This window comes from Chitinophagales bacterium (genome assembly GCA_016787225.1).
Lineage (GTDB): Bacteria > Bacteroidota > Bacteroidia > Chitinophagales > JADJOU01 > CHPMRC01.
The window spans coordinates 1-57,671 of record JAEUUY010000029.1; the positions used below are offsets into that span (position 1 = coordinate 1).

Genomic DNA, 57,671 nt, shown 5'->3' on the forward strand with positions numbered 1-57,671 from the left:
ATCAGGAAATAATTAAAAAAAATAAAATACATTATATCAATAAAACAATTGAGAAATATAAAATTGCAAAAGACTGTATACTAGCTAATTGAGGGGTAGTTAGATAGAATTAATCATTAGAAGCCACAACGTGGCGAACTATATGATTTAGTTGTCCCGAAGAACCTTCGGGACGATTTAAAATTTGTTTCAATCCCGTATGTACGGGATTGAAATACAAATTCTTAATCGATTCTGCATTTTCTAATGCGGAATTTGGGATTAGTGGATAATTTTTGTTTTTCAGTATAAAATTATTGATAAACAATAAATATTTATTATATTTGCATCATTATTCTAAATTCAATAGTATGTCTAAAAAAAATGATGTTATTCTAAAGGTATTGCATGTCATTTCTTGGGTCGTTTTCATAGGATTATGCACGGAGGCAGGGGCATTGATTTTCAATTTTATCTTTAGCCTTTTCAAACCCATTGCTAGTCATAATATCTACAAAGGGCTAGATCTTTCAGGAATCTATGAAAAACAATTTCCGCATTTTATTAGTCTGATGAGTTTTGTTGTGTTATTGGCTGTGCTTAAGGCTTACTTATTTTATCTAGTGGTGAAAATCTTTCTAAAACTAAATCTGGTGAAACCGTTCGATATTGAAATAGCCCATTTGATTGAAAAAATGAGTTTCGAAGCAGTTACAATTTCTATTCTCAGTATTATCGCCCATCAATATACAAAGCGACTTATCCATAAAGGGTACGAAGTTAGCAATGTGGAGAATTACTGGAATGATACCGCTGCTTTTCTCATGATGGCCGCCATCTTATTTGTAATATCCCAAGTATTCAAGAAAGGTATTGATTTGCAAAAAGAAAACGACTTAACTATATAAACTATGCCAATAATCGTAAACCTTGATGTAATGATGGCTAAGCGAAAAATGTCGCTCAATGAGCTATCGGATAAGGTAGGGCTAACCCTTTCAAATCTTTCCATCCTGAAGACAGGCAAAGCAAAGGCAATTCGATTTAGTACCTTGGAAATAATTTGCGATGTATTGGATTGCCAGCCAGGTGATATACTAGAATATGTTAAGGAAATAACAATAAAGACCCGCTAACAACCAAAAAAAATGAAATACAATGAAATTACTGAAATAATTGCTGGGTCTGAAAAACGCAGACATAGAGTTACTAGACAAACTTATTCTAAGCGGACAACCTCGACCCGTCAGATGTTTCCTTCTGCCTAAAAATATTCTAAGATTTTCTCAGTTTCGGTTACTCATTATGATATGCAGCAAACTAATACCATAAGCGTATTAGTATTTGTCTAAAGTCGAATGTTATACCCTCAACGTGTAAATTTTTGAACACGTATAGACCAATGCATAAGTATAAGATAAACAGCGGTTTATTTGCAGGCCCCCCCACCCCCTAGGGTACCCCCCCCCACCCCTATAGGTGAGCTGGCTCACCTTTTACCTGAGCTAGCTCACCTCTGAAATGAACTGGCTCACCTTTGACATCAGCTGGCTAATCTCTGACCTTAACTAGCTATTCTTGAATAATAGCTCGTTCACCTTTGACATCAGCTAGCTATCAAAATACATCAGCCAGTTCACCTCGGAACCGAGCCAGCTATCGAAGTACCTGAGCTAGTTCATCTCTGAAACGAGCTAGTTATCGAAAATCCTGAACTGGCTCACCTCTGAATAGAACGAGCTAACCATAAACCTGAGTCCGTTTGTCTCCAAGGTTAGCTGGTTATGGTGGAGGCTTAGAACTATAAGGGTTTACCTTAGATTTACCCCATAACAGTTTTGCCTTTTCGACGAAGGAGAAAACTAATGCAAATAAAAAAAGCCTCGCAAAGGCGAGGCAGATTTTAACCCAAATTCCGCATTAGAAAATGCTGAATCGATTAAGAATTTGTATTTCAATCCCGTACATACGGGATTGAAACAAATTCTAAATCGGGGTTAAACCCAACTAAATCATATAGTTCGCCACCTTGTGGCTTCTAATGATTAAATTGGGTTTAAAAACCACAAAAAAAGAACAACTATGGCGCAGGCGGAGTAGCACCCGACCCTCCCTGGCCGGCGAATCGCTCACGCAGGGTATCATAGACCGCATCCGAGCCTGCGATACCAGCTGCTGCGGCAGCAGCGAATAGCTTGTAGGCAGTCAATGCCGCTACAAAAGCCTCTGAGCCTGCGAGCATCTGGGTATCATCGATTTTTTCTAGGACTTGGCGCATGCGCCCTGCTATCTTGTCTAGCTGATTGTAGAGGTTCATATCCTTCTCCATAGCGGTTTTGTCTAGGTAGGCTGGCAGCATATTGCTGTTATTCACTACCGCATTGATAGCATCTTGGGTAAAGGATTTATTCGCTACGTTAATTTTTGGGAGCTGTACCCGCTCCTCGACAGTCAAGCCTATGAGAAAAGACAAGGTGTTCTCGATAGTATCGAGCGCATCGTTTACTTTTCCGAGGTCTGCATCGGATATGACTGTATCGATCCGATTGTTTGTGAGATTAGACATAATATCTAAGTTTAAATGGTGATTGGAATATTCCAATACTAAAACGGACTAGACTATTCACCTAGTATGCTGTCCTATCAACTATATACTATGTTTTCTAAAATAGTCAAAATTATTTTATATATTTGTAACTAAAATTAAATAGAATAATAGTGTCACTAAATCATACCCAATTACTGCGTGTTATCTCCTAAAATAGGTTGGATATCCGAAGAAAGTTAAGGGTGTTATATAGTTAGCAGCAAGCATAAAAAGACACGACACAGCAGACAGACACGAACTTAAACGAGAAAAAAGTAAACCATTTTGACAGTTGGACAACATACAGACCATATTTCAAGCGGACAACGAGTAAGCCGACACTCATTGCCGACCCTGTGTTTTTTATTTTTTCCCAACTCGCATTTTTTAAAAACAATTTTAGCCAGCCCGCAAGTTGCACATTTGGCTTTGCCCCACCCACAAGCCTACCCTTCGCCAAGCCAAAAGAGCCACTTTTTGCCAACGCACAGACAGATTAACGTGATTAAAAAAGTAACTTTGACAGATATAGATTTTAGATGATTAAAGAGCAACAAATAGAAGATAGTTTAATTGCCAAACTGACTGACCTGAAATACAGTTACAGGTCGGACATCAAAGACAGGGCTTCGCTGGAAAAGAATTTTCGTGAGAAATTTCAGGCACTCAACAGAGTGAATCTGACTGACGCTGAATTTGCCAGACTTCGGGACGAGATTATCAATTCAGACGTTTTTGCTTCCTCAAAGCGATTACGTGAAAAAAACACTTTCAGCCGTGAGGACGGAACGCCTTTGCATTACACTTTGGTAAACATAAAAGACTGGTGCAAAAACGAGTTTGAAGTTATCAATCAACTTCGCATCAATACAGAAAACAGCAACCACCGTTACGATGTGATTTTATTGATTAACGGAATTCCCGTTGTTCAAATAGAATTAAAAACGCTTGAAGTAAGCCCACGAAAAGCCATGCAGCAAATTGTGGACTACAAAAGCGACCCAGGCAATGGTTATACAAACTCATTGCTTTGTTTCATGCAGCTTTTTATTGTTACCAATCGCAGTAACACTTATTATTTCGCTAACAACAACTCTTCTCATTTCAGCTTTAATGCAGACGAGCAATTTTTACCTGTTTATCAATTTGCCAGTGAGGACAATAAAAAAATCACACATATAGACGACTTTTCAGAAAAGTTTTTGAGCAAATGCACACTGAGCCAAATGATAAGCAAATACATGGTATTGGTGGCAAGCGAACAAAAGTTGTTGGTGATGCGACCTTATCAGATTTATGCAGTTAGGGCAATTGTAAATTCAATTCAGGAACACAAAGGCAACGGTTATATTTGGCATACAACAGGAAGCGGAAAAACGCTGACATCTTTCAAAGCTTCTACCCTGCTCAAAGACAATCCGAATATTGAAAAATGTTTGTTTGTGGTCGACCGCAAAGACTTGGACAGACAAACCCGTGAGGAGTTCAACAAATTTCAGGAAGGTTGCGTTGAAGAAAACACCAATACAGAAACTTTAGTAAGGCGAATGCTTTCGGAAGATTACGCCAACAAAGTCATTGTAACGACCATTCAAAAATTGGGTTTGGCTCTAGACCCAAACAACAAAAACAACTATAAAGAACGCTTAGAAACATTAAGCGAAAAACGCATTGTTTTTATTTTTGATGAGTGCCACCGTTCACAGTTTGGCGAAAATCATAAAGCCATAAAGGAGTTTTTCCCGAAAGCACAGTTATTCGGATTTACAGGAACACCAATTTTTGACGACAATGCAACTTACAAGCAAATTGACGGAACAGTTGGCTCGTATGTAACTACAAGGGACATTTTCCAAAATCCGTTACACAACTACACAATCACTCATGCAATAGAAGATAGAAACGTATTGCGTTTTCATATTGACTATTTCAAGCCTGAAAAAAATGTAACGGTTGGAAGCATTGACCATAAAAAAGCGGTTGTAAATGCTATTCTAAAAAAACACGATGCTGCAACACACAGCAAACGCTTTAACGCATTATTGGCAACGGCTTCTATCAATGATGCCATTGAATACTACGAACTATTCAAAGACATTCAGGCAAGCAAAGCCAAAGAAGATGAAAGCTTCATTTCTTTAAATATTGCTTGTGTATTTTCTCCACCTGCCGAAGGAAATAAAGATGTTCAGCAATTGCAGGAAGATTTACAACAGGAAAAAGTTGACAACAAAGTTGAACCTGAAAAGAAGAAAAAAGCACTTGAAGCCATTATCAGCGATTACAACAAACAATATGGCTCAAACCATAAAATCACTGAATTTGACTTGTATTACCAAGATGTTCAGCAACGCATAAAATTTCAGAAGTTCAGCAATGCCGACTATCCACGCAAGAACAAAATTGATTTGGTGATTGTGGTGGATATGTTACTCACAGGCTTTGACAGTAAATACTTGAACACTTTGTATGTTGACAAGAACTTGAAATTTCACGGATTGATTCAGGCTTTCAGCCGAACCAATCGTATTTTGAATGACACCAAACCATATGGTAACATTTTAGATTTCCGCCAACAACAAGCCGAAGTTGATAGAGCCATTGCTCTATTTAGCGGTGAAGATACAGGACGAGCCAAAGAAATTTGGTTGGTTGCCCCTGCACCGAAAGTCATTGAGAAATATCAAGAGGCAGTGAAAGCAATGGAGAAGTGGATGGAAGATAAAAATATGGTGGCAGAACCGCAGGAAGTTTACAACATCAAAGGCGATGTGGCTCGTGTTGAGTTTATCAACCGCTTTAAAGAAGTGCAACGCCTAAAAACACAGCTTGACCAATACACTGACTTAAACGAAGAACAGAAAGCAAAAATTGACGAGCTAATGCCCGAAGAGCAATTGCGTTCGTTCCGCAGTTCGTATTTAGAAATTGCCAAGCAACTCAAAGAAATTCAGCAAAAAGAAGGCGACAAAGCCCCTGAAAACATTCAGCAATTAGATTTTGAGTTTGTGTTGTTTGCTTCTTCGGTGGTGGATTATGACTACATCATGAACCTGATTGCCAAATACACACAAGGCACACCGAAAAAGCAGAAAATGACCCGTGACCAACTCATTGGTGTATTGAGCAGCAGTGCCAACCTGATGGAAGAAAGGGAAGATATTATTGACTACATCAAAACATTGGAAGTTGGCAAAGCATTGAACGAACATGAAATAAAAGACGGCTATCAAAATTTCAAGGAAGAAAAAATTGCGAAGCGATTAGCGGAAATAGCAACCAATAATGGCTTGGAGATTCCGGCTTTACAGCAATTTACAGATGCCATCATAAGCCGAATGATTTTTGATGCCGACAAATTAAGTGAACTCTTTGAACCTTTAGACTTAGGTTGGAAAGAACGAACCAAAAGAGAATTGGCATTGATGGAAGAATTGACACCATTATTAAAAAAACAAGCCGAAGGGCGAGAAATATCAGGACTGAAAGTGTATGAGTAAGAACAACGAAAATAAATTGATACCAACGCTTCGCTTTCCTGAGTTTTTAAAACTTGAAGGTTGGATTGATACAGAGCTTGGTTATGTTGCAGAATTTATAAACGGAAGAGCTTATAAACAAGAAGAACTTCTTGATAAAGGCAAATACAAGGTTCTTCGTGTTGGCAATTTTTTTACAAATAATTCATGGTATTATTCTGACCTTGAATTAGAACCAGAAAAATATTGTGATTATGGGGATTTGCTATACGCATGGTCGGCTTCGTTTGGACCTAGGATATGGACAGGGGATAAAACAATTTATCATTATCATATTTGGAAGGTAATAAATAACAAGAATATTGATAAACAATTTCTATATGTCCTTTTAGGTCATCAGACTGAAAAAATGAAATCACAGTCTGCTAACGGATTCGCTTTACTTCATATTACAAAAGGAACTATTGAAAAATGGAAATGTAGTATTCCTAAATCAGAAAAAGAACAGCAGAAAATCGCTGCTTGTCTTTCGTCACTAGATGAAGTCATTACTGCCGAGAGCGAAAAACTGGAAATACTAAAGGACTACAAAAATGGCTTGCTGCAAAACCTGTTGCCACAGTCAGGGGAAACTGTTCCTAAATTTCGGTTTAAGGAGTTTGAAGATAGTAGCGACTGGGTTGAAACAACTTTGACACAGGTTGCAGATTATGAAAACGGCAAAGCACACGAACAAGATATTTCAGACGATGGCAAATTTATTGTTGTGAATTCAAAGTTCATTTCACAAGATGGTGAAGTAAAGAAATTCACAAATACCGCTTTTTTGCCTGCAACCAAAGGCGATGTTTTAATGGTGCTTAGTGATATTCCAAATGGAAAAGCCATTGCAAAAAGTTTTTTAGTTGAAGAAGATAATCGATACACCGTAAATCAACGAATTTGCAGAATTACGCCACGAAATGTCAACAGCAAAATTCTATATTATTTACTAAACAGAAATCCATATTTTCTCGCATTTGACGATGGCGTTAAGCAAACCAATCTAAGAAAAGATGATGTTTTGAATTGTCCGTTGCTGATTCCAAGCGACCCAAATGAGCAAGATAAAATTGCCGATACACTTTCTTCGGTAGATGAATTAATAAATGCCCAAAATCAAAAATTGGAAGCTCTGCAATTGCATAAGAAAGGTTTGTTGCAAGGCTTGTTTCCATCAATAAATAATGAAGAATGAGACCCGAGCTATTAAAAATAAAGAAAGCTGATTTTGAGGATAAAATATTGAGTAAACTCAATAAAACGGACAAAGCATTGTTTGAAAGCAATTATGTATTTGACGGTGCTGAAAATGTTTACAATCTAAAAGCAGGATTGAGCGAAGCAATAACCAACAAACTAACCTTTAAACTCAAATCAATTAGCTTCTTACCATTCCTGTCAATAGAGGAATTAGCTGAATATCTACGTGAATTAGATAAAAGATATGTATTACTATTTGCATATAATGGAACAGGCAAAACACGCCTATCTATGGATTTCAGACAAAAAGGAAAAGAGTTTGATGCAGACGGCAATGTAACAGCAAGAGACACTTTATATTTTAATGCTTTTACCGAAGACTTGTTTTCATGGGATAATGATTTAGATGGCGACACACATAGAAGATTGCTCATAAATAAATATTCTGCGTTCATTGCAGGTGTTCGGGCATTGGATATGGACAATAAAATTCGTCCTCTTATTCATCGCTATTCAAATTTCAATTTCCTTATTGATTACGAATACAAAGACAAAGACGACAATGAATTTTGGGCAGTTAATTTTATCAGAGAAGAAATTGTTGCTGGAACTCCTCAGAATGTTGAATTTGTAAAGATTTCAAGAGGCGAAGAAAATCTTTTTATCTGGTGCTTTTTCTTAGCAGTAGCACAATTGGCAATAGATAGGCATCAAAATTACGGTTGGGTAAAATACATTTACGTTGATGACCCAGTATCTTCCCTAGACGACAACAATACAATAGCAATTGCACATCATCTTGGCACCATGTTGAAAAAAGGTAATGGTGATGTAAAGTCAATTGTATCAACTCACCATGCTTTATTTTTCAATGTTGTTTGTAATGAACTTGGGAATAGTGCACCACGCCTTTTTTTAAGTAAATCTGACGGAGTATATTTTTTAAAGGACACAACAGACAGCCCATTCTTTTATCATGTTTCCATGATTCAGGATTTACAAAAGGCAATCAACGCAGATAAAATTTACACATACCATTTTTACTTCCTCAGAACAATTCTTGAAAAGGCTGCCAATTTTCATGGTTTCAATGGCTTTTCAGATTGCATAATCATTGATGATGACGATGAAGAAAAGAAACTATTCACTCGAATGGTCAACAACCTGAATCACGGTGGCTATTCAATGTTTGAGCCAAAGGAAATGGGAGAAGAAAACAAGAAATATTTCAAACAAATATTCAAGAACTTCAGAACGAACTATAAATTCAATGAAGACTTACTTGAAAAACCAATAGAAACAGCAACAACATGACAGACAATAATCAAACACAATTAGGCAATACACTTTGGAAAATCGCAGACGAATTGCGTGGAGCAATGAACGCTGACCAGTTCCGAGATTATATGCTTTCATTTTTGTTTTTACGTTATCTAAGCGACAATTACGAAACATCAGCTAAGAAAGAGTTAGGGAAAGATTATCCAGTTCTTAAAGAAAGCGATAAGCGAACACCTTTATCCGTTTGGTATGAGAACAATCCTGATGATGTTCAGGAATTTGAAAAGCAAATGAGGAGAAAAGTTCACTATGTAATTGAACCTTCTCATTTATGGAACAGCATAGCGGAATTGGCTAAAACGCAAAGCAAAGAGTTGCTTCGCACTTTACAGGAAGGTTTTAAATACATAGAAAATGAATCTTTTGAAAGCACCTTTCAAGGTTTGTTTTCCGAAATCAATTTAGATTCTGATAAACTCGGCAAGAACTACGAAGAACGAAATAAAAAACTCTGTAACATCATTCAGAAAATTGCGGAAGGTATAAATAGCTTCGATAAAAACATTGACTATTTAGGCGATGCTTACGAATATCTGATTGGAAAATTTGCAGCAGGTTCAGGACAAAAAGCAGGAGAATTTTATACACCACAACGTATTTCAGACATCCTTTCAGCCATTGTTACACTTGATAGCCAAGACCCAAGTAAAGGAGAAAAGAAAAAGATTGAACGAGTTTTAGACTTTGCCTGTGGTTCAGGTTCGTTGTTGCTCAACGTCCGGAAAAGAATGACAGACGCAGGAGGAACAATCGGCAAAATATTCGGACAAGAAAAGAACATTACCACATACAACTTAGCCCGAATGAACATGCTTTTGCATGGAGTTAAGGACACAGAATTTGCAATTCATCACGGAGATACTTTAGTCAACGATTGGGAGATTTTAAATGAAATAAATCCTTCAAAGAAATTAGAGTTTGATGCCATTGTAGCCAATCCACCTTTTAGCTACCGTTGGGAACCATCGGAAGAAATGGGACAAGATTTCCGTTTCAAAAGTTATGGACTTGCACCAAAGTCAGCAGCCGACTTTGCTTTTCTGTTACACGGTTTTCACTTTTTGAGTAAAGAGGGAACAATGGCAATCATTTTGCCACACGGTGTTTTATTCAGAAGTGGTTCAGAAGAAAAAATCAGAAGAAAATTATTGGAGGACGGAAACATTGATACAGTAATCGGACTACCTGCAAACCTGTTTTTCTCGACAGGTATTCCTGTTTGTATTTTGGTTTTAAAAAAGTGTAAAAAGTTTGACGATGTGTTGTTTATCAATGCCGTTGACCACTTTGAAAAAGGTAAACGCCAAAACAACTTATTGCCTGAAAACATTGACAAAATAGTTGAAACCTACAGAGACCGAAAAGAAGAAATCCGTTATTCTCGTAGAGTATCAATGGACGAAATCGTGAAAAACGAATTCAACTTGAATATTTCACGCTACGTAAGCACATCGTTAGACGAAGAAATAATTGACTTGAAAGTAGTAAACAAAAAACTCGTTGACCTTGACAAGGACATAACCAAAGCACGAGAGACACATAATAAATTTTTAAAGGAATTGGGACTACCACCAATATAACAACAGAAAATGCCAACGCTATTTGCAAGCACATTGCCAAAGCCGCACAAGCCAACGCACAGACCAAAGCTTTGTCAAAGAGCTTGCAAAGCCAACGCAGGACAAAATTGTTTATAAATAATTCCCGACCCTTAAAAAAAATAAAAAACGCAACGCACAACCCGACAGACAATGATACAGAAACTCAATACTGACAATGGTTTGCAAAGACGAACGACAGAACACCAGCCGGTAACAGCGGTTTGGCGTCATGCGGGGTGACGGTGGTACGGTATTATATTATCCCCTCGCCCCGTCAGGTGTTGCCACCTGACGTTAAACAAATCAAAATAATAAAAGGTCAAGCGAACAATAAAGTATAATGGGATATTTAAGTAGACGTATATTTGATTTAACGTTGTATCAGGGTGAAAAAAACCTTGATAGATCCTCAAAAAACCAGGCGCATTTCATTCCTATAGGCTTATTTTTGAGGTAAAATGAGTTTTTAGAGGAACAGGTGTTGTATGAAACTTTTATGAACTAACTCCTATTAAAAACAAACTAAAATAATGAACGTAAAAGTATCAAATAACTTCAAAAGAATGACAGGTAAAGCAGTGTTTGCAATTATCCTGTTCATCATTACATATCTAATACTATTGTCTTTAGCTATTGGATTGACAGCACTTTGTGTTATGGGGGGAATTGCTCTGATAATTGCTAAACCTATGGTAATAACAATTGGGTTGGGTCTAGGATTAGCTAGTTTAGGTTTTTTTATACTCATTTTTTTATTTAAATTTCTTTTCAAACAACATAAAGTAGATAGAAGTCACCTAGTTGAAATTTTTGAAAAAGATGAGCCAAAATTGTTTTCTTTTATTCGAGAAATTGTAAATGAAGTGCAGACGGACTATCCAAAAAGGACTTATTTGTCAAGTGATGTAAATGCCTGTGTTTTTTACGATTCTAATTTTTGGAGTATGATATTTCCAATTCGCAAAAATTTACAGATAGGGTTAGGCCTCGTCAATACAATATCAGAGCAAGAGTTTAAGGCAATATTAGCACATGAGTTTGGTCATTTTTCGCAACGAAGTATGAAAGTAGGGAGCTATGTTTATAATGTAAATCAAGTCATTTTCAATATGCTATACGATAATGAATCATTTGATAATATGATTCAAAAATGGGCAAATATTAGTGGCTACTTTTCAATTTTTGTTTTCATTGCTGTAAAAATAATTCAAGGTATTCAGTGGATTTTAAGCCAAATGTACGAATTCTTAAATGTCAGTTATATGGCATTATCAAGAGAAATGGAATTTCACGCAGATGAGATTGCTGCAAATGTTGCAGGCTATTTGCCATTAAAAGAATCCTTGTTAAGAATGGATTTAGCTGAACATTCATACAACGCTGTATTGGGCTTTTATGAAGGAAAAATACCAGACAATATCAAAAGTGATAATATATACAAAGAGCAGGGATTTGTGATGAATTTTTTAGCATCCCAAAATAATCTTGCTTTCAAGAACAATTTACCAATCGTATCTGAACTCGATTTAAGTAAGTATAACAAATCAAAATTAACGATTAAAAATCAGTGGGCTTCTCACCCCAGTATTGAAGAACGAATAAAAGCTTTGGAATTGACCAATATTCATAAAACTGGAGTTGAAAAACCAGCAATTCTTTTGTTTGCAAGCGAAAAAAAAGTACAAGAAGAAATTACGAAAAAGTTATTTTCATCAATTAACTACGCTGATAACACTAAATTATTAGATTTTGAGGAGTTTAAGACTGAATATTCACATACATTCTATAAGAATAGTTTTCCTTCGGAATATAATTGCTATTTTGACAATAAAAACCCAATTCAATTTGATGTAAATAGTATTGTTGATTTCAACGTAACGGAAACAATGGATATTCTTTTCAGTAAAGAGAAAGTTGACATGGTATATGATTATATTGCACTTGTAAATGACAAAAGTGTATTGACAAGTATAGCCAATAAGGAATATCATATAAAATCTTTTGATTACGATGGACTAAAGTATAAATCAACTGAAGCTAGAAATTTAATCCCAAAAATAGAAACAGAACAAAATAGTATAAAAGAAAGAATAAGAGAAAACGACTTAAATATTTATAAGTTTTTTTATAACGAAGCACTAAGAAAGGGTAATGCCACAATTTTGAAAGAAAAGTATATCAACTTCTTTAAAATAGATTCAGAATATGATGATAAAGTAGCATTGTACAATAGAATTGGCGAGGCAACAAGCTTTATAAGTGAAGTTACTGCATTTGAACAAATAGAAAAGAATCTAAAATCATTTCAGCCATTGGAAATTGAACTAAAAACTGAAATAAAGAAGCTGATAAAAGAAGAAACTTTAAGAAACGAAATATCCCAGCTTACAAAAGAAAAATTTGAAAAATATCTTTCTAGAGAATGGAAATATTTTGATGGAACGGAATATAATAATGAAAATCTTCAACTCCTTTTTTATGTTGCGAATGAATATAACTATTTTTTGTCAAGATTGAATTTTATAGCAAAATTAGACTTACTAAATTATCAAATTGACCAGCTTGAAAGATAAAACTTTAAATTAGAGCTAAGGTTTCATTTAGTAAGAAGGACAGGAGATGAAACCTTCAATTAAATCCTGACGTATCAGCAAGGCAGGCACCACCGAAGGGAATGTGGGTTGAAAGCGGGAAACTTATTATGTACTTATTGAACTATCGCAACATTGAATTCCGAACCTATAAATCCAAACTTCTTTGAAAACCGCTAGTAGGTATAATATTATCCTTTCTTTTCTTCATTTTAACCTATTTTTACCCAACTATAATCTTTAGATTTATGAATAAAATTAACATTCTCGCACTTTTTGTATTCATCATTACTTCTACTCTCTCCGCCCAATATGCTTTTAACGGTATTCGTACTTCGAAGAGGGCAGGTATACTGGGTGCCACGATTAATCCAGCAGAATTGGCCAATATGCCTCAAAAAGTGGATGTGCACTTATTTGGTATGGATGTCAATATCGCTAACAATGTGGTGAGCCTTAGTTCTTCTGGACTCAGTAAACTGGATAGTTTTGAAAAGAATTTCTTAAACAAAGTATCATCCGAAGGCTTGACCGCCCGCCTGAATTTCGATATTATGGGTCCGAGTGGAGCCTTTGCTATCAATAGTCGTATGACAGTGGGATTAATAACCAGAGCTAGATTACAGGCTGCTGTGAACAATCTAGACATAGCTACTGCTAAAGCGTTACTTTCTAATGAAACGCTCAATAATTTTAGTTTACCATATACTACTCCCAATATTAATTCTATGAGTATGAATTTAGTAGGCTGGGGTGAACTCGGTGGATTATTTTCAATGAAATTCTACGAAACAGACAAGCATAGCCTAAGCGGAGGAGCCGGGATTAAAGCTATATTTCCTGGTGGATATGCTAATTCGTTTGTCACGAATTTCAAGCTATCCATAGATACGAATGCTGGCGGAGATGTCAGAATCTCCAACGGTTCGGGAAGTTTGGGTATAGAATATTCAGGTTCTAATGATCCTATGGAGAGTATTTTCTCTAATATGACTGGTGCACCTAGAGGTATAGGCTTTGATATTGGGGCTAGCTATCAATATAAAGACAAGGAAACTGGTGAATACATATTGAAAATAGGAGCATCTATTGTCGATATAGGCTCCATGAGTTTTCAAATGAATGCAAAAAACAGTAAAAGTTATATCATTAACCCCATTGCAAACTTTGATCCTAAAACGATAAGAGGCTCTAATCTGGATGAAATCATAAAAAATATTAGGAGTACTGGTATAGCCACCGAGGTACCTTTAGATAGTACCCAGACAATAAGTCTGCCTACAGCTCTAAATATTACAGCAGACTGGAATATATGGAAACCTTTCTATCTGACCGTTCATTTACAGAGATCCCTGACCAATAAAGACAACCCTAGAAGCCTACAAGCTGCTAATTTTATCGGATTTACACCACGAATATCCTATAAGTTGATAGAAGCCTATTTGCCCATAAGTATCTCTGGCCTTCAAGGCTTCAATATGGGTATGGGTATTAAATTAGGACCAATGTATTTCGGTACATCGAGCCTTATTTCTGCATTGATTTCTGAAAATAATAAAGCATTTGATTTCCACGCTGGCTTGAGATTCGGAATTGGTAAAAGAAAAAAAGAAGATTAGAGCCTTTGCCCAGATAATGCAATTTTATTATAAAATAGATATATGAAGAACCTTATTATACTCTGCCTAGCATTCTTTCTAGGTTGCAATCAAAAAAATAATGTTGATCCGAAAATTAATATTGCGTTTAATGAATTCTTGGATAGGAAGTTTGACGAAATGCTCAAACGAAATCCCGAGTTTGCAGCTTCGCTCGGTCTAAAATACAACTATGGCCAATGGAGCGATAGAAGTCTAGAACATTATCGCAGAGAATTGAAGATAAAAAAAGATGTACTCGACACCTTATATCAGTTTGATAAATCAAAGCTAGATAGTCAGAGTTTGCTTAGCCTTCGATTGTATGAAGAAGATGTGAAAAATGCAGAAGATGCTCAGAAATGGGAGGGTTATTATTATGAAATCAATCAAATGGGCGGAGTGGTTACTGATATGCCGGCATTTCTAGTGAATGTGCATGCAGTAGATAGCCTCATAGATGCCGAAGATTATATTCAAAGGTTGCGCAATTTTAAATTTCCTTTTGAACAAACGATAGAAAATATTAAATATAGTCAGTCACTCGGTATCGTGCCTCCAGCTTTTACCTTCCCCTATGTACAGGAATCGATCGATGCTATGATTCTTTCCTATTCAAAGGAAAATGATAACGATCTCATCAATGATTTCACAAAAAAACTAAGCAAATTTCCTATTTCAGCCTCCAAAAAGGATGGTATGCGAGAAGCTGCTAAAATGGCTATAAGAGAATCTGTCCTTCCTGCGTATAAAAAAATGGGAAAGTTCTGGTCTGAATATGCTAAACAAGCGACAAAGAGTCAAGGTGTGTGGGCGCTGCCTAAAGGAAAAGAATACTATCAGTATTGTTTGAAATCTCATACGACACTAGAATTAACACCTGATGAAGTATATAAAAATGGACTTCAAGAAGTGGCACGTATTCAGGAAGAGATGCGCCAGATCATGAAAAAAGTGAATTATAAAAATGATTCCCTACAAGATTTTTTCAACTTTGTACGCACAGATAAGCAGTTTCAATATAGCTCTGACGATGCGGGTAGAAAAGCTCTCCTAGCGGATGCGACCCGATACTTTGAAGAAACGAATAAAAAGATTCCTGCACTATTCAACATCAAACCAAAAGCTCCTTGTGTAGTAATGGCTGTAGAAAAGTTTAGAGAGAAATCGGTAGGTGGGGCTTTCTATGAAAATCCAACTCTCGATGGTAAAAGACCAGGACACTACTACGTCAATCTCTATAATATGGGTGATAATCCTAAATATCAACTCGAAGCACTTACTGCACATGAAGCTATTCCTGGCCATCATATGCAAATAGCTATTGCTCAAGAGCTGACCAGTATCCCCGATTTTCGTAAACATGGCGGAAACACTGCTTATATCGAAGGCTGGGCTTTATATTCAGAAAAATTGAACAAAGAACTGGGTTTCTATACGGACCCATATTCCGATTTTGGTCGCTTAAGTATGGAAATATTCCGCGCAGCGCGTTTGGTGGTAGATGTAGGAATTCATTATAAGCAATGGACTAAAGAGCAAGCCATCGATTATTTTATGAAAAACACCGCCAATGCCGAAGGAGATATTCATAAAGAAATAGAGCGATATTTCCTTTGGCCAGGGCAAGCAACAGGCTATAAAATAGGGATGAATAAAATTTTAGATTTGCGTGAAAAATATAAACAAAAACATGGTGCAAATTACGACATACGAAAATTTCATGACATAGTTCTAATGAATGGTGCTGTCCCTCTGAATGTATTGGAAGAATTGGTGATGAAATAGGTGATGGTAGTCAGTAATCAGTGGTCAGTGATTGATTTTTAGTAGATAGTTTATAATATACAAGAGAATTCATTAAACTTCTCAACCCTAAACCTCTAAACTCTCAACCCTAAACTCTTTAAGTAAAAATGGAAAATCAAGAATCAAGCGTACAAATCGAAGTGAGAAAAAATGGACCACTACGAGTATTAACTGAGAAAATGGAAATCGATGTACAAGGAGAAATCATTGTCAAAGAATCTGCGGCTTCATTCTGCCGGTGCGGAAAATCTCAAAAACAACCATTTTGTGACGGAAGTCATAAAGAATTGGAGCCATTTGAGTAGTTTTGCATTATAAAATATTGAACATGCAATCTATAGGTATAATTGGCAGTGGTTTTGCAGGTATTATGACCGCCATTCAATTGATTCGAAAGGCTCCGGCACCGCTATCAATTTATATTATCGGGGACAAAAATAGTTTCGCTAGAGGTGTCGCATACCAGCCATATAGTAGCAGGCATATTCTGAATGTCATAGCAGGTAAAATGAGTGCATTTCCTGACCAGCCCGATCATTTTTTAGATTGGCTAATGGATAAGGAAGAGTTCAAATTTATAGATAGAAACATAGTTTCCAATTCATTTATATCACGTAAATTGTATGGTGACTACCTCGTACATTTATGGCAAAATCACCTTAAAATAGCCTCAGAAAAAGGCATAGAGGTGGTAGAGTTAACAGATACTGTTTCCCATTTAAACCTTATAGATAATCAAAAAATTCAACTTGATTTCCACCATATACCAAGTATAGTGATAGATCAGTGCGTTATAGCTACTGGAAATCAAATACCGAAGAACCCTGGTATCGCTAATATTGGTTTTTTCAAAAGTAAAAATTACTTTCAAAATCCATGGAGTATTGAATCTGTAAAACCGCCATTCGGTAATTTACCTATTCTTATTTTAGGAAATGGATTGACTATGGTCGATACGATTCTAGGACTCGAAGAACAAAACTATTCTGGTGAAATTTTTTCCTTGTCACCCAATGGATTCAATATTTTGCCGCATAGACACAGTGGCGTGGTATATAAGAATCACATAGAAGAAATAAAACCCGGAATGAAACCAGATGAATTAGCTTCGATTATATTAAAACATATTCGAATTGTCCGAAAATTTGGTATTTCAGCCGAACCTATCATTGATGCTTTGAGACCCTTGACTCAGAAGCTATGGTCTCATTTTACTGCCGAGGACAAAAAACATTTCATGGAGCGGTGGAGACACTTATTCGGAGTCGCACGCCACCGAATACCATTGCATATTTATGATAAAATTATGCGAAAGCGCATAGAAGGTATGCTCCATATTCAGTCTGGGAGAATTATAGACATTACAGAACAAGCAGGAATCATCAACGTCAAATACTTTAATAAGAAAACAAAAGACGTAGAGACCATCCAAGTGTCCAGAGTTATCAATTGTACGGGACCTGAAACTGATTTCAGTAAGCTAGAAGATACCTTCCTGAGTCAGGTAATACATGACAAGCTTATCAGTCAAGATGAATTGAAATTGGGAATTAGAACGAATACAGAAAACTATAGAGTTCGCTATCCAAATGGCACAGAACACACGAACTTATTTACACTGGGCTCCAATCTAAAAGGTGAACTATGGGAATCTACGGCTGTCAACGAGTTAAGACAGCAAGCCGTGTCATTAGCAGAAGTTTTATTAGATAACAAGAAGCTAGCGACTATGCAAAATAGCTGAGATACGACACAAGATATGTTTATTTGTGGATATACAAAGTAATAAAAATGAGTTGCGCAGAAGGTTCCAGAATCTCAGGAATGGACTAGAGCCGTCTCATAAACAGGCTCTAGACCATGAATTGAATCATAAACTCCAAAGCTTTATTTTTAAATTCAAGCCAAAAGTAGTGCATTGCTATTTGCCTATAGGTTCTGAGATCAACCTGTGTCCTACTATACAATTTCTGCTGGATAATGATATCACCGTTGTTTGCCCTGAGACTCTCAAGAAACCCATGCTAAAAAATTGGATTTTAAACTCTTTAACTGAACTTAAGAATGGGTTCTTTAATACTCAATTTCCTGCCAGTGGAGAGGAATTTCATGGGTCATACGATCTTATTATCGTGCCCGGGCTAGCATATAATTCTCAAAATTATAGACTAGGCTATGGAGGAGGATACTATGATCATTTTCTAAAACTACACCCGAAAGTCCATAAACTCGGTTTGTTTTATTCCTTTCAAAAATGTGATGAATTGTCTCAAGAACAGCATGATATCCCTTTGGATTTAATACTTACAGATTAGCCCTATGATAGCTTTTCCTGCTATTAACTCAATTTATTGGTTCTAAATTTTTGATTTATATAAATTTGTCCTTTTAAATTTTATTAATGAAGAAATTAGCTTTATCATTACTTGTACTTGTGACCTTTTTCTCTGCAATGGCACAGGATAACCTTATCAATGCACTCGAGAAGAATAAATCAGATAGTGCTAAGAAAAAATTCCAGTTTACTACTATATATGATATCGAAAAAACTTCGGTAAAGGCACAGGGTAAATCCGGAACCTGCTGGAGCTATAGTGCTAACTCATTTTTGGAGAGTGAATATATAAAGATGAAGGGACAACCTATTGACCTTGCTGATATTTTTGCAGTACGTTGTGCCTTAATAGATAAAGCTGAGACTTATGTGCGACTGCATGGTCATCTTGGATGGGGCGAAGGTGGCGCTTTTCATGATGTTATGAATATGTATAGAAAATATGGAGCTTTACCTCAGTCTGTCTATTCAGGTATTCAATATGATAGTAAAATAAATAACTTCGGTGAGATGATGGCCGTTTTAGAAGGCTATTTAAAAGGTATTATTAGTAATAAAAGTGGTAAAATTTCACCTTTATGGAAGAAAAATTTCATCAATCTTGTAGACTCCTATTTGGGTACTCCTCCTTCAGAATTTGAATATGAAGGTAAAAAATATACTCCAAAATCTTTTGCAGATAACTATTTAGGTATTAAGGCAGACGATTATATTGAGATTTCTAGCTTTACTCATGTTCCATACTATGAAGAATCCATTTTATTAGTACCTGACAATTGGAGTTTCGATAAAGTGTGGAATGTCAAAATGAATGAACTCACTGAAATTATTGATAACGCTTTGAAAAATGGCTATTCAGTAGCATGGGCATCTGATGTGAGTGAAAAAGGATTTAGTTGGAAAAATGGGGTAGCGATAGTGCCAGATAGCCTTCCTGAGGATTATAGGGACGATGATTATCAAAACAAAATGAAAAAAGTATTTGATGGACCCAAGCCAGAGCTGGCTATTACGGCTGAAATGCGTCAAAAAGCTTATGATAATTACGAAACAACCGATGACCACGGTATGCATATTACTGGATTAGCAAAGGATCAGACAGGAAGAGAATATTATATCGTAAAAAACTCTTGGGGTGATAAAAATGACCATAAAGGCTATATTTATGTAACTAAGGCCTATTTGTTGTATAAGACGACGGCTATATTATTAAATAAGAACGGATTACCATCAACTTTAAAATCTAAATTGGTTAAGAAATAAAATCATGTTACTTAGCAGTATTTCTTGCTCGGATGGATATAGTTTTGGATTAGAATTATATAATAAAAGATTAAGGTTCATTATCTATTTGAATAAAGAGGAATTAGCCTGTAGAAAAGAAGAAGCTAAAGTTTTGACTTCATTTTTTCAATCAACAAATCAGGGTATTTTTCAAGGTAGAATTAAATTAAATTCTGTCGAAAATCATATCATAGTTTTTTTTAAGGGTCAATGCGTAGGAACTATTGCTAAAAAGGAATTAGAAAATATTAGTCGCAGCATATTACATAGCTAATTGATAGTAATTATGAGCTATCTTTTATCTTCAATAATTTTTATCGTTTACTATCTTGAAAGATTAGGCTTTGGAGGTGTTTTAAGACGTTCGATATATCTCATCTTATTTTACATAATAGGATATAGAACTCAAATTGTGATTAAAAATTTAAAGATAATATTACCCCATATCAAAATAGAAGAGATTGAAAAGTATAAAAAATCTTATTATAATCATCTCGCCGATTTAATCGTAGAAACACTTTGGTGTTATAAAGCAACAAGAGAGGAGCTCGATCATAAAGTTAGTTTTAAGAATCCTGATTTAATTGATCAAATTTTTAAATCCGGAGACAATATTTCTATATTATTATCTCATATAGGCAATTGGGAGTTATTCTGTCAATGGGCAGGAAAATTTACGCCTCAATTCAGAGTCCCTATCTTATATACTCCTATAAAAAATAAAATGCTGAATGCTTCGCTATCATATCTTCGTGAAAGAACCGGCAATACACTAGTATCTACTAAATCTACATTGGACCTATATCGTCTTCAAAGAGTTAAACCCGCAGCCATCAATTTATTTGCTATAGATCAAAACCCTGGTGATCCTGACCATCAGCTTTGGCTTAGTTTTTTCGGACAGAAGGTTCCTGTAATTTCTGGGGCAGAAAAATTTGTAAAATCTCAATCCCAAAAAGCTTATTTTCTTTATGTAACCAAGAAAGAAAACTATGAAATAGAGTTAATTGAATTATCTTACGATAAAGAAATACCTTTTGACCTCACGGAAAAGCAGTTTAAAATGCTAGAGGCGAATATTTTAGAAAACCCTAGCATATGGCTGCTTTCTCATAATAGGTTTAAGTATAGCAAGCATGTGTAAATGAAAATTACTTTGAAAATTATTACGCTAAATTTGCCTAAAAATTAACTTAACCAATGATAAATAGATTCAATTTACTTCTTGCCATATGTATACTATCATTCTTTTATAATCCACTATATGGTCAATTTTCCTTGCCTAACCTACCCTATGCCTATTCAGCATTAGAGCCATATTTAGATTCTCAAACGATGTTTATTCACCATACAAAACATCATCAAGCCTACATTTCTAATTTAAATAAGGCCATAGAAAAAGATTCCGTTAAAAAAGGATTGGAAGATATGCTGAAAACTATTTCGAATTATCCTATGGTGGTCAGAAACAATGCAGGTGGCCATTATAACCATAGCTTATTTTGGTCTATTTTGACACCTGATAATGACACGAAACCTAGCAAAGCGCTTCTTGATGCGATAGTTAAACAATTTGGGAGTTTAGATAGTTTAAAAATACTAATGAATCAAGCAGCGAGCAAGCAGTTTGGCTCTGGTTGGGCTTGGTTATCTGTTAGTAAAGAAAATGAACTTTTTATTTCATCTACACCTAATCAAGACAATCCTTTGATGGATATTGCTGACAAAAAAGGTACACCCATATTAGGGATAGATGTGTGGGAACATGCTTATTATCTCAAATATCAAAACAAACGCGGAGATTATTTATCATCAATTTGGAATGTAATAAATTGGCAAGAGGTCAGTAGAAGATATTCTGCTGTAAAGACTATCGAATAATAACAAATAGCTTTTATTTAAACAACTCTTTTAATGCGGGGGCGTCTGCTATTTTAAGTTTCCCTGCCATAAATAAACGAATTTCACGCCGCTGCTGTGCAGAGTCATAATCAGCCTTTTCTTCCTCAGTTTCAGGAATCAGTGGTGCTACTTTCTTAGGTTTGCCGTTACTATCTAAAGCTACAAAAGAGTAATAAGCTGAATTACATTTATATTTGTTTTTAGTTGGTAGATTTTCTGCCCATACCTCAATTTTCACCTCCATAGATGTAGAAAATGCACGCGTAACTTTGCTCATTATGGTGACCACATCTCCCATTTTAATAGGGTTTTCAAAGCTTACCTGATCTACTGTCACCGTCACAACAACGGCCTCTGCGTGTCTACCAGCACTTACCGCACTGCAGATATCCATCCAATGTAAAATTTTACCACCTCTAAGATTGTGTATGGTATTGGTATCATTCGGTAGAACGATTTCCATCATTTGAGAATAGGACTCTTGTGCTTTTTTTCCTGCTAACATTTTTACATTTTATATTTTATTCCAAACTAGCTTTTACTCATCGTAATCCAAAATTACTTTTTTACTTCTTGGCATAGATTGACAAGTTAATACAAAACCTTTTGCAATATCCTTATCTGATAGTGCATCACGGTCTTTCATTTCTATATTGCCGGTTTTAATCATGGCTCTGCAGGTACTGCAAGCAGCTACTAAGCATGAATAAGGTGGGTCACCTCCCGCATTTAATGCTGCATCTAATATGGTCTCATTATACTGACAAGTAAACTTTAATTTTTTGCCTTCATATTTAATTTCAACCTCAGCAGCCTCTCCGGGAGAGAGTGGTGCATCATTCGAACTACCTACACTGGCAGATTGCATATCTTCTGCACTTTTGGCAGTAAAATACTCTCTATGGAATTTCTCTGGACTCAGCCCAATAATTTGACAAGCTTTTTCTGTAGCAGAAATAATTCCAGCAGGACCGCAAACCCAAACATTATAGTTCGTAACTGGAAGCGACTTAATCCATTGAGCAAGATTTTGCTCGTTTAATATGTTTTCTCCATTTGTAAATAAGAAATCAATCTTTAGATTTGGATTTTTTGCTTCAAGTTCTTTAAGTTCATCATAAAACATGGTTTCTTCCTTTGATAAGGTACTATACTTTAGAAATACAGCACTTGTTGTGTGACTCAACAATTCGTGAAGCATAGATAATACAGGTGTAATGCCGCTACCCCCAGCCACAAAAACATATTGATAATCCTTGGAAATTTCATTTAAAAGAAAGCCTCCTTCAGGTAAGGAAACTTCTAAAATATCTCCAGCTTTGATAGACTGATTTAAGAATTTACTACCATAACCATCTATTATTTCTTTAACGCCTATAGAGAATGAATCTTTCACCGAGCTAGGTGAACATATAGAATAGGAGCGCCTCAATACATTACCATCAATATTTAATTCTATACTGACATATTGTCCTGATTTGAAGGAATAGGATGTTTTCAAATCGTTTGGTAGATCGAAGGTAATTTTTTTGGATAAAGGAGTTAACTGCTGAGTATTTGCTACTTTGAGTTTATGAAACTGCATATGATTATTTTGATGTGTTGAAATATTGTCTTGTGCGAAGGATGATAGGGTCAGATTCATTTATTATGTTTTGGTAGCCCTCATTTTTGAAATATTGTTTGGCTATAAATGCTTTCAGTTGGTTTTTCAATTTAGCTTCATAACTTAATTTTGTAGTTTCATTCCACTTAGCACCATTTTTCTTAGCATAAATATAAAATTCAGACAGAACGGAGGTGCTTAGTTGGTAGTTTTTTTGGAAATCTAGAATAGTTTTATAGCCCTGAAATTCTCTACTAAGTCTCTCATAGTTTGAATATACAAAATCTGGAACATAGCTCCTGAGAGCAGCTAGGCTATTAAAATCATAATTAGTGTCTAAAGGAACAAAAATATCAGGGCTAATGCCACCTCCACCTTTCATCTTTCTACCTTTTTTTGTAAGATAAGTAATTGTATCCGTTGTTATCTGATTCTTTTCATGAAAAAACTCTCCATTTTTATAGCGTTCATAAACTTCCTCTTCATAGTTTTCTATTTGTTTATATGGCTTTTGAATGTTGCGACCTGATGGGGTAAAATATTTAGCGACCGTAAGCCTTACAGCACTGCCATCACTAAGTTCTATTTGATTTTGAACCAGCCCTTTACCAAAACTTCTTCTTCCAATTACAATTCCTCGATCTAAATCTTGTATAGCACCAGCTAAGATTTCGGAGGCACTAGCTGAACCCTCATCTATAAGCACCGCGACTTTACCTTTTTCAAATATTCCAGGCTTACCACTATAAAAATCTTCCCTTTTATATTTTAATCCATTTGTGTAAACAAGAAGTTCTTTATTCGGAATCAATTCGTCTAGAATGCGCACAGCAATTTCTAAGAAGCCTCCTGTATTTTGCCTAAGATCGATCACCAAGTTTTGAATTTTTTTCTTATTGAGCTCATCTAGCTGGGTGTAGAATTCATCATAAGTGTTCTCACCAAATGAATTAATCTTTATAAAACCAGTCAAAGAATCAATCAATATTCCTTGTTCTACACTATTTACCTTTATATCATCTCTTTTTAGAACTATGGCTGGCAGTAAACTATTATTTCTTTGGATAGTAAGTTTTACCGAGCTTCCTTTCACTCCGCGAAGTTTTTTGAAAACATCTAAATTAGTAATTTTTACACCGGCTACATTGGTGTCATTAATTTTAACTATCTTATCTCCAGATTTAATGCCCGCCATTTCAGATGGACCTCCTGAAATAGGTGATACAACAATAATGGTATCCTGTACTATGTAAAACTCAACTCCAATTCCTGAAAATGATCCGACTAAAGGTTCATTCGCTGCTTGTATATCCTCTCTGGAAATATAAACAGAATGAGGGTCTAGACTATTTAATAAATGATTGACAGCTTTACTTTCAATCGCATTATAATCTATAGAATCTACGTAGTTTTTATTGATAATTTCTAGCAACTCATCAAACTTATTTTGGGATTTTGTGTTAGGTAAGGTGGTACGAATAAATAAAAAACCTAAAAGTATACCGATAGCAATCAAAAGTATATTTTTTAGAAACTGATTAGCTTCCAATGTATTGTATATTATGTAATTATTATTTGATGCCAAAGCTTAAATATCTGCAAAACTAGCTAATTGCAAATCAATATTATTGTTATATTTAGCTAAATTTATCAAGCAGTATAAATGTTTTCCACATTTTTAGGAATCCTTTAGACCTTCAGTTTTAATTTAATATTTTTGCTTAAGAATATGGTAAAAAAGAAAATTGATTTAGGGAGAAAAATTGGAGTGCTCGGCGGGGGGCAACTTGGAAGAATGCTGCAAGAAGCATCTTTGCCTTTTGGAGTTGATCTTTGTTTTCTAGATAATGATATCAAAGCGCCATGCAGTATATTTAAAGGAAATTTCACTCATGGAAGTTATAAAGATGCCAATGCTGTTATTCAATTTGGAAAGGATAAGGATGTCTTAACTATAGAAATTGAACATATCAATACCGATGCCTTGGAGCAGTTATCCAAGTATGACAAAATAGTGATTCCAAGTGTTGATGTCATAAAAATGATTCAAAATAAGGCTTTTCAAAAAAGCTTTTTGAAAGAGAATGATATCCCTACTTCTGAATTTGTGGTAGTTGAATCTAAATCAATATCTCAGGAACTTGCTAAGGAATGGTACCCTTTTGTTCAAAAGTCTCAGGTTGATGGTTATGATGGTAAGGGCGTTATGGTTATTCATAATGAATCGAAACTTAGCGGTCAACTTATGGTTCCTTCACTTATGGAAAAATTGGTCGATATCGAAAAGGAACTTGCTATTACTATTGCAATAGAACAGAATGGCAAAGCTCATTTATTTCCTATATGTGAAATGGTCTTTGACCCTAAGTTGAATTTGGTTGATTATCTCATTGCACCAGCAAATATAGATGAAAAAACAATCAAAAAAGTAAATACCATAGCTATGAAGCTTGCCAAGGCTTTAAATAGTCCTGGACTTTTTTCTGTAGAGTTTTTTCTTACTAAAAGGGGAGAGGTTCTCGTCAATGAAATTGCACCTAGAGCTCATAATAGTGCTCATTATACCATTGAAGGTTGCAATATTTCTCAATATCAAGCCCAGTTGCGAATTCTATTAGGCTTACCTATACCAGAAATTACCATGAAAGGCTATGCTGGTATGGTTAATCTCATAGGTGAGGAACAATACGTTGGTACACCTTATGTCGAAAATTTACAGCTATTGCATGAGCATGGTGATGCGCATTTGCATTTATATGGAAAAAAAGAAACTAAACCAGGGAGAAAAATGGGACATATTACAGTACTAAATACGAATAAAAGCAAGTTGATAGCTCAACTACAATGGATTAAAGAAAATATAAAGATAAAGTCTTAAACTAAAACGAAAATTTGGATGAAGAAAGTAGCCGTCATAATGGGAAGTGATAGTGATATGAAAGTGATGCAAGATGCAGTCGATATGCTCAATCAGTTTGGAATTCCTAACATAGTAGATATTGTTTCCGCGCATCGCACACCCGAATATATGTTTGATTTTGCCAAAAATTCATCTAAAAATGGAATAGCAGTTATTATAGCAGGAGCTGGCGGTGCAGCACATTTGCCAGGTATGGTAGCTTCTTTAACTCATCTTCCAGTGATAGGTGTGCCAGTAAAGTCTTCCAATTCAATCGATGGATGGGATAGTGTTCTGTCTATTCTTCAAATGCCGAATGGCGTGCCAGTAGCCACCGTAGCACTCAATGCCGCTAAAAATGCCGGCATACTCGCTGCACAGATTTTAGGAACTTCGGAAGAAAGTGTATCTAAAAAGTTAATGGACTATAAGCAAAAGTTGAATGACGAAGTGGTGGAGAAGAGGAAGAAATTGGATTAGCCAATGTAAATTAGTAATTTAATTTGCTAAACGACATTTATTGTCTTTTCTTTTTCATACTATTGCCCCAAAACAACCCACATGAACCCTGAAAAATACACCAAAGCCTATCTAGGACTCAATGAGAAACAAAAGCAGGCTGTAGATACCATTTATGGACCTCTTATGGTCATAGCGGGTCCAGGAACGGGCAAGACTCAATTGCTTTCCACACGGGTAGGGCATATCCTGAGCCAAACTGATTTTCGACCTTTTAACATTTTATGTCTCACTTATACTACCAGCGGTGTGGCTGCTATGAAGCAACGGTTGGTGGAGCTCATAGGTGCCGCTGGAAATGATGTAGAAGTCTATACTTTTCATAGCTTTGCGGAGAAGATACTGCAGCGATATAGCCGATATCACGAAGTGGAAAATTTTCAATTTATTGATGATATTGACAAAAAGATATTAGTCAGAGAACTTTTGGAAGATGTGGAATTTAATACCCCACTGAAAAAAGGTGTTTCGAGCGTAGATAGCAGTATTAGCTTCGTTTTAGGCGCAATTTCTCAAATAAAAAAGGAGAAGTATAATCCTGATGAACTCATACGTGGACTAAACGATGAAATGAAATTCAAGAGAGATTCTGATGAATTTATTTATAAGAAGAAATCTGGAGACTTCAATAAAGGGGATTTCTACCAGTCAAAATGGGATAAATATGAACATAAGATAACCAAGAGTATTCAGTCTATTGAATTGTATAAAAAATACACTGAAATAGTAAAAACCAAAAAACTCATGGATTATGATGATATGTTGCTAAATGCCTTGCATTTCATGGAACATGAAGAAAACCTTAGAATGGATCTGCAAGAGCAGTATCAGGTCATTATGGTCGATGAATTTCAGGATACGAGCGGTGCGCAGTTAGAATTGATACATCAGTTGTGCAGAGACAATGACGAACCCAATATCATGGTAGTAGGTGACGAAGACCAGTCCATATACCGATTTCAAGGGGCTAATTTGCACAATATTTTTGATTTTCATAAGCGATATCTCGCTGCAAGAAGCACAGAGGAGCAGCTAGAGCGTATTGTGGTATTGGAAAAAAATTATCGTTCGACACCTATCATACTCGAGGCCTCGCGCGTTTTGATTGAGAATAACACGGAACGAATAACCCACCTCGTAGAAGGAAAAACGATACATAAAATTCTGAAAGCAGAACATCCGCAATATAAAAAGTCAATTGAATCTGTCGAAATTATAGAGGTAAGTGATAAAAAAGATGAATATTTACCAATCGCTCTTGAGATCGAAAAACTCATTCTTGCGGGGAATTCTTACGATAGTATAGCTGCATTGTTTCCTACAAATTCACAGATGATTGAATTTTCAAAGTACTTATTGGAAATGAACTATCCATTTGAACTGAGCAAGGATGACAATATATTAGAAGACCGTCTGGTACTCTCCTATATACAAATCATGCAGTTCATTCAAGACTTTGCCAATAGAAAAGTCTTATCCCCAGAGGCTTTTGGTGAATTACTATTGCACCCATGGTTGAATATTTCTCTATATGATATTAGTAAATTTTGGACTGACATAAAAGAACTTCGCATCAAAGCACCTCTCGATTTTCTGCAATTTCTAGAAAACTATGACCGAGAGGATAAAATAAAAGAAACCATAGTCACATATATAGACTGTGTCAAGAAATTGAATTTACAGACTCCTAGCAGATTTTTCCACTATGTTTTAGATAGTTTTCATATCAAAGAATGGGCTCTAAGACAAGATGCTCGTATGGATATTCTTCAAAAAATAGAGGTCTTAGACCAGTTTATCAGAGATTATGCAGCCACTATCGAATATCCAAAAATACAAGATGTTATAATAAGGCTAGAAGCCTATCAGCGAGAGGCAATAGCTATTCCTTATGTCAAACGATTTCAGAGTGAAAATTGTATTCAACTCATGACATACCATAAGAGCAAGGGGCTTGAATTTGACTATGTATTTGTATATAAAGCAGGACGCCATGCAGACCGTAATAATGAAGCACTTTATGTTCCCGAAGATTTGTTATCAAAATCTATGACTGATGATGAGGATAAAAAACGAAATGAAGAAGAAAAGCGTCGTCTGCTCTATGTGGCTATGACACGCGCCAAAAAGAAGCTCTTTCTAACCGATACTATAACCGACGAAACTGGTAAAACGAAAAATAAATTTAAAGGAGAATTAAATCCAATATCAGAGGCGATTCGTAAAGCAACGCCAGACATTGCAGCGCCAGTTATTTCGAGTCAATATCGCTTGACCGAGCAGGATTATACTCGGTTTGAATGTCTTAATATCACACGATTGGCTCTGCAAGAGGAGTCTTTATTTGAAAATGATTTTGTCCAGCAGCGATTGAATGACTTCCAGTTGAGTCATTCTACGCTCAACACCTATCTGGAGTGTCCACGAAAATTTTATATGGAGAAAATGATCAGTGTACCTGCCGAAACTAGTTTTCAAATGAGCATGGGTAGCTTCTATCATAGCTTACTAGAGATTTTCGATAATCACTGTTTGGAAAATTCGGAGCAGCATAGTTTAGAACAACTTAATGAAATAGGTAATACAGAGCTTTATAGGTACAAAAACGATATGACAGAGATCGAATTTAAGAATGTTCAACAAGCGCTGAAAACAAATCTTCCTATTTTATACGAAGAATATTTAAAGGAAAATAAATATGCACAGTATGAATTAGAAAAAGACTTGAATATGAAAGTCGGAGATTCTGTATTTACTGGAAAAATAGACAAGTTGGTATTTCAAGATAATAGTATTCGCATTATAGATTATAAAACTGGAAAAATATCCAATGCGAAAAAAAACAAAAAGCTATTACCGTTTAATGAGGAAATTATTTTGGACGAAGATGCAACTACCGATGAGCTATACGGCGGCAATTATTGGCGGCAGGCCGTTATTTATACCATGTTAGTCAAGGCTAATTATCCCAATATAGCTATCGGTGATGTTCAATATGTATTTATCATACCAGAAGATAACAAGATAAATTCTTTTACATTTACACCTAGTCTTGAAGATGAGAAATATATGCAAAATCTCATATTGTCAAGTTATGGAAAGATACAAAATAAAGAATTTAATTGCTGCCAGAAAGTTCATTGTCCATGGTGTAGCCTCGTGGCACACCGCCAGAGTTTGAATAATTAGTTAACAAAATAATCTATTCTTTAACTTTCACCTAATAGCTAAATCAAATTTAAAACCACATAGGCACATAGAAGTGTAAGTTAGACATAGGCGATAAACCGCTTTAACATAGAGTTAATGCTATTGTGAGTGTGCTTTAGCACCCTATGTTCATTTATATTATTCTAAAAATATTTGTCATAATACTTATAAAAATCTATGTCTCTATGTGGTTTAATTTTTATACATTTGGGTATCTTTTGAAAAGTATAGTATGAAATTTGCACTTATAGGTAAAAGCCTCTCACACTCTTTCTCACAGGGATATTTCCAATCAAAATTTCAACGAGAAAGTTTATCGCATAGCTATGAAAATTTAGAATTTGAATCAGAACAAGCTTTAATTAATTCTTGGAATGATTTAAAAAATCAATTCGATGGCTTTAATATCACTATTCCATACAAAAAAACTCTTTTGAATATCATGGATGAGTTAGACATTCATGCTAAAAATATAAGCGCTATCAACTGTATAGCTATGAGAAATGGTAAGGCTTACGGATACAATACCGATTTTCAAGGATTTTATCATGCGGTGCATAAAAAAGGATTTTCGAGAAATAGAAACGCCTTGATTTTAGGAAATGGTGGTGCGAGTTTGGCAGTAGTTTATGCGATCCAACAACTCTTGAAAATGCCTGTAAATATAATTTCTCGAGACAATACGGATCTTCCTTGGACAAACATAGAAGATTTAGATTTGAGTGCCTATTCCCTCGTAGTCAATACCACACCGATAGGTATGTATCCAGACGTGGCTGATTATCCAGCATTAAATTATTCTACTGCCTTTGATGATAGCTTGTTTGTTGATTTGATTTACAATCCTATGATTACAAAATTTCTAGAAAAAGCAGACGAGCAGGGTTGTATGATACTGAATGGATTGCCTATGCTGCACAAGCAGGCAGATTTGTCTTGGGAGCTATGGAATAATTTGATGTGATGATGAGACGATATGATAATGTGATAATTTGAAAATTTATCAATTTGAAAATGGCAAAATAAAGACTATTTTTTGATAAATGTATATAGGAGATGAAATGTGATGATGAGATGATTTGATAATGTGAAAATTTGAAAATGGCAAAATAAAAGCTATATTTGTGATAAATGAACATAAGTTAAGAGATTTCCATACACAGCGGCGCAGTCAAGAGACTGCGACTAACGTGGGTTAAAATGAATCATATGAAAGTTACTCTGTTCGCCGTAGTCTATAGTCGAATTCGTGCAGCGTTCGGCGAATGTCTGTGACTTCGTCGAAGTGTTAGTAAATTTGTAATTTACAAAATAAAAAAGCAATATTTGTGTTGCAATGAATAAAAAGCATGAAATCAGAGATTTCAGTACACCGCGACGTAGTCTGAGACTACGCCGAGCGGGGTTCTCTGCGAGAGACTAAGCTAAGAATATAAATGAACTTTACTTTGCGCCCTCTGCGCCTTTGCCTCTGTTCGCCGTAGTCTATAGTCGAATTCGTGCAGCGTTCGGCGAATGTCTGTGACTTCGTCGAAGTGTTAGTAAATTTGTAATTGACAAAATAAAAAAGCTATATTTGTGTTGCAATGAATAAAAAGCATGAAATCAGAGATTTCAGTACACCGCGACGTAGTCTGAGACTACGCCGAGCGGGGAGATATGGAATAATTTGATGTGATGATGAGACGATTTGACAATATGATAATTTGAAAATTAACCAATTTGAAAATGATAAAATAAAAGCTATATTTGTGATAAATGAATATAGGAGTTGAGATCAGAAATTACGATATACGGCGACGAAGACGAGAGACTTCGCCTTTAGATTTGCAAAATAATCACTAGTTCTCTCGCCCCGTCAGGTGTTGCCACCTGATGTTCTCCGCGACTCTGCGGTTAGATTCCAAATTAATTCGCGAATGCTGACGAAAAAATCAGCACAAGTTCTTGGCTGCAAATCCTTATCTTTGTACTTTTAAAATTCAAAAATGAAATTTGGAGTAGTCGTTTTCCCGGGAAGTAATTGTGATAGAGATATGATCCATGTTTGTGGTCAAGTGCTAGGTAAGGAAGTCTTTACCCTTTGGCACAAGGACACCGATTTGTCAGCATTTACAAAGGAGGATTGTATCGTGCTGCCGGGAGGTTTCTCCTTTGGAGATTATTTGCGAACAGGCGCTATTGCTCGTTTTTCACCGATAATGGAAGAGGTGATAAAATTTGCCAATAATGGTGGGCGTGTTTTGGGGATTTGCAATGGTTTTCAAATCCTATGCGAATCAGGACTTTTACCAGGTGTTTTATTGAGAAATAAAAATCAAAAATTTCATTGTAGCAATCAATTTATCAAAGTAACTCAAAACTCAAGTCAATATACCCAACTATTAACTGTCAATCAAGTATTGAGCATTCCTGTAGCTCATGCCGAAGGGAGATACCACTGTGATGAGGCAACCTTGTCAGAATTAAAGCGAAATAATCAAATCTTATTCCAATACTGCGATGCAATGGGAAATGTCAATGATGAAACCAATTTTAATGGTTCGCTGGATAGTATTGCTGGTATTATGAATAAAACTGGAAATGTTTTTGGCATGATGCCACACCCAGAGCGTGCTGCTGAGGCTCAACTTGGCAATACGGATGGACTTCTACTGCTCCAAGGCTTAACCAAGCTTGCTCAAACTGCAAATGGTTAATATCTTTCAAGATAGTTTGCCTCTTGCCCTGCAAACGAGAAAAAATTTCCTCGCTATTCTCGAGTCCTCATCGATAGCTGAATTGAATGCAATTCCGATAGGATTTAATAACAATGTAATATGGAATATTGCACACATAGTAGCCACTATGGATATTTTATATTATTCATTGAATGGTCTCACCCCCAAACTAGATGCCGATTTTATCGACCAATACCGCAAAGGTACTAAGCCTTCCTCTATGGTGGATGAGGCTATGGTAAATGAGTTAAAACGAAATCTAATAGCTCAGCTGGAGTGTATTGCCATGGATGTTCAGCCAGGCATTTTTCCAGAAAATCTGCCAAAACCTTATACCACGAGCTACCATTTCGAACTCAAAACTTTTGAAGACATCGTTCGCTTCAATCAGGTGCATGAAGCCCTGCATATGGGCATAGTAATGAGTTTGAGAAAATTTGTATAGTTTGCTAAATTATTGATAGTCAATAAGTCATTGTTTAATTATCAATTATTCGTTCCTAATTATTAATTAATCCCTATATTTGCACTCCGAAAAAAAATAATTCATAAACTCAGTATAAAAATGAAACAAGGTATTCACCCTGAAAATTATAGAACAGTCGTATTTAAAGACTTCTCGTGTGATTATTCATTTATCACAAAATCTTGTGCACCATCCAAAGGTACTATTAAGTGGGAAGATGGCAACGAGTATCCGATGATTCCTATTGAAATCTCGAATATGTCACACCCATTTTTTACAGGTAAAATGAAATTTGTCGATACCGCTGGTAGAATAGATAAGTTCCAGAAGAAATTTGATAAGAAATTGACGACCAAGAAAGCATCTTAATAAATCTTCTTCTATTATAAATACAAACTCCACCCATATGAGGTGGAGTTTTTTTTGCCTATAGGAAAATAAAAAAATCTATTTTGGGTCTTGATTAAATACTTCATAATCAGTATGCAAAGTCTAAAAGAACAAATTAAAAAACGAGTACGGTCATTTCTTGATGTATTTATGCTGCCGATAAGCTGGCTGGCAGGTAAATGGCTTTGGTGGTTGCGCAATCAACGAATAGAGAATTTTCCAAATACAAGAAATCTTTTTGTTAGACTTGGAGTTTTTCCAATTATTGACCATTATTATGACCCATTATTCCAAAAAAAGTATTTGCATAAATCTTCAAGTGAACCAAGGTCTCTTTATATTGACTGGAATGCGGAATTTCAGTTACAGTGGTTAGATGAATTGGATTATAAACATGAAGTTACAGACATCCCAAAGACTGCTAATGAAGGTTTTTATTATAATAATGCTTCATTTGGTTCAGGTGATGCAGAATACTGGTATAGTATGATTCGCAGATGCAAGCCGAAACGAGTTATTGAGGTTGGTTGCGGATATAGCACACATTTGACTCAACTAGCTATTCAGAAGAATAAGAAAGAGAACCCAGATTTCCATTGTGAACATATTTGTATTGAACCATTTGAGAGACCATGGTTAGAGAATCTAGGACAAAAGGTATATCGTGAGCGACTTGAATTGTTAGACCTTAGTCTATTTGACACCTTAGAATCTGGAGATATTTTATTTATAGATAGTTCACATGTCATAAGACCCCAAGGAGATGTTATTACCTATTTTCTGCATATTTTACCAAGATTGAAAAGTGGAGTTATTGTTCATTTTCACGACATATTTACACCATTTGACTACCCTGAATCATGGATACTAGAGGAAGTGAGATTATTTGGAGAACAATATATGCTCGAAGTATTTCTCTCTAATAATAGCGAATGGGAGATTATTGGAGCATTAAATTATTTAAAGCACTTTTATTTTTATGAATTGAAAAAAGTATGCCCTATTATGGATGAGAACCGAGAGCCTGGCTCATTTTATATAAGGAAAAAATAAAATTATTATAAATCTCAAAACTCAAAGTATACTCCTACGAACTTATTCTTAGTCTTATCACGATAGGTTTTAAGTTCATATAAATCATCTAATCCATACAAGGGTCTGTTTTTAAGTATGTCGTCAGCCTGCCATCGCAGTATATAAGGGTGCTGGCGCAGTTCGCTTTCATTGGCTGTGTTAATATTGATTTTTTTGATTGTACCTTTGGTTATGGTAAGGAAAGGTCTTATTTTTTGGAAAGTAGAATCTGGAAACTTGTATATTTCACCTATTTGTTCTATATCTACAAAAGCACCTAGTCCATTTCTTTTTTCTACAATTTTTTGACTAAGGTAATCACCAATACCCGGTAATGACTTCCATTCTGCTTTGGTAGCAAGATTAATGTCAATAGATGATGTGGTAGTCGCTTTCTTAGCAAACTCATGTTTAAAACCAGTATTTGCTCTTTGACTTATTTCTATATAGGGTTCAATTCTAGCGTATAGTTCTGGAGTAACTCCATAAATTTTCTTCACATCTGATTTATCACGAAACTGACCGCCTTTTGTTCGGTAGTTTATTAAAATATGAGCTACCTTGTCACTAAATCCCAACTCAATGAGTTCTTCATAGCTAACTGTAGCTGGATCAAATGCAAACAAATTGCCTTTAAAATTTGTAATTATCTTTCGCTCAGCTTCTATTTTTTTGTTCGAATCAATGCGAGTAAATACCAAATCTTGACTTTCTGACAAATAGTGTATTTCTAATCCCCAGAAAATTAGTTTTATCAATGCCGCAGTAAAAATAAAAATGAAAACGACTTTTCTCTCTATTGAGATAAGATCAGTCAATTCATGAACGAGTTTTTTTAAGTTCTCAGTATTCATAAGCCCCAGTGTTTTCGATTCAAGGGCAAATGTATAAAAACTAGACTAAGAATTTATCAAAATAATCTTGTATATTATTGTCTTTTATTTTTTGATAAATATCTTTATCTTTAGACATGGCTTCCAGCATTGCATATTGCTTTTTACCTATCTGATAGGCGTAGGAATATGGCTCATTTGAAAATGAAACATATTGATACATAGATGTATAATTGTAATAAGAGTTTTCCATGATTTCATGTTCTATGTGTTTCATTTCGAGAAACTCAGGAATGCCCACTTTATGGCTCATCTCTATAAAATTATCTAATGCCATTTGTGCAATAGCATCTCCGTTTTCTTTACGTATCTTAGAATATTCACTAAACAATTCTTCTTTATTCTCGAATTTATCCATCAATTCATCAAAGATTCTCACATCTTCAAAACCACAATTCATACCCTGACCGAAGAATGGAACTACGGCATGCGCTGCATCGCCCATTAATACTGCATTTTCATGATGCCATGGATAGCATCTAACTGTTACAAGGGCAGAAGTTGGATTTCTAAAGAAATCTTCAATAAGTGAAGGCATTAGTTTTACTGCATCAGGAAAGTATTTGTCAAAATAGGCCTTGACTTGGTTTTCGTCTTTTAAATCATCAAAGGCTGCTTCGCCTTCAAATGGAACGAAAAGGGTACACGTAAAACTTCCATCCATATTGGGTAATGCTATAAGCATAAACTTCCCTCTAGGCCATATATGAAGTGAATTCTTATCCAATAAAAATTCACCATCAGGTCCTGATGGAATAAATAATTCTTTATATCCATAGTCTATATAATATTGAGAGTATTGAAATCTAGGAAGAGCTTGCATAGCGAGTCTCACTCTAGAAAATGCACCATCAGTGCCGAGAATAAAATCAGTATTTAACTTTATATCTTGATTATTTATCGTATTTGTAAAGGTGATTTCATTGGATTTAAAATCCACATTTTTACAGAAATGATCAAAATGAAAATCAACTTCAGGAAATGAATCCGCTAGTTCTACCATACGCTGATTGAGTTCACCTCTCGATACCGAATATATGGCTTGGTTTTTTTTACCGTAGGGTTGATAGTTAATAGAGCCGTCAATACCATGAATAGTTCGACCATACATAGGTATCGCTATCTTATTTATTTCTTCTGCCAGCCCTATTTTCTCTAAAGCTGTCCAACCTCTTGTACTCAGCGCCAAATTGATACTTCTCCCACCGATATAACCAACTTTGCGCATGTCACCTCGGCTTTCATATACATCGACCTTATAACCTCTTTTTTGAAGATAACATGCCTGTAAAGAACCCACTAAACCACCTCCGATAATCGTTGCATTTTTCTGACTCATGATTTTTATGTATTTAGGCAAATATAATAATCTTTATTCGATAATATACGTGATGTCCATCACATTTGTCAACGAATGTAAAAAAATGGCTCAGATAGGTCATTTCATATAATTTTAGCATCTAGTAAGAATGGAAAAATTTAAAGATTTAAAAACGAAGTTTGAAGAATTTATAGCTTCTGATTTGCCTAAGATTGCTCCTAAGGAACTATATGAGCCTTATCATTATATTGTCAATTTAGAAGCAAAAAGAGTCCGACCTGTTATGCTTCTTGCATCTAAGCTTTGCTTTGAAAATCTCAATAAAGACGATTTCTACGCTGCTTTAGCTATTGAATTATTCCATAATTTCTCTTTGATGCATGACGATATTATGGATAAGTCTGATACTCGCAGAGGATTCCCAACTGTGCATAAAAAATATGGAGAAAATAGTGCTATACTTTCTGGGGATGCCTTGCTTATCCTTAGTTATAAGTTACTAGAGAATATTAAAAACAAAGAACACTTTTTAAAAGTCTATAGCCTTTATAACAAAACGGCTATGGAAATATGTATTGGGCAGCAGTTAGATATGAATTTTGAATCAGAATTCAATGTTTTAGAGCCGGAATACCTTATGATGATAGAGCATAAAACAGCTGTTTTATTGGCTACAAGTATGCAGATAGGGGCTATTCTAGCGGATGCTTCTGAAGCAGATCAGAAAGCATTTTACCAGTTCGGTTTGAATATTGGTATGGCTTTTCAAATTCAGGATGACCTTTTAGATACTTTCGGAGAGAGCGCAGCTGTTGGTAAAAGAATTGGTGGCGATATCTGTAATAATAAAAAGACCTTGCTCTATATATTTGCGCTACAAAATGCTCATAAAACACATAGAGAACTTTTACTGCAATGGTCGCAAACCACTGATTTTAATCAATTTAAAGTAGAAGAAATAACCCAGATTTTTAAAGATTCAGGGGCTAAAGATTATGTTGTAAAAAAAAGAGATTCTTATTATCAGCAGGCTTTAAGTTTTATTCAGGAAACATCTATATCCGAGTCTGATAAAAATTATTTAATTAGCTTTGCTCAAAAAGCTGTCGATAGGATTAAATAATTATGGAAGCGATAGACTATTGGTTTTCTGATTTTAAGTTTAACTGGAAAAAATTTCTGTCCAAGAGAGGAAATTTTATTGAGTTATTTTTTTGTATAGTTTATTTTCTTTTCGTTTCTTTTTTATTCAAGAAATATCTTGTAGTGTATGAAACGATTCCAGGTATTCAACTTTATGATGTCTTGCTAGATTTTTTCAAACCAGCGGATGTTTCGGTATACATTTTCGTTCTGCTTTATACAATTATTTTTTTCAATTATCTGTATTTGTTAGCCTATCCAAGAATGTTAGTGTGTTTTTTTATTTTCTATGCTACATGTCTATTAATACGATTTATTCTTTTGAGTTTTATTAATTTGGAACCTCCATTATTATATCAGGAATTTTCTGATCCTATTTTATCTTCTAGCACCTACGAAGGTATTAAAATTACAAAGGATTTATTTTTTAGTGGACATATGGTCACTGTTTTTTGCGCTTATTTTGCCATGCCAAATAGGTTGATAAGAATATGCTATCTTATTGGCTCTATAGCCTTAGCTATATTGCTTCTCGTGCAGCATGTACATTATACAATTGATATTCTGGGAGCCTATGTCGCTGTATTTTTAATTTACAGAGTTTATTATGAAAAAATTTACAATCATTCTAAGTTAAGTTTTCAATATTCTAAAGAAATAACACATTACTAATGAATCTAGAAGCGAATAAGAACATCGATGGTATGCAATTAAAGATTTCTCAGTTAAAACGATTGAGAAATAAGATTCATCTAGGGGGTGGTGAAAAAGCGATAGAAAAGCAACATGAACAAGGGAAGCTGACAGCTCGTGAACGCATACAGGCATTGCTTGACAATGGTGCCCACTCTATAGAAATTGCCGAATTTGCGGGATATGAAATGTATGACGAAGTGGGTGGTTGTCCATCAGGTGGTGTAGTAGTAGTTATGGGCTATGTGTCGAAAAGATTAGTTGTCGTAGTAGCGAATGACGCTACGGTCAAAGCTGGAGCTTGGTTTCCTATTACGGCTAAGAAAAATCTTCGTGCTCAAGAAATAGCTATGGAGAATAGAATTCCCATTATTTATCTTGTAGACAGTGCAGGTGTATTTCTTCCTATGCAGGATGAAATTTTTCCAGATAAAGAACATTTCGGACGCATGTTTCGAAACAATGCCAAGATGAGCGCTATGGGTATCCCTCAAATAGCAGCCGTTATGGGCAGCTGTGTAGCTGGAGGTGCTTATCTCCCCATTATGAGTGATGAATCGCTCATTGTAGATAAAACAGGTAGTATTTTTCTCGCGGGTTCTTACTTGGTAAAAGCTGCCATTGGTGAAGATATCGATAATGAAACCTTAGGTGGAGCAACTACTCATTGTGAGATTAGCGGTGTAACGGACTACAAAATGGAAAATGATCAAGCTTGCCTACAAAAAATTAGAAATTTGGTCGATAAATTGGGACATAGGGCCTGTACAGGTTTTGATCGAATAGAATCCCAACCTCCGCTTGGCTCTGCGGATGATATCTATAAACTCATTTCTGAGGATAATTCCAAACCCTATGATACTAGAGAACTTATCAAAGCTATCGTAGACAAGGGTGAATTTGATGAATACAAAGGATTATATGGTCAGTCTATTGTCTGCGCTTATGCTCGGATTGATGGCTGGTCTGTGGGTATAGTAGCCAATCAGAGACAAGTGGTAAAAAGCAAAAAAGGAGAGATGCAGTTCGGAGGGGTTATTTATAGCGATAGTGCAGACAAAGCTGCTAGATTCATTATGAATTGTAATCAAAAAAGAATTCCACTAGTCTTTTTGCAGGATGTCACAGGTTTTATGGTTGGTTCACGAAGTGAACATGGAGGTATTATTAAAGATGGTGCTAAACTAGTGAATGCTATGGCAAATTCAATTGTACCTAAATTTACTTTTATTGTTGGGAATAGTTATGGTGCAGGTAACTATGCTATGTGCGGAAAAGCCTATGACCCGAGACTGATTTATTCATGGCCTACAGGAAAAATGGCCGTTATGGGAGGTTCTCAGGCTGCGAATACCTTGCTGCAAATACAAGTAGCAGCTTTAAAGAAAAAAGGTGAGGACATAGATGAAAAAAAGAACAAAGAATTATTAGAGAAAATAACAGAACAATACAATAGAACAACAACCCCTTATTATGCTGCCGCTAGACTATGGACAGATGGTATTATCGATCCTGCTGAAACAAGAAAGGTAGTTTCCATAGGAATTGAAGCAGCCAACCATGCTCCTATTCCTGATCAGTATATTTTAGGAGCTATACAAACCTGATTAATATTGAATTCATATTCTAGTTAACCAAACCAGTAGTCTATAACTTAAAATATATAATTGCCTTGTCTCTCATAACTTTGACTTCTGATTTAGGTTATAATAATTTTTCCTTAGCAGAGTTTAAAGCAAAGTTTGTTAGTCAGTTTCCTCAGAATCCAATTATAGATCTCTTTCATCATCAGGAAATCTATGATATAGAAAGTATAGCATATCAAATTCTAGGTGCATTGAACACATTTCCAGATGATGCGATTCATATTGTTTATAACAAATATGCTGTTCAGAATTCACAGCTACTCATAGCAAAAATAGGCAAACAATACATTCTAGCTCCTAATAATGGATTGTTATCATTAATACATTTTATAGATTATAATGCTAAGGTCTTTCTTCTCGAAAATAGCCATGATGGAAGTGATGGTTGGTCATTATGGATTCAAACAGTAAAAAGTTTGCTAGAAGATAAAATACCTAGAGATGCAATAGAAACGAATCAATTTGTGCAGACCCGTCCTTTTAATACTGATTTGCATCTTTTGGACGATAAAATTATTACCAGAGTTATTCATACGGATTCTGTAGGCAATGTGGTTTTGAATGTACAAAAGGAAATTTTTTATCAACATTTGGATAATCGGGCTTTTTATATCGCCTTTATCAGCTCCAAAATATTTCAATTGTCTCCAAACTATGCCACTACTTATAATCAGAATCGCATAGGAGCTTTGTTCAATCCTACAGGATTTTTAGAGTTATTTATGATAGGCGGAAATTTGGCTAAACTGTTTAATATCAATAAATGGAAAAATAATAAATTTGAAATAATTCTGGACAATGATACGAATCGTCAAATTAACTTTCAGCCCCGATTATAGGCAGGATTTTATAGACTTAGTCACCCAATACAAAGATCAAATCCGCTCCTATCCAGGCTGTCAGGGAGTTGATTTTCTAAATGATAGACAGAATGAAAATATTTTTTTCACGTATAGTCACTGGGATAAGCCAGAAAGTTTGGAATTCTATCGAAATAGTGAACTTTTCAACCAAGTATGGTCTCAGGTTAAAGTCTGGTTTGCTGATAAACCCGAAGCATGGTCGGTAGACGAAATGATGCTATAAATAGTCCATCGGATTGATTTTTAAAGAGAAGACATTCATAACCCTTATTGAACAACCTTATATATAGATCCAATATTTCCTAAATAGTACACTAGAATTTGCAAAGTAAGACTTATAACTAATAGCTGCATTGCTTTTTACCTTTCTAAAATAAAGTCTTACTAATCCATTAATTTTTTTTTCATTAAACTATAATCTATCTAAACTATCTTAGTCTAGAATTAAACTAATGCACACCATCATTTATGAGATTTTCAATTTTCGTGCTCCTTTTATTAGGACTTTCCAATTTAACAATGGCTCAGGATTATAACAAAGAATGGCAAGAGGTCGATGCCTTGCTGCAAAAGAGATTGCCTAAATCAGCCTATGAAAAGGCACATATTATTTTCGAAAAATCTTTACAATCTAATAATCAAGAGCAGATAACCAAGTCGATATTTTATCTACAAAATCTGTCATCACAGCTCGAAGAGATAGAATATGATTCGCGGACACAGAAGGAAATTAAGTTTATCGAAAAAAATATAGAAAGAGTCAATGGAGGCGCTAAGCGTATTTTATGGAGTTTCTTAGCATCCAAATATTCCCAATTTCTCGATCAGAATTATTGGAAAATAAAGGATAGAACAAAAAATACAGGGAGTCGGGCTGAGGATTTGACCCTATGGACCATTGAGGATATTGAGAATAAGACCATAGAATTATACTTAGAATCCATCAAGGATGAAGCTACAAATAAGATAAATATCTCGGAATACAAAAATCTAATATCAAATACGAATTCCAAATATTGCCAAACTCTATATGATTTCTTAGCCCGAAGAGCCATAGAAGCGCTTAGTAATGAAAGACATTATATCTCGGAACCAGTTCATAGTTTTCAGCCTAGTGCAGAACATTTCTCGACATTGCCAAAGTTCTTAAAGACAAGTATTGTTGTTCGAGAAAATAGTTCTAAGAAGTATGCTGCACTTAGCTTGTATCAGAAATTACTCAATGAGCACATTGCTGATAAAGAGCCAACAGTATTGATAGATATAGAGCTACAGCGCTTAGCTTTTGTTTTTAATAATTATGAGAATGATGATAAAGAATCGCTTTATAAACAAAGTTTGAAATATATCTATGAAACCTATCGCCAGCATAGTGAATCCTACTATGCGCTACTTACCTTGGCCAATGTGCTTCGCAATGAAGGTGCAAATTATGCGAATACTAGAGATACTAGTTATCAGGGTCGTAATAAAGAAGCTATAGCCGTCTGTGATCAAATTATCAAAGAATGTGCGGATGGAAATATTGTCTCACAAGCGAAGAATTTAAAGAATGGAATTCTGGAGAATGTTCATTTCTCTGCGGTATGCGAAAAGGTATATCTTCCAAATAAACCACTTCTAGTGCATTTGAACTATACGAGTATCAATAACATCTTTTATAGAATATATCCAAAGACAATAGACCTCGATAATTTGCAGGAATACTACAATGATCAAAAGGATTACTTTAAGAAAGTATTCAAAGGTTCTGTAGTATCTCAAGGTAGTTTTAAACTCCAAAATCCAGGTGATTATTTCAATCATTCGACAGAATTAGATTTACCTCCTTTAGCCAATGGTAATTATACTATTATTTTTTCGAAAGATGAGAGCTTTGATTTCACGAATAACTTACTGCAGGGTATTTCAATATCCGTTTCCAATCTCGCTTATTTCAATCATAGAGAGCCTGCACAGTCCAATATGAACCTCTATGTGGTTAATAGAAACAACGGTCAGCCAGAAAATAATGTAGAAGTAAAATTATATCAAAGTTTTTGGTCGAATCGACGTCAAGCCAAGCTCATCAGTTCATTGCAAACCAATATCAATGGCATGGTGCAGCATCCTTTACAAGATTATCAAAATAATAACTTTTTCTATGTGATAAAAAAGGATAAGGATATTCTCTATGAATTGCAGGAAGAGTATTTTTATAAAGATAATAATTATCACCAAGAACATGTGTTAGACCACTATCCGTTATTTCTGGATAGAGAAATCTACCGACCAGGTCAGACGATTTATTTTAAAGGCATAGCCTATCAATCTTCGAATAAAGCAAATCCCAAAATCCTCTCCAATAAGGATATTGAAATTATTTTCCGCGATGGGAATTATCAAGAAATAGCCAAAAAGAATTTCAAGACCAATGAATTTGGCACCTTTCATGGTGATTTTACAGCACCCAAGACTGGACTACTAGGTCGCATGACACTCACAGTCAATAATAATACCAGTAAGGAAGTGAAGATAGAAGAATATAAACGACCGAGTTTTGAAGTGCTTTTTGATACTTTTAGGCAACAAGTGAAGTTGGGTCAGGAAGTGAAAATAGCTGGGACAGGCAAGGCATACAGCGGTGCTAATCTGCCGAATGCCACTATAAAATATCGAGTGAGTCGAGCTACTCACTACCCATATTGGCGGTGCTGGTGGATGCCTATGCCGAGTGAAGACAAGCAGATAGCTTATGGTGAAACGAAAACCGATGAAAATGGTAAATTTCAAATTTCCTTCACCGCAGAGCAGGGTAAGGAAAATTCATGGGATAAAAATCCAATATTTCAATATGAGGTAAAAATAGAGATGAGCGATGTCACAGGGGAAATGCAAATGGGAGCGACTACCATCTCTGTAGGTAAAGTAGATTTTCAACTCGATGCTGAAGTCAAGCAGTTTTACACTCGAAATGAAGCCTTGAATATACCGTGGAGTGTTCGTAACCTAAATGGCCAAATGATTGATAAGAGTGTATATGTCAAAATAACCAAGCTGATAGACCCAACCGTTCTTTTTCAGAATCGATACTGGGAAAATCCAGAATTACCCATTATTTCAGAGGTAGATTTCCGTAAAAAATTCCCTACCACACCTTATGGAAATGAGGATAGAATAGAAAGCTATAAAACAGGAAGCGTTGTATTTGCAGCAACTAGGCTGGCTAGTAATACTAAGGATCTCGAACCGCTTAACTTAGATACTAAAATGTATAAATCGGGTTCGTATAAATTAACTATGAGTGCAATTGATAATGATGGTAAGGAAGTAAATATTGATAAATATTTCACCATAGTGGATGATTCAGAATTGGCGAAGAATAAACCCGTAATGATTCAGAATTTAAAATCTTCCTATCAGCCGGGAGAAAAGACGATTATTGGTATTCTGGGCAGTCAGGAAGGTCAACGAATATGGTATTCGGTGATACGAAAAAATACGAATCCTAGTCAAATCTGGACGGATGGCAAGCAAGCGAAATTGGTACTCGATATTCGAGAAGAAGATAGAGGTGGAGCTTATATCCTGTGGACTACGATATGGAATAATCGATTCTACTCCAATAAAGAATATATATCAGTTCCATTTACCAATAAAGAACTGGATATAGAGTATATGAGTTTCAGGGATAAATTAGCACCGGGTCAGCAGGAAGAGTGGCGTATCAAAATCAAAGGGAAGAACGGCGATAAAGTCATGGCAGAAGTCTTAGCCAATATGTATGACCAGTCGCTCGATATATTTGCAGCTAACTCTTACTCATTTTTCCCATATTCTTCTTTTTCAGAAAATTCGAGTGTACAGTCACATAGTTTTCAGTCACTCGGTGTCGAGCAGTCATTTCATGGTCTGAAACCGAGTCCTTACCATAAATATGAAGGAAAGTTATATCCAAGTCTATTGTGGCAGGATAACTTCTACGGCGGAGGTGTTTATAGAGGCGGACGTGGTAAATTAGCGAGTCGAATGGCAAAAGCAGTTCAAGCGGAAGCTATGGACGCTGCACCATTGGCCGCAGAGCGAAGCTCAGTAGCAAATCATAGTGATAGTGATGGAGATGGAGTTCCAGATGTTATTGAAAAAAAAGGTGAAGAATATGACGCTGAAAAACCGTTTTCAAAGAATAAGCCTATTTCAAAAATTAAAAAACCTGACCCCATAAAAGTCCGCACCAATCTCAGTGAAACTGTTTTCTTTCTCCCCAATCTTATGACGGATGCCGAAGGCAATGTCATTATAAAATTCAAGATGAATGAAGCCCTGACCAAGTGGAAGTTTATGACACTAGCTACCACGAAAGATTTGCAAGTAGGGATTTTTGAAAAATCGGTAGTAACTCAAAAGGATTTGATGATACAGCCGAATGCGCCTCGATTTATGCGAGAAAATGATGAAATTTATTTTACGGCTAGAGTAACCAATTTGACCGATAAAAAAACAAATGGTTGGGCAAAACTAGAACTAATCAATGCAGAAACAAATAAAGCTGTTGAAGATAAATTCGGGCTATCGCAGCCACAATTGAATATAGAAATAGAAGCAGGCCAGACCAAGGCAGTAGAATGGAAGTTAAATGTACCTGAAAATATTTCTGCCCTGACCTATCGAGTTCTCGCTATGGCAGGCAGTTTCTCGGATGGCGAAGAAAATACCCTACCTGTTTTAACGGATAGAATGCTAGTGACCGAAACCATGCCATTTCACCTCCGAGCCAATACTCAAAAGAGTTTTGACTTTAAAGAAATGACGAATAAAATTTCCTCACCGACCTTAAAATCTAAAGTATTTACTTTGGAATATACGGGAAACCCTGTGTGGTATGCCATTCAGTCATTGCCTTATCTCATGGAATACCCTTATGAATGTACAGAGCAGATATTTAGTCGCTACTTCGCCAATTCGCTTTCTAGTACTATTGTGCAGCGCTATCCCAAGATTCAGTCGGTATTCGAGTCGTGGAAAGGAAGCGATGCTATGCTGAGCAATTTGTCTAAGAATCAAGAATTAAAATCTGCCTTATTAGAAGAGACACCATGGGTTTTGGGGGCGCAGAGCGAAGAAGAACAACGAAAGAATATTTCTTTATTATTCAACCTCTCAAGACTGGCTGATGAGGAAAAATCGGCTATTGATAAGTTGTATATGCGTCAGGGTAGTTCCGGCTCTTTCCCTTGGTTTCCTGGAGGACCTGATAATCCTTATATGACTCAATATGTACTGGAAGGTATGGGGCATCTTAGTTTCCTTGGAGTCAAAAATTATGAGACTAATGATAAAGCCAAGGAAATCATAAATCGTGGGATAAACTTTCTTGATGCTTATATTATTCGTCATTATGAAGAGATGAAAAAATGGGTATTGAAAAGTGGAGGCAATTTAAAAGACGACCATCTCGATCCTTTTGCTATTCATTATTTATATACACGCTCTTTCTTCTCACAGCCTATTCCTAGTGCTACGCTGACTGTTATCGACTATTACACCGGTCAAGGAAAAAAATATTGGACGAATAAATCCATTTATCAACAAGGAATGTTGGCGCTACATTGGCATAGGAAAAATGACAATACGACCACGCCAGCTATGATGAAATCATTCCGAGAGCGTGCTAAAGTCAATGAAGAGAAAGGAATGTACTGGGATAATGACTATGGTTATTTCTGGTATGAATTGCCGATAGAGACTCATAGCTTGATGACCGAAGTTTTTGAGTACCTGAGCGATAATCAAACCGAGAAGGACAATCTCAAATTATTTTTATTGAAAAATAAACAAACCAATAGATGGAAGACCACCAAAGCAACAGCCAGTGCTATCTATGCCTTATTAGGAGGTAAAAATGACAATTTAGATTTACCCAATATGCCTACTATAAAACTGGGAGATCAAACGCTCGATTTGACTATAAATAAAGTAGAACAAGGCACAGGTTATATCAAAAAAACATGGAAAGAAGAGGAGATTCAACCCAGTTTTTCTAAAATTCAGGTCACCAACCCAAATGCAAATGTAAGCTGGGGAGCGGTTTACTGGCAGTATTTAGAAACAATGAATAATATCAAAACCAATCAATCGAGCCCACTAAAAGTACAGAAGAAAATATTTATAGTCAAAAATACGGAAAAGGGCGAAGTCCTAGAAGCTGCTACCAAAGAAAATATTACTATTGGATCGAAAATTAGAATTCGACTGACCTTAATGGTAGAGCGAGAAATGGAATTTCTTCATTTGAAAGATATGCGCAGTGCAGGACTGGAGCCTACCGATGCTATCAGTGGTTATAAATGGACCAGTGGTCTCGGTTATTATCAAACCACTCGAGATGCTTCTATGAACTTTTTCATCGATAAGATTTATAAAGGTACCTACACCATCGAATACGACCTCAAAACCAATCTCAAAGGTAAATTCTCAAACGGTATCACCACATTCCAGTCCATGTATGCCCCAGAGTTTAATAGTCATAGTCAAGGAGAGGAAATGATTATAAAGTAGTGGTTACTAGTTAATTCTAACCTAGCAGAAAGAATGTTTATTGCTAAGAATGAATTCTATTAGATGCTAACAATTTTTGTTGATACACAACGTTAATTAGCCATGTTTAAAGCCTTACTATTCTCCTTAAGTTTATTAATTAGTTTTAATTTGCGTTGTCAACTAGCATCGCATCTAAAAGACAGCTTTGACCATGTTTTTCGCGACCGATGGGAATATTACGTCGTAGTAAAAAACGGTTTATTTGGTGTCGTCGATACAAATTATCAGCTGATAATCAAACCCGAATACGATTTTATATCACCCTCATGGAGTGGGGTATTTCGTGTAAAAAAGAATAATAAATGGGGTATTATCGACACTTCAGGTAAGTTGGTTATACCATTAAACTATGATAATATTGGTCCAACGGGGAGCCATTTATTTTGTGCAAAAAAGAATGGAAAATGGGGTCTATTAGATACCTTAAATCGATGGATAATTCCGGCAGAAATGGACAATAATTTTAATATGTACCGAGAAGCAGTTGTCAAAAAAAATGGGAGATATGGTGTCATGAGTTACACAGGACAAGTGATTATCCCAATCAAATACAAGAAGTGTAGAAATATTAAAGATCCATTTTCATATGTTTTTAGCAATGGTATCTTTTCTAAAGTTTATCATAAACTTGATGACGATAGGATTCTACTCGATTTTAAAAACTACAAAAACAATTTAAGTTTGAAGTATGTTAAAAGTTTTCAGGTCGACAATCTTTATGGTTTGAAAAATTCAAATGATAGTGTAATTTTGAAGCCTCAGTTTATTAGAATGTTGCCATTTTCAGAAGGATTAGCCTATGCAATGGGCGATAGTTTTAATGGTTATATTGATACGAATGGAAGACAAGTAATTCGTTTGGGTCGGCCATACTTAGGTCAAAGTTTTAAACATGGCTCAGCAAATATTTATACTTATACAGGGAAAAAAATAAATGGTTTCGAACAGTATGTTTCAGGAAGTATTGATCGAAATGGAAAAATTATAATCCCAGTTATTTACCGCTCACTCTTTAAAAATCCTAATGGAAAGTATTTAGCCTATACCGATAGCAGTATAGTTTTTATAGATTCTAATGGTAATAAAACTCTGGAGCATAAGGTAGATTCATTCAATCATTATGAAAAATATAGGCGTCAGGTGGATGAAGATATGATTGCCGTTGAAGATGAGCACTACTTTCTCAGTTACGATAAAATGGGCTTCATCAATAAACAAGGTAATGAAATCACTGGATTAAAATACGACCTGATTTATCGTTTTGATAATAAAACGGATGTTTTAATCGTTAAAGATAAGAATCTTTATGGGCTCATCACAACATTAGGTAAAGAAATTTTACCTTTAATCTATGACAACATTGAATTCCAAAAGTTGCAATCATCTCATTTAAAATTGAAGCAAAATGGAAGTTATGGATTATTCAATGTCGCTGATAGTCTAGTTATTAATTGCGAATATGAGAATATTCGCGGGGAGTCCGAAGGTTTGATGGCTTCGTCAAAAAATGGAAAATGGGGCTTTATAAATAGTAAAGGCGAAGTTATTATACCGTTTATTTATGATAGTGTGACTAATTTTTATGAAAACGAATCAAAGGTTGTAAAAGGAGAAAAAAAATTTAAAATCAATAGATTGAATGGAGTAATTCCATAGTTTTATTATGAACAAAACCTGGTTCATTTAAAATTCTTTGCAAGAGCGAGTTGTGAACATTGAGTTCTGCTAACATGGGAATTCAAATTTTACACCCTTTATATTTGCCACTGTAATACTCTTTTTACTTTAACTTCGTGGCTTTAAACTACCGTGACCAATCGTCAATTATTTTTATCGCATATAGCCCAAACGACCCAGCACTCTATGGGTATAGAGGTTGACAGGGCAGAAGGTGTCTACCTCTATGGTCCGCATGGGGAGAAATATATGGATATGATTTCAGGGATTTCGGTGAGTAATGTAGGTCATTGCCATCCTGAAGTGGTCAAAGCGGTTCAAGAGCAGTCTGCGAGTTTTATGCATCTTATGGTATATGGTGAATATATCTATTCTCCTCAGACTAAGTTAGCAGAGGCTTTAACTCAAGTTTTGCCGAAAGAATTAGACAATTTTTATTTCACTAATTCTGGAACAGAAGCTACAGAAGGTGCTTTTAAACTAGCAAAACGATATACAGGTCGAAGTGAAATCATTTCTTGCTATCAATCCTATCACGGAAGTACAGCAGGTTCATTGAGCGCTATGGGAGACGAAACTTATCAAAATGCGTTTAGACCTTTAGTGCCAGGACATAGTTTTATTGAATTTAATCGAATAGAAGATATCGATAAGATAACGGAAAAGACAGCAGCTGTAATTATTGAGCTCATTTCTGCTGAAAAAGGTGTCATTATTGGTGACTACGATTATATTCAGCAATTGCGAAAGCGATGCTCAGAGGTAGGAGCCCTTTTGATTTTGGATGAAATACAGACTGGTTGCGGTCGCACAGGAACTTTATTCGCTTTTGAGCAGTATCATATCATTCCTGACATATTATTGCTTGGCAAAGGTTTTGGTGGTGGTATGCCCATAGCTGCCTTTATTGCTAAAAAAGAAATTATGCGGACACTCAGTTTCGATCCTATTTTGGGTCATATTTCTACCTATGGGGGAAATGCTGTTTGCTGTGCCGCTGCGTTGGCTAGTTTGAAGGTTTTAACCTCAAATAACATCATTTCTGAGGTGGAAAACAAAGGTTTATATTTACAACAATCATTGGAAAATTTAGGTTTTGATAAAATAAGACGAAAAGGGCTTCTTTTAGCTCTAGATATGGGTTCTCAGGTCAAAAATTTTGAATTTATTGCATCCTGTATCACCCATGGCATCATTACCGACTGGTTTTTGTTTAATACCCAATCGATGCGCATCTGTCCACCATTGACAATTACTTATGAGGAATTAGATATATTTCTAGAAAAGATTAAAATTGTTTTAACTAAATAATTAATTATTTGAGTAATAAAATATTTAGTATTGCAAAATACATTTCCATTTCGAGTTCAATTTTATTAGGATATATTACATTTGGACTAATATATATGGGGTTCGAGAATAAAAAAGGATATATAGAGTCTTCTGTTCTAAAAATGACTAAGTCTGAATTAATTATTGAATTTTGTTTTGTGGTTTGGAATTGTATAATAATTGTCTTGGCTCTTTATTGGTTAAAAAAATTGTATAAATACTTTTCGAATAAAAAATAAATGGATTCCCTCACTCATATTGTTTTAGGAGCTGCTATTGGAGATGTGATACTAGGCAAGCAAATCGGAAGAAAAGCAATGCTCGTAGGAGCCTTTGCAAAGACAATACCTGACTTTGATATCTTTTATACAGGTCTCGATGATCCCTTTAAATATATGTGCCATCATAGAGGTCATACGCACTCATTGCTCTGGGAGACCCTTTATGCTTTTCCGATAGCCTATATTTTCTATCGAATATTCTCTAAAAAAGTGAGTTTTAAGCGCTGGGCTTGGTTATTTCTTGCCTGTCTTTGGGGTCATTCACTACTAGACGTCTGCACCAATTTCGGTACACAATTATTTCTACCAGTGACCAATCATCTATTTAGTTCCAATAATTTAGCTATTGTAGATGTATTTTTTACCTTACCAATGCTATTATTGCTAATTATAGCCATATTCATGAGGAATCAATCAAAAGCTAGAATGAAATTTTCTGCAAGTGTTTTGGTTTACTGTTTTATTTATCTAATCTATACTTTTGGGAATAAAGTATATGCGAATCACTTATTTCAAAAATCTCTGAAAGATAATAAAATCCATTATTCGCAATCGATGACCAATCCTACTATTTTAAATAATTTTCTATGGTATAGTGTTGCTAGCAGTGATTCTATACTTTACATATCTGAAAATTCTTTGGTGTTTCCAAAGGAAAAAATAGAATGGTTGCGGTTTCCAAGGAACAAACATTTGCTGGAAAACCACTCTGATGATAAAAACAGAAATGCACTCATTTGGTTTAGCCAAGGTTATGATTTGTCTCAACAAAATGGAGATACCTTGAATGTACACTGTGCCAAATTTGGTCGAACGAATATGACATTACAAGATATGAAAGGAACATTTGGATTCTACTATAGACTGCATAAAACGAATGGAAGACCTACAATGACTATGTTTGAACCAGCACTCAATAAAAATGAGTTTAAAGAGGGAGTTTTAGATATGTATGCTAGAATACTAGGTGAGAGATGATTTTTAATATCAAAAAGAAATAATTCTTCAATTCATAACTTGGACTCCTATTTTTGTACCATGAAAAAGGTCACTATAAAACCCCAAAGAGAGGCTAGTTTACAAAGATTTCACCCTTGGATTTTTTCAGGCTCCATACACTCCATAGAGAAGGGTACAAAAAATGGAGATGTGGTATCTCTCATAAATGTAAAAGGAGAAAAACTTGCAGTGGGTCATTATTTCGACGGTTCGATAGCTGTTCGTATTTTGAGTTTTGATGGAAACTTGAGTATCGAGGCTATTTTGAAAATGAAGATAGAACTAGCCTATAATTATCGTAAAAAAATTGGCTTTTTAGATAACCCTCAAACCAATATTTATAGGCTAATTCACGCGGAAGGGGACGGACTGCCTGGACTAATTATTGACGTATATGGTTCTACAGCCGTTATTCAATGTCATACCCTAGGTATGTATCAGCATTTATCATTATTAGTTGAAATTTTGACTCATATTTATGGAGAAGAATTGAACATTTTTGATAAGTCGAGTGACCTCATAATCGAAGCGCAGGAAAAAAATTATTTAAAAGGAAGTTATAAAAAAGAAGCTTGGCTAGAGAATGGATATCAGTTTGATATTGACTGGGAGAAAGGTCAGAAAACCGGGTTTTTCATCGATCAACGCAATAATAGAGCAGCATTGCAGAAATATTGTAATGGAAAAAAAGTCATGAATCTTTTTAGCTATAGTGGAGGATTCTCCATCTATGCCCGAGGTGCTGGAGCAGAAAAAGTAGTATCGGTTGACGCTTCTGCCAGTGCCAATGAAATTTGTAAACGAAATTTTAAACTCAACTTTCAATCCGAGCATGAGGCGATTACAGCGGATGCTCTTGATTTTATGAAAGAGATGAGCAATGAGTTTGATGTCATAGTGCTAGATCCTCCAGCGTTTGCCAAGCATTTATCTGCAAAACATAAGGCCATTCAAGCGTATAAAAGAATTAATTATCAGGCCATTCGACATATTCAGAAGGGTGGAATCTTATTTACATTTTCATGTTCTCAGGTAATCGATGCCATGACATTTCGTGATACCGTAGTAGCCGCTGGAATAGAAGCAGGTAGGACGATTCGAATCGTTCAACAATTATCCCAGCCTGAAGATCATCCTATCAATCTATTTCATCCAGAGAGTAATTATTTAAAGGGACTAGTACTTTATATTGAGTAAGTATAGAGCAAAAAGTATATATTGCTAAAATAAACTTTTATATATTGCCAAAATAAACTTTTGTATATTTGCAGTATAAATTATCGGTATGATATTAGGTTCAGAAATTGAAGTTTCGTATAAGGAACAAGCGTCTCAATTAGTCGTACAAAGCCATTGGATAGATCGCAATTATTTGAAAAACATAGATTTAAAATCTGAGCATATTCAGATAGTTAGTGGTGTGAGGAGATCTGGTAAAAGCACTTTATTGTCCTTATTGAAAAGAGAATACTCTGCGAAAATAGCGAGTTTTAATTTTGAAGATTCGAGAATTTATGGTTTTGAAGTGAGTGATTTTAGCAAATTAGATAAAGTCATTGGAGCAGATGTCGATGTTTATTTTTTTGATGAAATACAAAATGTACCTCAATGGGAGATATTCATTCGTCAATTGCATGATAGGGGTAAAAGGATATTTATAACAGGATCGAATGCCTCTCTTTTGAGCAAGGAATTAGGAACCAGATTGACAGGGCGATATATTTCTCATGAGTTGTTTCCATTTAACTATTCTGAATTCTTAGTCTTTAAAAAGAAAAAAGACTCGAAGTCATCGATTGAATCATATTTAATAATGGGTGGATTTCCGGAGTATTTGAAATCAAAAAATATTGAAACTCTTCAGTATTTACTGCGCGATATACTCTATAGAGATATTGCCATACGCTATAGTATCAAAAATACCAAAACTTTATTCGATATAGCGCTCTACCTCATGTCTAATGTAGGTAAAGAGTTTAGCTACAATAGCCTTAAAAAGGCATTTGATGTTGGATCTGCGAATACTATTTCTGACTATCTTCACTGGATGGAGGAGAGTTATTTGTTTTTCTATATTTCAAAATTTAGTTATTCTGCAAAGAACTCTTCGGTCAATCCTCGGAAAGTATATGGGATTGATACTGGAATGATTCAGGCAAATTCTCTTAGTTATACCAAGGATAAGGGGCGATTATTAGAGAATTTAGTATTTCTGCATTTGCGTCAAAATCAGCTCGAAATATTTTATTTTAAAGAAAAAAAAGAATGTGATTTTGTCGTATTTAAAAGTAAAAAAATTGTGCATGCCATTCAAGTTTGTGAGGAAGTCAATATGGACAATTATCAGAGAGAAACAGAAGGACTGCTCGAAGCCTTAATGTTTTTTAAATTGCAAAAAGGAATTATTGTGACAAAAAGCCAGCGCGATACTTTAAAGATAGGTAAGTTGACCTTGGAGCTCATTCCAGTGAATGAGTTTATATTAGATAAGAAATTATTGGTCTTAAAGAAAATTTAGTATAACTGATTAAAATTAGTATTTAACTTCTATTCAAAAAAAATATGCCTCAACCCCTCGTATCCCCATCCTTAGAAAAGGATGATAAAGCCTTTCAAGAATTAATAGCGTTTTTTAATCAAACTCTGGGCTTTTGTCCCAATAGCGTCAAGACCATGTATCACCGACCAGCTATAGCCTATGCTTTTATAGAGCTTAATAAGGCAGTTATGGAAAATAAAGGTCGTGTAACGAGTGCCCTCAAGCGGTTGATAGGCTATATGAGCAGTCATGTGGCTGGCTGTCGATATTGTCAGGCGCATACCATACGCGCTGCAGAGCGCTATGGGGCAGAGAAGGAGCAGCTAAAAAATATCTGGGAATTTCGAACTCATCCTGCATTTTCAGAAGCAGAAAGAGTTGCCTTAGAATTCGCGATAGCTAGTTCGAGTATACCGAATGCGGTGGATGCTCAGATTTCAGATAATCTCAGAAAATATTGGAATGATGGTGAAATAGTAGAAATACTAGGTGTTATAGCCTTATTTGGCTACCTCAATAGATGGAATGATTCGATGGGCACATCGATAGAAGATGGTGCAGTGGAGTCAGGAGATAAATATTTGAAAGATAGGGGCTGGTCGGCAGGGAAACATAGATGATCTCCTTGTTTACTTATTGTAACCAGCTATGTAACCTATTTTTTTAACACAATGCTAATTCAGATATGTGTGATCATTCATCTAAATTTCTGCCACTCTTTTAATCCATTTTGGCTGTTCTGGAGCTTGATATGAATTCATTTTTTCTATTAATTCCGTCACATTAGTAGCTAATAATATCATATCTTTATGTATAGTTTTCAATAATTGACAATCTTCCATTTTCTGTATCATAGCTAGAAGTGGATCGAAGAATCCATCCGTATTGATAATACCAATGGGTTTGGTATGCAGTCCTAGTTGAGACCATGTTAAGATTTCAAATAGTTCATCTAGCGTGCCGAATCCACCCGGAATAGCTATAAAAGCATCCGCCATTTCTTCCATGAGCGCCTTGCGTTCATGCATAGATTTCGTTTGAATCGTTTCGGTAAGTCCTTCGTGAATAATTTCTTTAGCACTCAGAAAACCAGGTATTATACCGACTACGTGACCATTATTGAATAGACAGGCATTGGCTAATTCGCCCATAAGGCCGACACGGGCACCACCATAAATCATTTTTATCTTGTTATTTGCTAGGTAACTTCCTAGTTCTTGCGCAGCCTTTGTAAAATGTGGGTTGTTTCCCTGGCTAGAACCACAAAATATAGCAATTGAATTAATTTTCCGCATAGACAAATGAAATTATAATCAAAACTAATCAATTTTTCTAAATTTGTCTTATGCAAACGCATGAGTACTTTATGAATCGATGCTTCGAACTTGCTCAAATGGGCAAGGGAAGGGTAGGAGCCAACCCAATGGTTGGGGCTGTTTTGGTGCATAATGACCAGATTTTATCTGAAGGCTACCATGCCTACTATGGTGGACCACATGCAGAGTTGATTTGTTTAGATAAAATTGAAAACAGAGTATTGTTGGCAGAGTCAACTCTTTATATTTCCTTGGAACCTTGTAATTTTTTTGGTAAAACTCCACCATGTACAGAGCTTATTTTAAAAAGTGGCGTGCCGAGGGTTGTCATTGGCTCGGTAGACTTTAATCCTAAAGTGAGGAGCCAAGGAATAGATTATCTGCGATCTCAAGAAATAGAGGTTATTAATCTCAATTGGGAAGAAAGACAAAAAGTGCTTAACATAAGATTTTTTATTAATCAAAGTCAAAATCAACCTTATTTTGTAGGCAAATTGGCATTAAGTAATGATAACTTTATTGGGGAAATTGGGAAAAAGACTAAAATCACTTCTCTTGAAATAGATGCACTTGGTCATAAGTTGCGGGCTGAGGTAGATGCCATAATTGTAGGTAATAAGACCTGGAACAATGACAAACCTAGTTTAACCACTCGATATTATTATTCAGAAAATCAACCAGATATTATTATTTTGCGAAATGGGGGAGATGAGACTCAAAAATCGAATGATGGGCGACATGTTCATTTTATTTCCTCAACATCTGCAGACGATCTGAAACAAAAAATATACGAATTAGGATACAAAAATGTTTTGGTAGAAGGTGGGGCAGAGGTATTTCGATATTTCATGAATAATTCCTTATTTCACGAAGTTCATACCTTTCAAAATCATGAACTTGAGTTGAAATCAGGTGTTTTAGCGCCAGCAGTTGACCTTCGGAAATACCATATTATAGATCAAAAGAACTACTTTAATCATCAACTAAACCACTATTTTCGAAATGATTTACCTCATTCTTAGTATTCTATTTTCATCTAGTTTGTTGATATTCTTTAAATTATTTGAGAAATACGAGGTAAATGCTGTAATGGCTATAGCCATCAACTACCTAGTAGCCACTATCGTTGGATTGTTTTTTATTGAAAATCCCATAAGATTGGTTACCAGTGATTTGAATTGGATACTAATCTCGATAGGTTTGGGAGTCATGTTTTCAATAGTATTTAATTTATGTCGTGCTACAACCCAGCATATTGGGGTAGGAATAACCAGTGTTGCCATGAAACTAGGAGTTGTGTTTCCAGTTTTAATTGGTATAGTTGCCTATAATGAAGATTTTCAATGCATTAACTATATTGGACTCACTTTAGGTTTTATTTCAATTATATTTTTAAATAAAATCGACAAAAGCATTGATAATAAGATAGATAGGCTTATTCTATTTTTACCGATTTTGGTTTGGATAGGGTCTGGTTTTTGTGATAGTGCGGTTCAACTCATAGAGAAAAAATTTCCTATTCCTGCTTCCAACGGAATGTTCTCATTTACAGCATTTTTAGCGGCTGCTATTTCAAGTCTTAGTTTTGTTATTTTTAAAAGAATGCAATGGGACATGAAAAGTATAATAGGTGGGATAGGTCTCGGAATTCCGAACTATTTTTCCATCTATTTTCTTGTCAAAGCTCTACAAGAAATGAAAAATGACTATCATATGGA

45 protein-coding genes (1 of these 45 running past the window's edge) are annotated in these 57,671 nt (G+C 35.4%); 38 read left to right on the forward strand and 7 right to left on the reverse strand.

All coding sequences use genetic code 11. From position 1 onward, the window contains the following. Positions 1-350 precede the first annotated feature (350 nt). Together JNL75_10905 and JNL75_10910 are read left to right on the forward strand one after the other, a co-directional pair. On the forward strand, positions 351-887 hold the full coding sequence (locus JNL75_10905; protein ID MBL7790326.1) for a DUF2975 domain-containing protein: 537 nt from the start codon (positions 351-353) through the stop codon (positions 885-887). Between the two features lie 3 nt (positions 888-890). Next, positions 891-1,115: a helix-turn-helix transcriptional regulator gene (locus JNL75_10910; protein MBL7790327.1), complete on the forward strand. Its 225-nt coding sequence runs from the start codon at positions 891-893 to the stop codon at positions 1,113-1,115. A 944-nt stretch (positions 1,116-2,059) separates the two neighbouring features. Here the strand turns inward: JNL75_10910 and JNL75_10915 are convergent. Beyond that, a complete protein-coding gene (locus JNL75_10915; GenBank protein MBL7790328.1) occupies positions 2,060-2,545 on the reverse strand; it encodes a hypothetical protein in 486 nt (161 codons plus the stop codon). Positions 2,546-3,105: 560 nt separating this feature from the next. On the opposite strand from JNL75_10915, the gene JNL75_10920 reads away from it, so the two are divergent. From JNL75_10920 to JNL75_10985, 14 genes are all read left to right on the forward strand, one after another. Beyond that, positions 3,106-6,066, forward strand: a complete 2,961-nt coding sequence (locus JNL75_10920) for a type I restriction endonuclease subunit R (protein ID MBL7790329.1) — start codon at positions 3,106-3,108, stop codon at positions 6,064-6,066. Beyond that, positions 6,059-7,282, forward strand: coding sequence for a restriction endonuclease subunit S (locus JNL75_10925; GenBank protein MBL7790330.1), 1,224 nt, complete (start codon positions 6,059-6,061; stop codon positions 7,280-7,282). Before JNL75_10920 ends, JNL75_10925 begins: the two co-directional genes overlap by 8 nt. After that, positions 7,279-8,601: an AAA family ATPase gene (locus JNL75_10930; protein ID MBL7790331.1), complete on the forward strand. Its 1,323-nt coding sequence runs from the start codon at positions 7,279-7,281 to the stop codon at positions 8,599-8,601. The genes JNL75_10925 and JNL75_10930 overlap by 4 nt, the downstream gene beginning before the upstream one ends. Next, positions 8,598-10,208 carry a type I restriction-modification system subunit M gene (locus JNL75_10935; GenBank protein MBL7790332.1) on the forward strand — a complete coding sequence of 537 codons (1,611 nt, stop codon included), beginning with the start codon at positions 8,598-8,600 and terminating at the stop codon, positions 10,206-10,208. Before JNL75_10930 ends, JNL75_10935 begins: the two co-directional genes overlap by 4 nt. A 551-nt stretch (positions 10,209-10,759) precedes the next feature. After that, positions 10,760-12,802, forward strand: coding sequence for a M48 family metalloprotease (locus tag JNL75_10940; protein MBL7790333.1), 2,043 nt, complete (start codon positions 10,760-10,762; stop codon positions 12,800-12,802). 266 nt (positions 12,803-13,068) lie between these two features. Then, on the forward strand, positions 13,069-14,439 hold the full coding sequence (locus JNL75_10945; GenBank protein ID MBL7790334.1) for a hypothetical protein: 1,371 nt from the start codon (positions 13,069-13,071) through the stop codon (positions 14,437-14,439). 42 nt (positions 14,440-14,481) lie between these two features. Beyond that, entirely contained in the window at positions 14,482-16,245 is a 1,764-nt protein-coding gene (locus tag JNL75_10950) for a DUF885 domain-containing protein (GenBank protein MBL7790335.1), read from the forward strand. Positions 16,246-16,373: 128 nt separating this feature from the next. Beyond that, entirely contained in the window at positions 16,374-16,571 is a 198-nt protein-coding gene (locus JNL75_10955; GenBank protein ID MBL7790336.1) for a CDGSH iron-sulfur domain-containing protein, read from the forward strand. A gap of 23 nt (positions 16,572-16,594) precedes the next feature. Then, positions 16,595-18,010 carry an FAD/NAD(P)-binding protein gene (locus JNL75_10960; protein ID MBL7790337.1) on the forward strand — a complete coding sequence of 472 codons (1,416 nt, stop codon included), beginning with the start codon at positions 16,595-16,597 and terminating at the stop codon, positions 18,008-18,010. Positions 18,011-18,035: 25 nt separating this feature from the next. Then, positions 18,036-18,581: a 5-formyltetrahydrofolate cyclo-ligase gene (locus JNL75_10965; GenBank protein ID MBL7790338.1), complete on the forward strand. Its 546-nt coding sequence runs from the start codon at positions 18,036-18,038 to the stop codon at positions 18,579-18,581. Positions 18,582-18,667: 86 nt separating this feature from the next. Then, positions 18,668-19,864, forward strand: a complete 1,197-nt coding sequence (locus JNL75_10970; GenBank protein MBL7790339.1) for an aminopeptidase — start codon at positions 18,668-18,670, stop codon at positions 19,862-19,864. Positions 19,865-19,868: 4 nt separating this feature from the next. After that, entirely contained in the window at positions 19,869-20,159 is a 291-nt protein-coding gene (locus tag JNL75_10975; GenBank protein MBL7790340.1) for a hypothetical protein, read from the forward strand. A 12-nt stretch (positions 20,160-20,171) separates the two neighbouring features. Further along, on the forward strand, positions 20,172-21,029 hold the full coding sequence (locus JNL75_10980) for a lysophospholipid acyltransferase family protein (protein ID MBL7790341.1): 858 nt from the start codon (positions 20,172-20,174) through the stop codon (positions 21,027-21,029). A gap of 56 nt (positions 21,030-21,085) precedes the next feature. Continuing rightward, entirely contained in the window at positions 21,086-21,766 is a 681-nt protein-coding gene (locus JNL75_10985; GenBank protein ID MBL7790342.1) for a superoxide dismutase, read from the forward strand. 13 nt (positions 21,767-21,779) lie between these two features. Here the strand turns inward: JNL75_10985 and JNL75_10990 are convergent, their stop codons facing one another. Genes JNL75_10990 through JNL75_11000 form a run of 3 tightly spaced genes read right to left on the reverse strand, consistent with a single transcriptional unit; the run spans position 21,780 to position 24,942 of the window. Continuing rightward, on the reverse strand, positions 21,780-22,292 hold the full coding sequence (locus JNL75_10990) for an acyl-CoA thioesterase (GenBank protein ID MBL7790343.1): 513 nt from the start codon (positions 22,290-22,292) through the stop codon (positions 21,780-21,782). 33 nt (positions 22,293-22,325) lie between these two features. Next, positions 22,326-23,432: a 2Fe-2S iron-sulfur cluster binding domain-containing protein gene (locus tag JNL75_10995; protein MBL7790344.1), complete on the reverse strand. Its 1,107-nt coding sequence runs from the start codon at positions 23,430-23,432 to the stop codon at positions 22,326-22,328. Beyond that, positions 23,377-24,942 (reverse strand): S41 family peptidase, encoded by a 1,566-nt coding sequence (locus JNL75_11000; protein MBL7790345.1) that lies wholly within the window; start codon positions 24,940-24,942, stop codon positions 23,377-23,379. The genes JNL75_10995 and JNL75_11000 overlap by 56 nt, the downstream gene beginning before the upstream one ends. 180 nt (positions 24,943-25,122) lie before the next feature. On the opposite strand from JNL75_11000, the gene JNL75_11005 reads away from it, so the two are divergent. The 8 genes from JNL75_11005 (at position 25,123) to JNL75_11040 (ending at position 34,650) form a co-directional block, all read left to right on the forward strand. Then, a complete protein-coding gene (locus tag JNL75_11005) occupies positions 25,123-26,271 on the forward strand; it encodes a 5-(carboxyamino)imidazole ribonucleotide synthase (protein ID MBL7790346.1) in 1,149 nt (382 codons plus the stop codon). A gap of 18 nt (positions 26,272-26,289) precedes the next feature. Next, the gene (purE, locus tag JNL75_11010; protein MBL7790347.1) at positions 26,290-26,772 is read left to right on the forward strand and encodes a 5-(carboxyamino)imidazole ribonucleotide mutase; all 483 of its coding nucleotides are present in this window, start codon (positions 26,290-26,292) and stop codon (positions 26,770-26,772) included. Between the two features lie 81 nt (positions 26,773-26,853). Next, entirely contained in the window at positions 26,854-30,000 is a 3,147-nt protein-coding gene (locus tag JNL75_11015) for an ATP-dependent helicase (GenBank protein ID MBL7790348.1), read from the forward strand. 253 nt (positions 30,001-30,253) lie between these two features. After that, positions 30,254-30,985, forward strand: coding sequence for a shikimate dehydrogenase (gene aroE / locus JNL75_11020; GenBank protein ID MBL7790349.1), 732 nt, complete (start codon positions 30,254-30,256; stop codon positions 30,983-30,985). 1,024 nt (positions 30,986-32,009) lie between these two features. Next, the gene (purQ, locus tag JNL75_11025; GenBank protein ID MBL7790350.1) at positions 32,010-32,720 is read left to right on the forward strand and encodes a phosphoribosylformylglycinamidine synthase subunit PurQ; all 711 of its coding nucleotides are present in this window, start codon (positions 32,010-32,012) and stop codon (positions 32,718-32,720) included. Further along, entirely contained in the window at positions 32,713-33,186 is a 474-nt protein-coding gene (locus tag JNL75_11030; GenBank protein ID MBL7790351.1) for a DinB family protein, read from the forward strand. The genes purQ and JNL75_11030 overlap by 8 nt, the downstream gene beginning before the upstream one ends. Positions 33,187-33,306: 120 nt before the next feature. Continuing rightward, entirely contained in the window at positions 33,307-33,576 is a 270-nt protein-coding gene (locus tag JNL75_11035; GenBank protein MBL7790352.1) for a type B 50S ribosomal protein L31, read from the forward strand. Positions 33,577-33,690: 114 nt separating this feature from the next. Then, complete coding sequence (locus tag JNL75_11040) at positions 33,691-34,650, forward strand: class I SAM-dependent methyltransferase (protein MBL7790353.1); 960 nt, start codon at positions 33,691-33,693, stop codon at positions 34,648-34,650. Positions 34,651-34,664: 14 nt separating this feature from the next. Here the strand turns inward: JNL75_11040 and JNL75_11045 are convergent, their stop codons facing one another. Both JNL75_11045 and JNL75_11050 read right to left on the reverse strand, forming a co-directional pair. Then, positions 34,665-35,525, reverse strand: coding sequence for a helix-hairpin-helix domain-containing protein (locus JNL75_11045; GenBank protein ID MBL7790354.1), 861 nt, complete (start codon positions 35,523-35,525; stop codon positions 34,665-34,667). A gap of 40 nt (positions 35,526-35,565) precedes the next feature. After that, positions 35,566-36,903: an FAD-dependent monooxygenase gene (locus tag JNL75_11050; protein ID MBL7790355.1), complete on the reverse strand. Its 1,338-nt coding sequence runs from the start codon at positions 36,901-36,903 to the stop codon at positions 35,566-35,568. 130 nt (positions 36,904-37,033) lie between these two features. Here JNL75_11050 and JNL75_11055 point away from each other — a divergent pair, with 130 nt between their 5' ends. From JNL75_11055 to JNL75_11110, 12 genes are all read left to right on the forward strand, one after another. Further along, entirely contained in the window at positions 37,034-38,008 is a 975-nt protein-coding gene (locus JNL75_11055) for a polyprenyl synthetase family protein (GenBank protein ID MBL7790356.1), read from the forward strand. Positions 38,009-38,010: 2 nt separating this feature from the next. Then, positions 38,011-38,700: a hypothetical protein gene (locus JNL75_11060; GenBank protein ID MBL7790357.1), complete on the forward strand. Its 690-nt coding sequence runs from the start codon at positions 38,011-38,013 to the stop codon at positions 38,698-38,700. Beyond that, positions 38,700-40,328 (forward strand): acyl-CoA carboxylase subunit beta, encoded by a 1,629-nt coding sequence (locus tag JNL75_11065; GenBank protein ID MBL7790358.1) that lies wholly within the window; start codon positions 38,700-38,702, stop codon positions 40,326-40,328. Before JNL75_11060 ends, JNL75_11065 begins: the two co-directional genes overlap by 1 nt. 65 nt (positions 40,329-40,393) lie before the next feature. Next, on the forward strand, positions 40,394-41,206 hold the full coding sequence (locus JNL75_11070; GenBank protein ID MBL7790359.1) for an SAM-dependent chlorinase/fluorinase: 813 nt from the start codon (positions 40,394-40,396) through the stop codon (positions 41,204-41,206). Next, positions 41,166-41,453 carry an antibiotic biosynthesis monooxygenase gene (locus JNL75_11075; GenBank protein MBL7790360.1) on the forward strand — a complete coding sequence of 96 codons (288 nt, stop codon included), beginning with the start codon at positions 41,166-41,168 and terminating at the stop codon, positions 41,451-41,453. Before JNL75_11070 ends, JNL75_11075 begins: the two co-directional genes overlap by 41 nt. A gap of 245 nt (positions 41,454-41,698) precedes the next feature. After that, positions 41,699-47,767, forward strand: a complete 6,069-nt coding sequence (locus tag JNL75_11080; GenBank protein ID MBL7790361.1) for a hypothetical protein — start codon at positions 41,699-41,701, stop codon at positions 47,765-47,767. A gap of 150 nt (positions 47,768-47,917) precedes the next feature. Continuing rightward, positions 47,918-49,465 (forward strand): WG repeat-containing protein, encoded by a 1,548-nt coding sequence (locus JNL75_11085; protein ID MBL7790362.1) that lies wholly within the window; start codon positions 47,918-47,920, stop codon positions 49,463-49,465. Positions 49,466-49,618: 153 nt separating this feature from the next. Further along, on the forward strand, positions 49,619-50,797 hold the full coding sequence (locus tag JNL75_11090; protein ID MBL7790363.1) for an aspartate aminotransferase family protein: 1,179 nt from the start codon (positions 49,619-49,621) through the stop codon (positions 50,795-50,797). Between the two features lie 260 nt (positions 50,798-51,057). Then, on the forward strand, positions 51,058-52,077 hold the full coding sequence (locus tag JNL75_11095; GenBank protein ID MBL7790364.1) for a metal-dependent hydrolase: 1,020 nt from the start codon (positions 51,058-51,060) through the stop codon (positions 52,075-52,077). A 60-nt stretch (positions 52,078-52,137) separates the two neighbouring features. Next, the gene (locus JNL75_11100) at positions 52,138-53,295 is read left to right on the forward strand and encodes a class I SAM-dependent rRNA methyltransferase (GenBank protein MBL7790365.1); all 1,158 of its coding nucleotides are present in this window, start codon (positions 52,138-52,140) and stop codon (positions 53,293-53,295) included. An 88-nt stretch (positions 53,296-53,383) separates the two neighbouring features. After that, positions 53,384-54,616 carry an ATP-binding protein gene (locus tag JNL75_11105; GenBank protein ID MBL7790366.1) on the forward strand — a complete coding sequence of 411 codons (1,233 nt, stop codon included), beginning with the start codon at positions 53,384-53,386 and terminating at the stop codon, positions 54,614-54,616. Positions 54,617-54,660: 44 nt separating this feature from the next. Further along, positions 54,661-55,257 (forward strand): carboxymuconolactone decarboxylase family protein, encoded by a 597-nt coding sequence (locus JNL75_11110; protein ID MBL7790367.1) that lies wholly within the window; start codon positions 54,661-54,663, stop codon positions 55,255-55,257. An 81-nt stretch (positions 55,258-55,338) separates the two neighbouring features. On the opposite strand, the gene JNL75_11115 is transcribed toward JNL75_11110, so the two are convergent. Further along, positions 55,339-55,932 (reverse strand): TIGR00730 family Rossman fold protein, encoded by a 594-nt coding sequence (locus tag JNL75_11115; protein ID MBL7790368.1) that lies wholly within the window; start codon positions 55,930-55,932, stop codon positions 55,339-55,341. A 50-nt stretch (positions 55,933-55,982) separates the two neighbouring features. Here JNL75_11115 and ribD point away from each other — a divergent pair, with 50 nt between their 5' ends. Together ribD and JNL75_11125 are read left to right on the forward strand one after the other, a co-directional pair. After that, positions 55,983-56,975, forward strand: coding sequence for a bifunctional diaminohydroxyphosphoribosylaminopyrimidine deaminase/5-amino-6-(5-phosphoribosylamino)uracil reductase RibD (ribD, locus tag JNL75_11120; protein MBL7790369.1), 993 nt, complete (start codon positions 55,983-55,985; stop codon positions 56,973-56,975). Next, positions 56,956-57,671, forward strand: the 5' portion of a protein-coding gene (locus JNL75_11125; protein MBL7790370.1) for a hypothetical protein. 154 nt of this gene lie beyond the right edge of the window; 716 of the gene's 870 nt are visible here — the first part of the coding sequence; it begins with the start codon at positions 56,956-56,958; its stop codon lies off the right edge, out of view. The genes ribD and JNL75_11125 overlap by 20 nt, the downstream gene beginning before the upstream one ends.

Bases quoted from the DNA above. Each gene is read 5' to 3' on its own strand.
- JNL75_10905 (MBL7790326.1), top strand. From the start codon at position 351: ATGTCTAAAAAAAATGATGTTATTCTAAAGGTATTGCATGTCATTTCT.
- JNL75_10910 (MBL7790327.1), top strand. From the start codon at position 891: ATGCCAATAATCGTAAACCTTGATGTAATGATGGCTAAGCGAAAAATG.
- JNL75_10915 (MBL7790328.1), bottom strand. From the start codon at position 2,545: ATGTCTAATCTCACAAACAATCGGATCGATACAGTCATATCCGATGCA.
- JNL75_10920 (MBL7790329.1), top strand. From the start codon at position 3,106: ATGATTAAAGAGCAACAAATAGAAGATAGTTTAATTGCCAAACTGACT.
- JNL75_10925 (MBL7790330.1), top strand. From the start codon at position 6,059: ATGAGTAAGAACAACGAAAATAAATTGATACCAACGCTTCGCTTTCCT.
- JNL75_10930 (MBL7790331.1), top strand. From the start codon at position 7,279: ATGAGACCCGAGCTATTAAAAATAAAGAAAGCTGATTTTGAGGATAAA.
- JNL75_10935 (MBL7790332.1), top strand. From the start codon at position 8,598: ATGACAGACAATAATCAAACACAATTAGGCAATACACTTTGGAAAATC.
- JNL75_10940 (MBL7790333.1), top strand. From the start codon at position 10,760: ATGAACGTAAAAGTATCAAATAACTTCAAAAGAATGACAGGTAAAGCA.
- JNL75_10945 (MBL7790334.1), top strand. From the start codon at position 13,069: ATGAATAAAATTAACATTCTCGCACTTTTTGTATTCATCATTACTTCT.
- JNL75_10950 (MBL7790335.1), top strand. From the start codon at position 14,482: ATGAAGAACCTTATTATACTCTGCCTAGCATTCTTTCTAGGTTGCAAT.
- JNL75_10955 (MBL7790336.1), top strand. From the start codon at position 16,374: ATGGAAAATCAAGAATCAAGCGTACAAATCGAAGTGAGAAAAAATGGA.
- JNL75_10960 (MBL7790337.1), top strand. From the start codon at position 16,595: ATGCAATCTATAGGTATAATTGGCAGTGGTTTTGCAGGTATTATGACC.
- JNL75_10970 (MBL7790339.1), top strand. From the start codon at position 18,668: ATGAAGAAATTAGCTTTATCATTACTTGTACTTGTGACCTTTTTCTCT.
- JNL75_10975 (MBL7790340.1), top strand. From the start codon at position 19,869: ATGTTACTTAGCAGTATTTCTTGCTCGGATGGATATAGTTTTGGATTA.
- JNL75_10980 (MBL7790341.1), top strand. From the start codon at position 20,172: ATGAGCTATCTTTTATCTTCAATAATTTTTATCGTTTACTATCTTGAA.
- JNL75_10985 (MBL7790342.1), top strand. From the start codon at position 21,086: ATGATAAATAGATTCAATTTACTTCTTGCCATATGTATACTATCATTC.
- JNL75_10990 (MBL7790343.1), bottom strand. From the start codon at position 22,292: ATGTTAGCAGGAAAAAAAGCACAAGAGTCCTATTCTCAAATGATGGAA.
- JNL75_10995 (MBL7790344.1), bottom strand. From the start codon at position 23,432: ATGAATCTGACCCTATCATCCTTCGCACAAGACAATATTTCAACACAT.
- JNL75_11005 (MBL7790346.1), top strand. From the start codon at position 25,123: ATGGTAAAAAAGAAAATTGATTTAGGGAGAAAAATTGGAGTGCTCGGC.
- purE (MBL7790347.1), top strand. From the start codon at position 26,290: ATGAAGAAAGTAGCCGTCATAATGGGAAGTGATAGTGATATGAAAGTG.
- JNL75_11015 (MBL7790348.1), top strand. From the start codon at position 26,854: ATGAACCCTGAAAAATACACCAAAGCCTATCTAGGACTCAATGAGAAA.
- aroE (MBL7790349.1), top strand. From the start codon at position 30,254: ATGAAATTTGCACTTATAGGTAAAAGCCTCTCACACTCTTTCTCACAG.
- purQ (MBL7790350.1), top strand. From the start codon at position 32,010: ATGAAATTTGGAGTAGTCGTTTTCCCGGGAAGTAATTGTGATAGAGAT.
- JNL75_11030 (MBL7790351.1), top strand. From the start codon at position 32,713: ATGGTTAATATCTTTCAAGATAGTTTGCCTCTTGCCCTGCAAACGAGA.
- JNL75_11035 (MBL7790352.1), top strand. From the start codon at position 33,307: ATGAAACAAGGTATTCACCCTGAAAATTATAGAACAGTCGTATTTAAA.
- JNL75_11040 (MBL7790353.1), top strand. From the start codon at position 33,691: ATGCAAAGTCTAAAAGAACAAATTAAAAAACGAGTACGGTCATTTCTT.
- JNL75_11045 (MBL7790354.1), bottom strand. From the start codon at position 35,525: ATGAATACTGAGAACTTAAAAAAACTCGTTCATGAATTGACTGATCTT.
- JNL75_11050 (MBL7790355.1), bottom strand. From the start codon at position 36,903: ATGAGTCAGAAAAATGCAACGATTATCGGAGGTGGTTTAGTGGGTTCT.
- JNL75_11055 (MBL7790356.1), top strand. From the start codon at position 37,034: ATGGAAAAATTTAAAGATTTAAAAACGAAGTTTGAAGAATTTATAGCT.
- JNL75_11060 (MBL7790357.1), top strand. From the start codon at position 38,011: ATGGAAGCGATAGACTATTGGTTTTCTGATTTTAAGTTTAACTGGAAA.
- JNL75_11065 (MBL7790358.1), top strand. From the start codon at position 38,700: ATGAATCTAGAAGCGAATAAGAACATCGATGGTATGCAATTAAAGATT.
- JNL75_11075 (MBL7790360.1), top strand. From the start codon at position 41,166: ATGATACGAATCGTCAAATTAACTTTCAGCCCCGATTATAGGCAGGAT.
- JNL75_11080 (MBL7790361.1), top strand. From the start codon at position 41,699: ATGAGATTTTCAATTTTCGTGCTCCTTTTATTAGGACTTTCCAATTTA.
- JNL75_11095 (MBL7790364.1), top strand. From the start codon at position 51,058: ATGGATTCCCTCACTCATATTGTTTTAGGAGCTGCTATTGGAGATGTG.
- JNL75_11100 (MBL7790365.1), top strand. From the start codon at position 52,138: ATGAAAAAGGTCACTATAAAACCCCAAAGAGAGGCTAGTTTACAAAGA.
- JNL75_11105 (MBL7790366.1), top strand. From the start codon at position 53,384: ATGATATTAGGTTCAGAAATTGAAGTTTCGTATAAGGAACAAGCGTCT.
- JNL75_11110 (MBL7790367.1), top strand. From the start codon at position 54,661: ATGCCTCAACCCCTCGTATCCCCATCCTTAGAAAAGGATGATAAAGCC.
- JNL75_11115 (MBL7790368.1), bottom strand. From the start codon at position 55,932: ATGCGGAAAATTAATTCAATTGCTATATTTTGTGGTTCTAGCCAGGGA.
- ribD (MBL7790369.1), top strand. From the start codon at position 55,983: ATGCAAACGCATGAGTACTTTATGAATCGATGCTTCGAACTTGCTCAA.